The 50,968-nt window shown below is 71.5% G+C and carries 49 protein-coding genes; 29 read left to right on the top strand and 20 right to left on the bottom strand.

Going from position 1 to position 50,968, the window contains the following annotated elements:
- The first annotated feature begins 126 nt into the window (after positions 1-126).
- From ACIRFL_RS29030 to ACIRFL_RS29065, 8 genes are all read left to right on the top strand, one after another.
- Positions 127-771 (top strand): HAD family hydrolase, encoded by a 645-nt coding sequence (locus tag ACIRFL_RS29030; RefSeq protein WP_404034135.1) that lies wholly within the window; start codon positions 127-129, stop codon positions 769-771.
- Between the two features lie 89 nt (positions 772-860).
- Complete coding sequence (locus tag ACIRFL_RS29035; RefSeq protein ID WP_404034137.1) at positions 861-2,105, top strand: MFS transporter; 1,245 nt, start codon at positions 861-863, stop codon at positions 2,103-2,105.
- The gene (locus tag ACIRFL_RS29040) at positions 2,056-3,228 is read left to right on the top strand and encodes an acetoin utilization protein AcuC (protein WP_404034139.1); all 1,173 of its coding nucleotides are present in this window, start codon (positions 2,056-2,058) and stop codon (positions 3,226-3,228) included. The genes ACIRFL_RS29035 and ACIRFL_RS29040 overlap by 50 nt, the downstream gene beginning before the upstream one ends.
- A 170-nt stretch (positions 3,229-3,398) precedes the next feature.
- Entirely contained in the window at positions 3,399-4,214 is an 816-nt protein-coding gene (locus ACIRFL_RS29045) for a phosphatase (RefSeq protein WP_404034141.1), read from the top strand.
- A gap of 129 nt (positions 4,215-4,343) precedes the next feature.
- Positions 4,344-4,553: a helix-turn-helix domain-containing protein gene (locus ACIRFL_RS29050; RefSeq protein ID WP_067299677.1), complete on the top strand. Its 210-nt coding sequence runs from the start codon at positions 4,344-4,346 to the stop codon at positions 4,551-4,553.
- A 132-nt stretch (positions 4,554-4,685) separates the two neighbouring features.
- Positions 4,686-4,784, top strand: coding sequence for a 30S ribosomal protein bS22 (locus ACIRFL_RS29055; protein ID WP_003948845.1), 99 nt, complete (start codon positions 4,686-4,688; stop codon positions 4,782-4,784).
- Positions 4,785-4,963: 179 nt separating this feature from the next.
- The gene (locus tag ACIRFL_RS29060; RefSeq protein WP_404034144.1) at positions 4,964-6,025 is read left to right on the top strand and encodes an NAD-dependent epimerase/dehydratase family protein; all 1,062 of its coding nucleotides are present in this window, start codon (positions 4,964-4,966) and stop codon (positions 6,023-6,025) included.
- 14 nt (positions 6,026-6,039) lie between these two features.
- Positions 6,040-7,083, top strand: a complete 1,044-nt coding sequence (locus ACIRFL_RS29065; RefSeq protein ID WP_404034146.1) for a lysophospholipid acyltransferase family protein — start codon at positions 6,040-6,042, stop codon at positions 7,081-7,083.
- Between the two features lie 201 nt (positions 7,084-7,284).
- Here ACIRFL_RS29065 and ACIRFL_RS29070 read toward each other — a convergent pair whose 3' ends face one another.
- The 3 genes from ACIRFL_RS29070 to ACIRFL_RS29080 form a co-directional block, all read right to left on the bottom strand.
- Positions 7,285-8,493 carry a DUF5667 domain-containing protein gene (locus ACIRFL_RS29070; RefSeq protein WP_404034148.1) on the bottom strand — a complete coding sequence of 403 codons (1,209 nt, stop codon included), beginning with the start codon at positions 8,491-8,493 and terminating at the stop codon, positions 7,285-7,287.
- Between the two features lie 247 nt (positions 8,494-8,740).
- Positions 8,741-9,574, bottom strand: coding sequence for an ECF subfamily RNA polymerase sigma factor, BldN family (locus ACIRFL_RS29075; protein ID WP_404034150.1), 834 nt, complete (start codon positions 9,572-9,574; stop codon positions 8,741-8,743).
- Positions 9,575-9,916: 342 nt separating this feature from the next.
- Positions 9,917-10,864 (bottom strand): HAD family hydrolase, encoded by a 948-nt coding sequence (locus ACIRFL_RS29080; protein ID WP_404034152.1) that lies wholly within the window; start codon positions 10,862-10,864, stop codon positions 9,917-9,919.
- Positions 10,865-10,993: 129 nt separating this feature from the next.
- Between ACIRFL_RS29080 and ACIRFL_RS29085 the strand changes: the two genes are divergently transcribed.
- The 7 genes from ACIRFL_RS29085 to ACIRFL_RS29115 all read left to right on the top strand — a co-directional run bounded on the left by ACIRFL_RS29085 (position 10,994) and on the right by ACIRFL_RS29115 (position 18,725).
- Positions 10,994-11,275 (top strand): glutaredoxin family protein, encoded by a 282-nt coding sequence (locus ACIRFL_RS29085; protein WP_404034154.1) that lies wholly within the window; start codon positions 10,994-10,996, stop codon positions 11,273-11,275.
- Between the two features lie 357 nt (positions 11,276-11,632).
- The gene (locus ACIRFL_RS29090; protein ID WP_404034156.1) at positions 11,633-12,394 is read left to right on the top strand and encodes a redox-sensing transcriptional repressor Rex; all 762 of its coding nucleotides are present in this window, start codon (positions 11,633-11,635) and stop codon (positions 12,392-12,394) included.
- Positions 12,391-14,133 carry a glutamyl-tRNA reductase gene (locus ACIRFL_RS29095; RefSeq protein ID WP_404034158.1) on the top strand — a complete coding sequence of 581 codons (1,743 nt, stop codon included), beginning with the start codon at positions 12,391-12,393 and terminating at the stop codon, positions 14,131-14,133. The genes ACIRFL_RS29090 and ACIRFL_RS29095 overlap by 4 nt, the downstream gene beginning before the upstream one ends.
- Complete coding sequence (gene hemC, locus ACIRFL_RS29100; RefSeq protein WP_404034160.1) at positions 14,130-15,092, top strand: hydroxymethylbilane synthase; 963 nt, start codon at positions 14,130-14,132, stop codon at positions 15,090-15,092. Before ACIRFL_RS29095 ends, hemC begins: the two co-directional genes overlap by 4 nt.
- Positions 15,089-16,795: a uroporphyrinogen-III synthase gene (locus tag ACIRFL_RS29105; protein WP_404034162.1), complete on the top strand. Its 1,707-nt coding sequence runs from the start codon at positions 15,089-15,091 to the stop codon at positions 16,793-16,795. The genes hemC and ACIRFL_RS29105 overlap by 4 nt, the downstream gene beginning before the upstream one ends.
- Positions 16,796-17,044: 249 nt before the next feature.
- Positions 17,045-18,037 (top strand): porphobilinogen synthase, encoded by a 993-nt coding sequence (gene hemB, locus ACIRFL_RS29110; protein WP_404034164.1) that lies wholly within the window; start codon positions 17,045-17,047, stop codon positions 18,035-18,037.
- 322 nt (positions 18,038-18,359) lie between these two features.
- Positions 18,360-18,725 carry a DUF805 domain-containing protein gene (locus tag ACIRFL_RS29115; RefSeq protein ID WP_404034166.1) on the top strand — a complete coding sequence of 122 codons (366 nt, stop codon included), beginning with the start codon at positions 18,360-18,362 and terminating at the stop codon, positions 18,723-18,725.
- Positions 18,726-18,774: 49 nt separating this feature from the next.
- Here the strand turns inward: ACIRFL_RS29115 and ACIRFL_RS29120 are convergent, their stop codons facing one another.
- Complete coding sequence (locus ACIRFL_RS29120) at positions 18,775-19,161, bottom strand: hypothetical protein (protein ID WP_404034168.1); 387 nt, start codon at positions 19,159-19,161, stop codon at positions 18,775-18,777.
- A gap of 342 nt (positions 19,162-19,503) precedes the next feature.
- Here ACIRFL_RS29120 and ACIRFL_RS29125 point away from each other — a divergent pair, with 342 nt between their 5' ends.
- Complete coding sequence (locus ACIRFL_RS29125) at positions 19,504-21,003, top strand: polysaccharide pyruvyl transferase family protein (protein ID WP_404034170.1); 1,500 nt, start codon at positions 19,504-19,506, stop codon at positions 21,001-21,003.
- A gap of 46 nt (positions 21,004-21,049) precedes the next feature.
- On the opposite strand, the gene ACIRFL_RS29130 is transcribed toward ACIRFL_RS29125, so the two are convergent.
- The 6 genes from ACIRFL_RS29130 to argS form a co-directional block, all read right to left on the bottom strand.
- On the bottom strand, positions 21,050-21,901 hold the full coding sequence (locus ACIRFL_RS29130; protein ID WP_404034172.1) for a DUF4253 domain-containing protein: 852 nt from the start codon (positions 21,899-21,901) through the stop codon (positions 21,050-21,052).
- Positions 21,902-22,091: 190 nt separating this feature from the next.
- Entirely contained in the window at positions 22,092-22,673 is a 582-nt protein-coding gene (locus ACIRFL_RS29135) for a hypothetical protein (RefSeq protein ID WP_404034174.1), read from the bottom strand.
- An 819-nt stretch (positions 22,674-23,492) separates the two neighbouring features.
- Entirely contained in the window at positions 23,493-23,849 is a 357-nt protein-coding gene (locus ACIRFL_RS29140; RefSeq protein WP_404034176.1) for a hypothetical protein, read from the bottom strand.
- Positions 23,850-24,235: 386 nt separating this feature from the next.
- Complete coding sequence (locus ACIRFL_RS29145; RefSeq protein ID WP_404034178.1) at positions 24,236-25,414, bottom strand: helix-turn-helix domain-containing protein; 1,179 nt, start codon at positions 25,412-25,414, stop codon at positions 24,236-24,238.
- 66 nt (positions 25,415-25,480) lie between these two features.
- Positions 25,481-26,119, bottom strand: coding sequence for an HAD family hydrolase (locus ACIRFL_RS29150; protein ID WP_404034180.1), 639 nt, complete (start codon positions 26,117-26,119; stop codon positions 25,481-25,483).
- A gap of 99 nt (positions 26,120-26,218) precedes the next feature.
- Positions 26,219-27,997: an arginine--tRNA ligase gene (argS, locus tag ACIRFL_RS29155; RefSeq protein ID WP_404034182.1), complete on the bottom strand. Its 1,779-nt coding sequence runs from the start codon at positions 27,995-27,997 to the stop codon at positions 26,219-26,221.
- A gap of 127 nt (positions 27,998-28,124) precedes the next feature.
- Between argS and lysS the strand changes: the two genes are divergently transcribed.
- Positions 28,125-29,864 carry a lysine--tRNA ligase gene (lysS, locus tag ACIRFL_RS29160; protein WP_404034184.1) on the top strand — a complete coding sequence of 580 codons (1,740 nt, stop codon included), beginning with the start codon at positions 28,125-28,127 and terminating at the stop codon, positions 29,862-29,864.
- Positions 29,865-29,939: 75 nt separating this feature from the next.
- On the opposite strand, the gene ACIRFL_RS29165 is transcribed toward lysS, so the two are convergent.
- The 3 genes from ACIRFL_RS29165 to ACIRFL_RS29175 form a co-directional block, all read right to left on the bottom strand.
- Positions 29,940-31,370 carry a DUF2637 domain-containing protein gene (locus tag ACIRFL_RS29165; protein WP_404034186.1) on the bottom strand — a complete coding sequence of 477 codons (1,431 nt, stop codon included), beginning with the start codon at positions 31,368-31,370 and terminating at the stop codon, positions 29,940-29,942.
- A gap of 90 nt (positions 31,371-31,460) precedes the next feature.
- On the bottom strand, positions 31,461-32,339 hold the full coding sequence (locus ACIRFL_RS29170) for a DUF3558 family protein (RefSeq protein WP_404034188.1): 879 nt from the start codon (positions 32,337-32,339) through the stop codon (positions 31,461-31,463).
- Between the two features lie 117 nt (positions 32,340-32,456).
- A complete protein-coding gene (locus tag ACIRFL_RS29175) occupies positions 32,457-33,335 on the bottom strand; it encodes a DUF3558 domain-containing protein (RefSeq protein ID WP_404034190.1) in 879 nt (292 codons plus the stop codon).
- A gap of 228 nt (positions 33,336-33,563) precedes the next feature.
- On the opposite strand from ACIRFL_RS29175, the gene ACIRFL_RS29180 reads away from it, so the two are divergent.
- Positions 33,564-34,757, top strand: coding sequence for an RtcB family protein (locus ACIRFL_RS29180; protein WP_404034192.1), 1,194 nt, complete (start codon positions 33,564-33,566; stop codon positions 34,755-34,757).
- A 30-nt stretch (positions 34,758-34,787) separates the two neighbouring features.
- Here ACIRFL_RS29180 and ACIRFL_RS29185 read toward each other — a convergent pair whose 3' ends face one another.
- Together ACIRFL_RS29185 and ACIRFL_RS29190 are read right to left on the bottom strand one after the other, a co-directional pair.
- The gene (locus ACIRFL_RS29185) at positions 34,788-35,285 is read right to left on the bottom strand and encodes a MarR family winged helix-turn-helix transcriptional regulator (RefSeq protein WP_404034194.1); all 498 of its coding nucleotides are present in this window, start codon (positions 35,283-35,285) and stop codon (positions 34,788-34,790) included.
- A gap of 139 nt (positions 35,286-35,424) precedes the next feature.
- Positions 35,425-35,895, bottom strand: coding sequence for a hypothetical protein (locus ACIRFL_RS29190; RefSeq protein WP_404034196.1), 471 nt, complete (start codon positions 35,893-35,895; stop codon positions 35,425-35,427).
- Between the two features lie 119 nt (positions 35,896-36,014).
- Between ACIRFL_RS29190 and ACIRFL_RS29195 the strand changes: the two genes are divergently transcribed.
- The 3 genes from ACIRFL_RS29195 (at position 36,015) to ACIRFL_RS29205 (ending at position 37,374) form a co-directional block, all read left to right on the top strand.
- Positions 36,015-36,353, top strand: a complete 339-nt coding sequence (locus ACIRFL_RS29195) for a YnfA family protein (RefSeq protein ID WP_404034198.1) — start codon at positions 36,015-36,017, stop codon at positions 36,351-36,353.
- An 80-nt stretch (positions 36,354-36,433) separates the two neighbouring features.
- Complete coding sequence (locus ACIRFL_RS29200; protein WP_404034200.1) at positions 36,434-37,210, top strand: SDR family NAD(P)-dependent oxidoreductase; 777 nt, start codon at positions 36,434-36,436, stop codon at positions 37,208-37,210.
- Complete coding sequence (locus ACIRFL_RS29205; RefSeq protein WP_388721363.1) at positions 37,210-37,374, top strand: hypothetical protein; 165 nt, start codon at positions 37,210-37,212, stop codon at positions 37,372-37,374. Before ACIRFL_RS29200 ends, ACIRFL_RS29205 begins: the two co-directional genes overlap by 1 nt.
- 125 nt (positions 37,375-37,499) lie before the next feature.
- On the opposite strand, the gene ACIRFL_RS29210 is transcribed toward ACIRFL_RS29205, so the two are convergent.
- A complete protein-coding gene (locus ACIRFL_RS29210; protein ID WP_404034202.1) occupies positions 37,500-38,303 on the bottom strand; it encodes a DUF6597 domain-containing transcriptional factor in 804 nt (267 codons plus the stop codon).
- A 105-nt stretch (positions 38,304-38,408) separates the two neighbouring features.
- Here ACIRFL_RS29210 and ACIRFL_RS29215 point away from each other — a divergent pair, with 105 nt between their 5' ends.
- From ACIRFL_RS29215 to ACIRFL_RS29235, 5 genes are all read left to right on the top strand, one after another.
- Positions 38,409-39,494, top strand: a complete 1,086-nt coding sequence (locus ACIRFL_RS29215) for an LLM class flavin-dependent oxidoreductase (RefSeq protein ID WP_404034204.1) — start codon at positions 38,409-38,411, stop codon at positions 39,492-39,494.
- On the top strand, positions 39,491-40,237 hold the full coding sequence (locus ACIRFL_RS29220) for an FMN reductase (RefSeq protein ID WP_404034206.1): 747 nt from the start codon (positions 39,491-39,493) through the stop codon (positions 40,235-40,237). The genes ACIRFL_RS29215 and ACIRFL_RS29220 overlap by 4 nt, the downstream gene beginning before the upstream one ends.
- Before the next feature lie 151 nt (positions 40,238-40,388).
- Entirely contained in the window at positions 40,389-41,129 is a 741-nt protein-coding gene (locus ACIRFL_RS29225; RefSeq protein WP_404034208.1) for a response regulator transcription factor, read from the top strand.
- Complete coding sequence (locus ACIRFL_RS29230; protein ID WP_404034210.1) at positions 41,130-42,614, top strand: ATP-binding protein; 1,485 nt, start codon at positions 41,130-41,132, stop codon at positions 42,612-42,614.
- A complete protein-coding gene (locus ACIRFL_RS29235; protein ID WP_404034212.1) occupies positions 42,611-43,333 on the top strand; it encodes a GNAT family N-acetyltransferase in 723 nt (240 codons plus the stop codon). Before ACIRFL_RS29230 ends, ACIRFL_RS29235 begins: the two co-directional genes overlap by 4 nt.
- 56 nt (positions 43,334-43,389) lie before the next feature.
- Here the strand turns inward: ACIRFL_RS29235 and ACIRFL_RS29240 are convergent, their stop codons facing one another.
- A complete protein-coding gene (locus tag ACIRFL_RS29240; protein WP_404034214.1) occupies positions 43,390-45,198 on the bottom strand; it encodes a phosphatidylglycerol lysyltransferase domain-containing protein in 1,809 nt (602 codons plus the stop codon).
- A gap of 298 nt (positions 45,199-45,496) precedes the next feature.
- Complete coding sequence (locus ACIRFL_RS29245; protein ID WP_404034216.1) at positions 45,497-45,796, bottom strand: hypothetical protein; 300 nt, start codon at positions 45,794-45,796, stop codon at positions 45,497-45,499.
- Between the two features lie 94 nt (positions 45,797-45,890).
- Here ACIRFL_RS29245 and ACIRFL_RS29250 point away from each other — a divergent pair, with 94 nt between their 5' ends.
- Entirely contained in the window at positions 45,891-46,721 is an 831-nt protein-coding gene (locus tag ACIRFL_RS29250; RefSeq protein ID WP_404034218.1) for a M55 family metallopeptidase, read from the top strand.
- 29 nt (positions 46,722-46,750) lie between these two features.
- Here ACIRFL_RS29250 and ACIRFL_RS29255 read toward each other — a convergent pair whose 3' ends face one another.
- Together ACIRFL_RS29255 and ACIRFL_RS29260 are read right to left on the bottom strand one after the other, a co-directional pair.
- A complete protein-coding gene (locus ACIRFL_RS29255) occupies positions 46,751-47,644 on the bottom strand; it encodes a phosphorothioated DNA-binding restriction endonuclease (RefSeq protein ID WP_404034220.1) in 894 nt (297 codons plus the stop codon).
- A gap of 198 nt (positions 47,645-47,842) precedes the next feature.
- Complete coding sequence (locus tag ACIRFL_RS29260) at positions 47,843-48,280, bottom strand: hypothetical protein (protein WP_003974483.1); 438 nt, start codon at positions 48,278-48,280, stop codon at positions 47,843-47,845.
- Positions 48,281-48,854: 574 nt separating this feature from the next.
- Between ACIRFL_RS29260 and hemL the strand changes: the two genes are divergently transcribed.
- Both hemL and ACIRFL_RS29270 read left to right on the top strand, forming a co-directional pair.
- Positions 48,855-50,186: a glutamate-1-semialdehyde 2,1-aminomutase gene (gene hemL / locus ACIRFL_RS29265; protein WP_404034222.1), complete on the top strand. Its 1,332-nt coding sequence runs from the start codon at positions 48,855-48,857 to the stop codon at positions 50,184-50,186.
- A complete protein-coding gene (locus ACIRFL_RS29270) occupies positions 50,183-50,866 on the top strand; it encodes a histidine phosphatase family protein (protein ID WP_404034224.1) in 684 nt (227 codons plus the stop codon). The genes hemL and ACIRFL_RS29270 overlap by 4 nt, the downstream gene beginning before the upstream one ends.
- The last annotated feature ends 102 nt before the right edge of the window (positions 50,867-50,968 follow it).

Raw genomic sequence — 50,968 nt, forward strand, 5'->3', positions numbered from 1 at the left:
CTAAGCCTTACAGCGCCGATGGTACTGCAGGGGGGACCCTGTGGGAGAGTAGGACACCGCCGAACTAATTTTGGGAAAACCCCCGTGCCTTTTGGCACGGGGGTTTTCTGCGTTTAGGGTCGGGGCATGCGCTATGACGTGGTCATCTTCGACAACGACGGTGTGCTCGTGGACAGCGAGCCCATCTCCAACCGGCTGCTGGCCGCCTATCTCACCGAACTGGGTCATCCGACCTCCTACGAGGACTCCCTGCGGGACTACATGGGGGCCGCCATGCACCGTGTGCACGATCTGGTGGCGGAGCGGACCGGGCAGCGGTTGCCCGCGGACTTCGACGATGTCTTCCACGCGCGCGTGTTCGCCGCGTTCGAGCGGGAGCTGAAGCCGGTCAGCGGGGTCGTCGGCGTACTGGAGAAGCTCGCCGCTGACGGGGTGCCGTACTGCGTGGCGTCTTCCGGGAGCCATGAGCGGATCCGGGTGGGGCATCGGACGACCGGGCTCGACCAGTGGTTCGAGGACTCCAGGATCTTCAGCTCGCAGGACGTGGGGCGCGGAAAGCCGGCGCCCGACCTGTTCCTGTACGCGGCCGAGCGTATGGGGGTCGCCCCGCAGCGGTGTGTCGTCGTGGAGGACAGCCCGCTGGGCGTGCGGGCGGCTGTCGCGGCCGGGATGGACGTGTACGGGTTCACCGCCATGACCCCACCGGAGAAGCTGACCGGTGCCGGGCAACTCTTCTCCGACATGCGGGAGTTGGCCGACCTGCTGATATGAACCCGGGTAGCCGCCCCGGCTGAAGATGAGGGAAATTCACCTTTGGCTGGATCTACCCACGGGTATCCCGGAGCCCTACGCTCGCGGCCATGACAGATGTGCTGCGGCGCGGCAGGGCCTCGTTGGCGTTCGGCTTCTTCGCCCAGGGCGCCGCCTTCGCCCTCCTCGTCACGCGCATTCCGGCCATCCAGGACCGGTACGGCGTCTCCGACGCGTTGCTGCCCGTCTTCCTGGCCGCCGTACCGGTCCTCGCCGGGGTCGGCAGCGTGACCACCGAGCACCTGGTGAAGCGGATACGGCCCAGCCGAGTGCTGCGCTGGTCCCAGCCCGTGGTGCTGCTGGCGCTGCTCGCCGTGGGCGCCGGCGGTCAGCTGGCCTGGCTCGCGCTGGCGCTGGCGACGTTCGGGCTGGCCGTCGGCGCGCTGGACGCCTCGATGAACATGCTCGGGGTGAGCCTGCAACGGGCGTACGGGCGCAGCATCATGCTCAGCTTCCATGCCGTGTTCAGCCTGGGCGGGATCGTGGGCGCCTCGCTGGCCTGGGCGGGAGCGCACTGGCAGCTGGCGCTGTGGGTGTCGTACCTGCCGGTGGTGGCCGTGCTGCTGCCGGCGGTCCTGGTGGGCAGCCGGTGGTACCTGGACGGCGATCCGGCGCCCGCGGCGGACGGGACCGGTGCCGCCGGCCCGGAGGAGGGGCAGGGCGGAGCGGGAGGCGGGAGCGTGGTCTTCCGCGTGCTGCTTCCGCTGTGTCTGGTGATGACCTTCGCGTACATCGGGGACTCGACCGTGTCCAACTGGAGCGCGAAGTACCTGAAGGACGTGCTCGGGAGTTCGGAGCAGCTGGCGACGGTTCCGTACAACGTGTACATGGTGACGACACTCGTGGGCCGGTCCGTGGGGGACTTCGGGGTGCGGCGGTTCGGGGCGGCGGCGGTCGTACGGCTGGGGTCGCTGGTGGCGGCGGCCGGGTTCGCGGTGGTGTCGGCGGCGCCGGGCGCATGGGTCGGGATGCTCGGATTCACCCTGCTGGGGCTGGGTCTGTGCGTGCTGGTGCCGCAGACGTTCGCGGCGGCGGGACGGCTGTTCCCGGGGGCTTCGGACGCGGCGATCGCCCGGCTCAACATCTTCAACTACGTGGGTTTTCTGATCGGTTCGCCGTTGGTGGGGGTGCTCGGCGATGCCTGGGGCTACCGCTGGGCGATGCTTGTGCCGATGGTGTTGGTGCTGGTGACGTCGGTGTACGCCGGGTCGTTCGAGGCTCGGCCGGACCGATACGGTGGCCGGCATGAGCGGCCGCGCACAGCTGATGTGGGACGAGGCAGTAACGGGCTATGACTTCGGCCCGGACCATCCGATGGACCCAGTCCGGCTGGAGCTGACCCGCAGACTGGTGGGCGCCTTCGGGCTCGACCGTGTGGTGCAGGTCGTCGCGGCGAAAGCGGCGGGGGAGTCCACGCTGCGGCTGGTCCACCGGGAGGACTACATCGAGGCGGTGAAGGCGGCCTCGGCGGACCCCGGTTCGGCGGACGGTACCTACGGACTGGGGACGGTGGACGATCCCGCGTTCGCCGGGATGCACGAGGTGTCCGCGCTGATCGCCGGGCAGTCGGTGGCGGCCGCGGAGGCGGTGTGGCACGGGGACGCGGCGCACGCGGTGAACTTCGCGGGCGGACTGCACCACGCGATGCCCGGGGCCGCGTCGGGGTTCTGCATCTACAACGACGCCGCGCTGGCGATCGCGCGGCTGCTGGAGCTGGGGGCCGAGCGGATCGCGTACGTGGACGTGGACGTGCACCACGGGGACGGGGTGCAGGCGGCGTTCTGGGAGGATCCGCGGGTGCTGACGATCTCGCTGCACGAACACCCGCGGACGCTGTTCCCGCAGACCGGGTGGCCGGAGGAGACCGGGGCGGAGTCGGCGGCGGGGTCCGCGGTGAACCTGGCGCTGCCGGCCGGTACCGGGGACGAGGGGTGGCTGCGGGCGTTCCACGCCGTGGTGCCTGAGCTGGTGGCCGACTTCCGGCCCGAGGTGCTGGTGACGCAGCACGGGGCCGACACGCACTTCGAGGATCCGCTGGCCCATCTGGCGGTCTCACTGGACGCGCAGCGGGCCGTGCAGGTGGCATGCCATGACCTGGCGCACGAGTACGCGGGCGGTCGGTGGGTGGCGCTCGGTGGGGGCGGGTACGAGGTGGTGGACGTCGTGCCGCGCTCCTGGACGCACCTGGTGGGGATCGCGGCGGGGCGTCCCGTGGCGCCCGAGACCGCGATCCCCGAGGGGTGGCGGCGGGATGTCTACGCCCGTACGCGGCAGTTGGGGCCGATGCGGATGACCGACGGGCGCTGGCCCGTGTCGTGGGCCGACTGGGAGTCCGGGTACGACCCGGCCGACCGACTGGACCAGGCGGTACGGGCGACCCGGCGGGCGGTGTTCCCCCTGCGGGGGTTGTTGGCGTAGGCGTAATCGCTCCGCTTGGGGGGCCGTGACGGGGTGTTGTTTGGCTGCGGCGCCGTTGTGGCTGGTCGCGCAGTTCCCCGCGCCCCTTCGGGGCGCGGGGGTTGGGCCATGGGTGGGGTTGTTGGGGGTTTTGGGGGTGGTGAGGGGGTGGGGGCGTCAGGATCGGGGGTGTGTTGAGTGTTGGGGCGCTTCGTGCGCATCTGCTGGCCGCCCGGATCGCCGGGCCGGTGGCCACCTCGCGGGAGGAGAGCCTGCGGAGCTATCGGCTCTTCGCGGCTCGGGATCCCCGTGTGCTGATCGGGATCGATCCCGAACTGGCCTGGGGGCAGCCCGAGTTGATCGAGCTGATGGCGAGGAGATGTGGGGTTTCGGCTGATCCCCGGCACACGTCCGGCCATGATGTGATTGACCCGGAGCTGACCCTGGCCGCGTTGGACGCCTTCGCGGAGCGCATCGCGGTCGCGGCCCGGCGCGGCGCCAAGGTGCTGTTCGGCACCGGGCACCCGCACTGTCTGCTCGGGTTCTACGCAGCCTTGGCGGACGCCCTGTCGGCGGCGGGATGTGACGTCCTCACCCCCGCGCAGGGTCGCCGTGTCGACATAACGACCCGGTTCGGACTACGTACCCACAACCTTGATTACGTACGGGGAGTCGCGCTGGTCCGGCCGGCCGGTGCCGAACGCCCCGGTGGTGAGCCCGGCGCGCACACTCACTCCCCGCTGCCGGTTCGGACCGCGCTGGCCGCCGCGGCGGAGGCCGGCGGGCCGCTGCCCGAGCTGGTGATCGGGGACCACGGCTGGGTCTGCGGAGCAGGTCAACTGGGGTTCGAGGCGATGGGTCTTGCGGACACCGACGACCCGGCGCCGTTCGTGGGGGAGGCCGAGGGGCGGGTGTCCGTGGTCGTTCCGCTTGATGACGCGGTGCGGTCTGCTTACTACGGTCCGCTTACCCGCTACGTACTCAATCGAGCGTGTCTGTCACAGTAGGCCGCCGATGGGTGCACCTCTTCCCCACTCGCATCACCCGCATCTAGTCTGGGGAGTGAGCACGCAGCGACGAAGAGTCACCGGAAGGGGAAGCCGGTGGCCGTCGAGTGCGGAAGGTTCAGGTGTGTCATGGCTGCTGGCGAGAGGCCTCTGAACGAGGTCGTATTCCTTACCGTGGCGGAGGTCGCCGCGGTGATGCGCGTGTCGAAGATGACCGTGTACCGGTTGGTGCACAGCGGTCATCTGCCCGCGATCCGGGTCGGACGGTCGTTCCGTGTCCCGGAGCAAGCGGTCCACGAGTACCTCCGCGAGAGCTATGTGGGGGTCGAAACGGCCTGACGGCGGCTCCGGGTGACCGCCCGGAGCACCTCGATTACGACCTCAGCCCTCGGGCGGGTAGGCTAGCCCCTCGTAGGTCGTATGGGCCCATGGCGCCCAGCACCGAGTGATGAGAAGTGAGCGAGGGTAGTCGTGGGCTCTGTTATCAAGAAGCGGCGCAAGCGGATGGCGAAGAAGAAGCACCGCAAGCTGCTCAAGCGCACGCGCGTTCAGCGTCGTAACAAGAAGTAAGGTTCGGCGCGAACCGCGAGAGCTGCGTCTGTGGCCCCCCACCGGGAGCGGTGGGGGGCCACAGGCATATTCCGACTGGGGAATTTCCGCCGCCTCCGGCATCGGGTGGTCATCACAGCGCAACGTCGACCCGCTAAGTTGACTCGAACACGGGGACATACGGAAGAAAGGCGCTGATCTTGGGGAAGGTCGTGCTCGTGACCGGCGTGGCCCGGCAACTGGGCGGCCGTTTCGTCCGGCGGATCCAGCGTGACCCCCAGGTGGACCGGGTCGTCGCCGTGGACGCGGTGCCGCCCGAGCACCACCTCGGCGGGGCCGACTTCATCCAGGCCGACATCCGGCAGCCCACCATCGCCCGCGTCCTCGCCGAGACCGCCGCCGACACGGTCGTACACCTGGATGTGACGGGCATGGCGCTGGGCAGCGGCAGCCGGGCCACGGTCAAGGAGACCAATGTCATCGGCACCATGCAGCTGCTCGGGGCCTGTCAGAAGTCGCCGGCCGTGCGGCGCCTGGTCGTCAAGTCGAGCACCAATGTGTACGGGTCGGCCTCCCGCGACCCGGCCGTGTTCACCGAGACCACCCAGCCCAAGTCGCTGCCCAGCGGGGGCTTCGCCAAGGACACGGTGGAGGTCGAGGGGTATGTGCGCGGCTTCGCGCGGCGGCGGCCCGACGTGGCCGTGTGCGTCCTGAGGTTCGCCAACATCCTGGGGCCCACCGCCGACACGCCCCTGGCCGCCTACTTCTCGCTGCCCGTCCTGCCGACCGTGTTCGGCTACGACCCGCGGCTGCAGTTCGTGCACGAGGACGACGTGATCGACGTGCTGCGGATCGCCGCGCACGAACCTGCCCGAGCCACGCTCAACAGCGGCACCTTCAACATCGCCGGCGACGGTGTCCTGCTGCTCTCGCAGTGCTCCAGGCGCCTCGGGCGGCCCACGGTGCCGCTGCTGCTGCCCGCGGTCACCTGGACCGGCTCGTTGGTGCGTACCCTGGGCATGACGGACTTTTCACCCGAGCAGATTCGGTTGCTCACCCACGGCCGGGTCGTGTCGACGGAGCAGATGCGCGAGACCCTCGGCTTCCGGCCGAAGTACACGACGGCGGAGACCTTCGCGGACTTCGCGCGCAGCCGCGGCCCCGGGCTGCTGCCGCCGGAGGCCCTGGCCGGGGCCGTCGACCGGATCGCCGCGCTGTCCCTGCGGGGCGGCGGCCACCCCCAGACGCAGAGCGCCGATTGAGGAGCGCAGCAACGATGGCGGACGCCAAGGTCATTCCGTTCGACGACGACCGGTCCCGCGGATCCGCCGTGGCCCGGTCCGCACGGCGCCGGAGCGCGGCCGGCCGGCGCTCGGGCGAGAGCCCGGTGGTGCGCGAGGTACAGCCCCTGCCGGGACGGGTCCCGGCGCAGGATGATGTTCCCGTGATCGCAGAGGAACAGCCGCCGCAGTCGCGGGACCGCGGCCTGGAGCAGCGGGTGGCGAGCGGCCTGGCCTTTCTGCGCCGGCGGCTGACCGGGGACTACGAGGTCGACGACTTCGGCTACGACGAGGAGTTGACCGACCAGGTCCTGATGTCCCTGCTGCGCCCGGTGTACGAGAGATACTTCCGGGTCGATGTGAAGGGCATCGAGAACGTCCCCGCCGAGGGCGGCGCCCTGATCGTCGCCAACCACTCCGGGACGCTGCCGCTGGACGGGCTGATGATGCAGGTCGCCGTGCACGACCACCATCCGGCGGGCCGGCATCTGCGGCTGCTCGCGGCCGACCTGGTCTTCGTGCTGCCGGTGATCAACGAACTCGCCCGCAAGCTGGGCCACACCCTGGCCTGCACGGAGGACGCCGAGCGGCTGCTGGAGGCGGGGGAGCTGGTCGGGGTGATGCCGGAGGGCTTCAAGGGCATCGGCAAGCCCTTCAGCGAGCGCTACAAGCTCCAGCGGTTCGGGCGGGGCGGCTTCGTCTCCACGGCGCTGCGCAAGGGCACTCCGATCGTCCCCTGCTCGATCGTCGGGGCTGAGGAGATCTACCCGATGATCGGCAATGCCAAGACCGTGGCGCGGGTGCTGGGCTTCCCGTACTTCCCGCTGACGCCGACCTTCCCGTGGCTGGGGCCGCTGGGCGCGGTCCCGTTGCCGACGAAGTGGACGATCCAGTTCGGCGAGCCGATCCCGACGGACGGCTATCCGCCGGAGGCCGCGGACGACCCGATGCTGATGTTCAACCTGACCGACCAGGTCCGCGAGCAGATCCAGCACACGCTGTACAAGCTGCTGGTGCAGCGCCGGTCGGTGTTCTTCTGAGTTCCTGACGTCCCTGACCGTGCCGCATGACGGTGGGCCCCTCACGGGAGGGGCCCACCATGGGGCGCTGCCGCCTCAGCAGGTCCAGTGAAGTCCGCTGCGGTTCGACAGCGCCCCGAAAGGGGCGCGGGGAACTGCGCGACCAGCCACGACGGCGCCGCAGACGACCGACGGCATAGCGCGGCATCTCCAGCGGAGCGCTTAGTTCGCGTCCTCGCTGTCGATGCCCAGGCCGGGCAGCAGGCCCGGCAGCAGGGGCGGGAGGGTGACATCCGGCTCTCTGCTGGGGGTCCTGCTGGTGGACGGGGAGGCGCTGCCGCTGCTCTTCGGCGGGTCGAGCAGTCCGCCCGTGCTGCCCCCGATCAGGCCCTCCTGCGTGCTGCCGGTGGCCGCGCCGCTCGGGCTGCTGCTGGAGTCACCGCCGGCGGCGGAGCCATGACCGGCGCTGGGTGTGGTCGAGTGGTGGGTGCCGGAGGGGCTGTCGGACGGGGAGCCGGGGCCCTGCGGCGGGTCCTCGCTGGTCTTGGCGGGGTTCTGCGGGAGCAGGGACTGCAGCGGGGCGACCTCTTCGTCTATGGCGTCGAAGACCGACGAGACCTGGTCGCTGACATCCCCGAGTTGGACCGGGAGCCTGTCGCGCACCGCGCCCCACACATCCCGGTGGGACCGCGAGAACGTGGACAGGGCCTGGATGGGACCGAGCGAGTCGGGGTCGCGTTCGTACGCCTCGTGCAGCAGGCGGTGGCCCTCGGTGACGTCCTGCCGCATGCCCGACAGGGTGCGGCGGATCTCGCCGATCGACTCGTGGTCGAGCTGCCCGCCGCGGCCGCGCTCCAGCAGCCGCCGGGCCTCGCTCAGCCGGGTCGACGCCTGGTCGAGGTAGGTCTGGCCGCGTTCGTCGTCCCCGTCGGTCAGGTAGTTGAGCTTGAACTCCTCGATGCCCCGCTTGAGGCCGTACAGCGAATCGCCGGGCAGGGCGTCGGAACTCGCGGCGGCGACGCCCCCGAAGGCTCCGGCGGCCACTCCGACGCTGAGCCCGCCCGCGGCCAGCCCCTTGGTCAGCCTGGTGCGCGGTCGCAGCTTGCCCAGCGGGCCGGCCCGGTGCGCACCTTCGGCCCGGTGCGATCGCTGTGCCGGCACCGTGGGTTCGGCCGCGCCGCCCTCCTGCAGCATGGCCTCCATCGCGGCCACGAGCTGGGCCCGTTGGACGACCTTGACCTCCGGGTCGAGGTGCGGCTTGGGCAGTGCGCCGAGTCCCGTGGCGAGTGCCAACAACTCGCCCTGCTCGGTCCGTTCGCCGGCCGGTGCCGGTGCCTCGGACTGCTCGGCCGCCGTGTCCCGGGCGGACTGCTCCTCCAGGGCCTGGGCGAAGGCGTTCGCCCGCCGGTGCGCCGATACGTTCGCGATCACTGGCGGCACCTCCTCTCGTCATCACGGTCGACTCCCCAGGGGGTCCTGAGGGTTGCACGCCCATGACCACTTCCACACGATCAGGTGATCAGGGTCGGCCATGACGTGACCACAGGGAGCCTGTATCCCGCACAACGACTGGCTCGGCACTTGGGTTACGGACGACGGATGATCGGCTGGGAAAGTCAATGGGCTTTCACTGAACGTGAGTTGGACATCGCACACGGTGGCGACATCCGGCCGGGCGTCAGCGTGCGTCGTCCGGCAGGAGCCGGGCGAGGGTGCGCACGGCCCGGTACTGGAGCGTCTTGATGGCGCCCTCGTTCTTGCCCATCACACGGGCGGTCTCCGCGACCGAGAGACCCTGAAGGAAACGAAGCGTCACGCACTCCTGCTGCTGGGGGTTGAGTCGGCGTACGGCGTCGAGCAGGGCCGCGTTGGACAGGGACTCCAGGACGGAGTCCTCGGGGGATCGTTCCACCTCGTTGGCGTCGAGCATCTCGCCGGTGGTGACCTCCAGCCGGAAGCGGCTGGACTTGAAGTGGTCGGCGACCAGGTTGCGGGCGATGGTGACCAGCCAGGCCCCGAAGTCGCGGCCCTGCCAGGTGAAGGTGCCGATGCGGCGCAGGGCCCGCAGAAAGGTCTCGCTGGTGAGGTCTTCGGCGGTCGCCTTGCCGCCCACCCGGTAGTAGATGTAGCGGTACACGGTGTCGCTGTACTGGTCGTAGAGGCGGCCGAACGCCTCGGCCTCGCCGGCCTGCGCGCGCTCGACGAGGTCCATCATCCGGGCGCTGTCGCTGTCCGCGGCCGGCCGGCGGGCGGTGGCCGCGCCGGACGCGCGCCCCCGTCTGCCGGCCACCCGTCCGTCGCCCGAGCGCCGCCCCTCGACGACCGCGCTGCGCGCGGGCGCCTGCTCGATGCCGTCGGCGAGTGCGTAGCACGGGCCTACGGGGGCGGCGGTGGCGAAGGCAGGGACGGCGTGCGCGGCCGGGACGAGGCCGCGCAGCAGTTCTTGGGCCGTAGCGACCGTTGCGCGCAGCGTAGCCAGGCCCGAGGCGTCAACCCCGACGTGTGGGTACACGGGACTCCCAGAGGCAGAGCTTCCATCACGTGCAGTGCGGGACCGTTCACCCGTCGTGGCGACGGAAGGGGTACCGGTTTGCGTCTGAGGAGAATAACGCTTCGTACAGGTGCTGCTACGCCCAGTTGCTCAAATCATCGATTACGTCGCTTCCGTAACCGATTGACGCACCATCAAGTGTCGCAGAGTGACCGCTTGTTGATCAGAAAAGTGCGCGTTTCGGCGGAGTGGGGGGCGTGTTGGTGTGCGTGCGGCATCATGCGGGCGCCGGGGCCCGGTGCCCCGCCGGCGGCGCGCCGGTGCCGGCCGGTGGTGCGTCGTGGTGTGCCCGGTGCCCGGTCGTCACCGGCGGCGCCGGTGCAGCGCGATCGCCGCGACCGTGCCGCCCGCCACCGCGCCCACGCCCGCCGCCGCGGGGATGCCGACCTTCGCCGCCTTGCGGCCCGTGCGGTAGTCGCGCAGCCGCCAGTCCTTCTCGCGGGCGTGCTTGCGCAGCTTGGTGTCCGGGTTGATCGCGTAGGGGTGGCCGACCAGCGACAGCATCGGGATGTCGTTGTGCGAGTCGCTGTAGGCGGCGCACCGGGCGAGGTCCAGGCCCTCGGCCGCCGCCAGCGCGCGGACCGCCTCCGCCTTGGCCGGGCCGTGCAGCGGCTCGCCGACCAGCTTGCCGGTGTAGATCCCGTCGACGGACTCGGCGACCGTGCCGAGCGCGCCGGTCAGGCCGAGCCGGCGGGCGATGACCGTGGCGATCTCCACCGGGGCCGCCGTGACCAGCCACACCTTCTGGCCCGCGTCCAGATGGGCCTGGGCCAGCGCCCGGGTGCCCGGCCAGATGCGTTCGGCCATGTACTCGTCGTAGATCTCCTCGCCGATCGACTGGAGCTCGGCGACGCGGTGGCCCTTGACGATGGACAGCGCGGAGTCGCGGGCGTCCTGCATGTGCTCGGGGTCCTCGACGCCGGCCAGCCGGAACCACGCCTGCTGCCAGGCGAACTTCGCGAGGTCGCGGGTCTCGAAGAACTTCCGCTTGTACAGGCCCCGGCCGAAGTGGAACAGCGCGGCGCCCTGCATCACGGTGTTGTCCAGGTCGAAGAAGGCCGCGGCCCTGTCGTCGCCGAGCACCGGGAACTCGGGTTCCCGGGCGGTGGCGTCCGCGGTGTCCTGGGCGTCATGGACGTCCTGGGTGTCCTGCGAGGACTTGCGCGCTGCCTCCGCCGAGGCCTCGCCTGCCAACACGCTCCGCGCCGTGGCGGAGCGCCTACGGGGAGTGAGCCATCCGAGAGCGGCCATGGCGTGAGCATAGCCAGTTTGTTCGGTGCTTCCGGAGTCGAGAGGTTTGGTCGGTGTGAACTCTCCCCGACCGAGCCGTTAAAGAACCGAGGCGACTGCTGGTCCCGAAGTGACCGCGAGCGCGCGAGAATGGCCGGTATGAGTCCCCTCTTCCGCAGGAAGCCGGCCCCCGAGGACCGGCGCGTCACCCTGATCCGCAAGCCGGGATGTCATCTGTGCGATGACGCGCAAGCCGTGGTCGAGCGGGTGTGCGGCGAACTCGGGGTGCCCTGGGAGCAGCAGGACATCACCGAGGACGCGCGCCTGCACGAGCAGTACTGGGAGCAGATCCCGGTGGTGCTCGTCGACGGCGCACAGCACACCTTCTGGCGGGTGAACGAGGACCGGCTGCGGAAAGAACTGACCGGCTAGTCCGGCGGTCCGGGAGGCAGCCGGGAAGCGGCCGGGAAACGTCCGGGAAGCAGCCGGGAAAGCGGTCCTCGGCGGACGGGAAGCAGCCGGAAAAGTCGCCTAGGGTCGAGCACGTTTGGTCTCGGGGGCGGGATTCACTGAGGAGAGTGTTCGGTTTTGCCCCCATCGGGAGAACAGCATCGCCGCAGGTGCGCCGGTTCCGTGCGGGCGCGCCCTGGACGCGTGACCCCGGTCACGTTGGCCGGGCAAATCGGACACCATCTTTGTGCACGCGTTCACAAAGACATAGCCTGCTGTGGACGGGGCGGTCCGGGGACGTATGACCGCCCGCAGCCCCGCTCTACCCGCAGGAGCACCGTGGCAACTGGCCGAACTCACCGACCGGCGACCCGTAGCCGAGGGATTCCCGAGGCCACCGTCGCCAGGCTTCCGCTGTACCTCCGCGCCCTGACGGCGCTGTCCGAGCGTTCGGTACCCACGGTCTCCTCTGAGGAGCTGGCCGCCGCCGCGGGGGTCAACTCCGCGAAGCTGCGCAAGGACTTCTCCTACCTCGGCTCCTACGGGACCCGGGGCGTGGGCTACGACGTCGAGTATCTCGTCTACCAGATCTCCCGCGAACTGGGCCTGACCCAGGACTGGCCGGTTGTGATCGTCGGCATCGGTAATCTGGGCGCCGCGCTGGCCAATTACGGCGGCTTCGCCTCGCGTGGCTTCAGGGTCGCCGCGCTCATCGACGCGGACCCGGCGATGGCCGGCAAGCCCGTCGCGGGCATCCCCGTGCAGCACACCGACGAGCTTGAGCAGATCATCGAGGACAACGGCGTGTCGATCGGCGTGATCGCCACCCCGGCGGGCGCCGCCCAGCAGGTCTGCGACCGCCTGGTCGCCGCCGGTGTCACCTCCATCCTGAACTTCGCGCCGACCGTGCTGTCCGTCCCGGACGGCGTCGACGTACGCAAGGTCGACCTCTCCATCGAGCTGCAGATCCTCGCCTTCCACGAGCAGCGCAAGGCAGGCGAGGAGGCCACGCCCAACGGCGCGGGACCGGTCGCCGCCAGCCGCAACGAGTCCACCGACCAGGGGCCCGACGGGGACGTACCCGCCGTGATGCCGGCATGAGTCTCCTCGTCGTCGGGCTGAGCCACCGCAGCTCCCCGGTCAGCGTCCTGGAACGGGCCGCGCTCACCGAGGACGCCCAGGTCAAGCTGTTGCAGGACACGGTCGACGCCGAACCGGCCGCCGAGGCCGCGGTGCTCGCCACCTGCAACCGCATCGAGCTGTACGCGGACGTGGACAAGTTCCACGCCGGCGTCGCCGAGCTGTCCACGCTGCTCGCCCAGCACAGCGGGGTGAGCCTGGACGAGCTGACCCCCCACCTCTACGTGCACTACGAGGACCGGGCCGTGCACCACCTCTTCTCGGTGGCCTGCGGACTGGACTCGATGGTCGTCGGCGAGGGCCAGATCCTCGGCCAGATCAAGGACTCCCTGGCCAGGGCGCAGGAGCTGCACACCGCCGGCCGCCTGCTGAACGACCTGTTCCAGCAGGCGCTCAGGGTCGGCAAGCGCGCGCACTCCGAGACTGGCATCGACCGCGCCGGGCAGTCCCTGGTCAGCTTCGGCCTTGAGCAGCTGGCCGCGGGCACGGCGGTGCAGACCTGGGCACGCGGCAAGAAGGCGCTGGTCATCGGGGCCGGTTCGATGTCCTCGCTGGCCGCGGCCACGCTCGCGCGTGCCGGTGTCGCCGAGGTCGTCGTCGCCAACCGGACCGTGGAGCGGGCTGAGCGCCTTGCGCAGATCCTCGCGGCGGCCGGCGACACGGACGTGGTGGCCCGCGCGGTACCGATGGACGCGGTGCCGGCCGAGCTGGCACGTGCCGACGTCGCCGTCTCCTGCACCGGTGCGACCGGGCTCGTCCTGACGGCGGAGACCGTCGCCGCGGGCGTCGAGGGCCGTACCGGAGCCGCCGAAGCCACCCAGGCCGGGCCCTACGACGGCGCCCAGGGCCGCGGTCCGGTCGTGCGCGACACGGCGTCTGCGTCCGGGTCGGCCGGTGACGAGCGTGAGGAGAACTGCCCGCTCGACCTGTCGGCCGTACAGGGCACAGCCGCCTTCTCCGTGCTGGGCGAGGCGGCCGTGGCCGGCATGGCCGCCGCCGAACTTGAGCAGCACGCGGTCTGGGTCGACAAGGGCGACGCCACCGGCCGCGCCCAGCGCAGGCCGGGCGGCGAGAGCGACCCGGCCGAGGACGCCGACGCCATCGCCGCGCTGGCCGCCACCGTCGCGGTGGCCGGCCGCGTCCCCGAGCGCCGCAGGCCCGAACCGGTCGCCGGGGTGCCGCGTCCGGCGCCCGCCCTCTACCTCCTCGACCTCGCCATGCCCCGCGACATCGACGCGGCCGTGCACCGGCTGGCCGGGGTGCGGCTGGTGGACATCGAGTCGCTGGCCGAGGCGTCCGCGGACGCCCCGATGGCGGCCGACGTCGACCAGGTCCGGCGTATCGTCTCCGACGAGGTCGCCGCCTTCGGGGCGGCGCAGCGCGCGGCGCACATCACGCCGACCGTGGTCGCTCTGCGCACCATGGCCGCCGACGTCGTCGCGGGTGAGATCGCCCGGCTCCACGGGCGCCTGCCCGACCTGGACGAACGCCAGCGCGGTGAGATCAGACAGGCCGTGCACCGAGTGGTCGACAAACTGCTGCACGCGCCGACCGTACGGGTCAAGCAGCTCGCGGCCGAGCCCGGCGGCGCCGGGTACGCGGACGCGCTGCGGACCCTGTTCGACCTCGACCCCGAGACGGTGGCCTCCGTCTCCCGGGCCGGGGAAAGCACAGACAAGAAGAACCGAGGGCCAGCATGAGCAAGACAGCGGCGCTGCGGCTCGGGACCAGGCGGAGCAAGCTCGCCATGGCCCAGTCCGGGCAGGTGGCGGACGCCGTGAGCCGGATGACCGGACGGCCCGTGGAACTGGTCGAGATCACCACGTACGGCGACACCTCCCGGGAGCATCTGGCGCAGATCGGCGGCACGGGCGTGTTCGTGGCCGCGTTGCGCGAGGCGGTGCACCGGGGCGAGGTGGACCTCGCCGTGCACTCGCTCAAGGACCTGCCGACCACGCAACCCGACGAGCTGGCGCTGGCCGCCGTGCCCGGACGCGAGGACCCGCGCGACGTGATCGTCGCCCGGGACGCGCTGAAGCTCACCGATCTGCCCCGCGGGGCGCGCATCGGCACCGGCTCGCCGCGCCGCATGGCCCAGCTGAACGCGTACGCGCGCGGCCACGGGCTGGACATCGAGACGATACCGATACGCGGCAACGTCGACACCCGCATCGGATACGTCCGCGGCGGCGAGCTGGACGCCGTGGTGCTGGCCGCCGCCGGCCTGAACCGCCTCGGCCGTATCGACGAGGTGACCGACTTCCTGTCGGTCGACACGGTTTTGCCCGCCCCCGGCCAGGGGGCCCTGGCGATCGAGTGTGCCGCGGACAACGCGGAGCTGATCGCCCTGCTCGGCGAGCTCGACGACCCGTTCACGCGGGTCGCCGTGACCGCCGAGCGTTCACTGCTCGCCGCCCTGGAGGCCGGCTGCAGCGCCCCCGTGGGCGCACTGGCCGACCTTTTGGCCGACGGGCAGATTGTCAAGGAAATGCGCCTGCGGGGAGTTGTCGGCACGACCGACGGTGCCCGCATGGTGCAGTTGTCCACCACCGGTCCCGTGCCCGAGACGGACGACCAGGCAGTGACGCTCGGTCGCGAACTCGCCACCGAGATGCTCGCCCAGGGCGCGGCCGGTCTGATGGGGGAGCGAGCACAGTGAGCCCCACCACCCTTCCCGCCGGCCTTGAACTCGGTCACGTCACCTTCCTGGGTGCCGGACCCGGGGATCCGGGACTGCTGACGCTGCGCGCCGTGGAGGCGCTGGCGAACGCGGACGTCCTCGTCGTCGAGCACGACGTGCTGGACGTGGTCCGCGCCCACGCCAGACAGGGCGTCTCCGTCCTGCGCGTCGACGCGGATCCATCCACTGATACGCAGCCGGGCCCGGGCACGTCTCAACGCGCGGTTGTTGACGCCGCGTCAACAACCGCTGCGGTCCCGCCGACGCGGGATGCCGCACATCTTGTCATGGAGGCCGCGCGGGGCGGCAGGCGGGTCGTCCGTGCGGTGTCCGGGGACCCCGGGCTCGACACGTACGCCGCCGAGGAGATGCTGGCGTGCGCCGCGGCCGGGGTGCCCTTCGAGGTGGTCCCCGGCATCGCGGCCGCGGTCGGCGTGCCCGCGTACGCGGGTGTTCCGCTGCGGGACGCGCAGGGCGCCGACGTCCGGTTCGTGGACGCCCGTACCGCCTCCGAGCGGTGCTGGACCGAGGTGGGCGCGTCGGACGGCACGGTCGTCGTGTCGACCTCGCTTGACTCGGTGGCCGCCGCGGCCGGTGAGCTGGTGGCCGCGGGCCGCAAGCCGGACACCCCGATGACGGTGACCGTCGCCGGCACGACGACCCGGCAGCGCACCTGGACCGCCACCCTCGGGACCATCGCGCAGACCCTGAAGCAGGCGAAGGTGCTGCCGTCCCCGGACGGCGGGCGGCCGGTGATAGCCGTGGTCGGTGAGCGTTCCGCCGCCGCACAGCGCGACCAGCTGTCGTGGTTCGAGTCCAAGCCGCTGTTCGGCTGGCGGGTCCTCGTGCCGCGTACGAAGGAGCAGGCGGCGTCGCTCTCCGACCAGCTGCGGTCCTACGGGGCCGTGCCGCATGAGGTGCCGACGATCGCCGTCGAGCCGCCGCGGACGCCGCAGCAGATGGAGCGGGCCGTGAAGGGCCTGGTCACCGGGCGGTACGAGTGGATCGCCTTCACCTCCGTCAACGCCGTGAAGGCGGTGCGGGAGAAGTTCGAGGAGTACGGGCTCGACGCGCGGGCCTTCGCGGGGATCAAGGTCGCCGCGGTGGGGGAGCAGACGGCGAAGGCGCTGATCGCCTTCGGTGTGAAGCCGGACCTGGTGCCGAGCGGTGAGCAGTCGGCCGCGGGGCTCCTGGAGGACTGGCCGCCCTACGACCCGGTCTTCGACCCGATCGACCGGGTGTTCCTGCCGCGGGCCGACATCGCCACGGAGACCCTGGTCGCCGGGCTGATCGAGCTGGGTTGGGAGGTCGACGACGTCACCGCCTACCGGACCGTGCGGGCCTCGCCGCCGCCGGCCGAGACCCGGGAGGCGATCAAGGGCGGTGGCTTTGACGCCGTGCTGTTCACGTCGTCCTCGACCGTGCGGAACCTGGTGGGCATCGCGGGCAAGCCGCACAACGTGACCGTGATCGCGTGTATCGGTCCCGCCACGGCGAAGACCGCCGAGGAGCACGGGCTGCGGGTGGACGTGATGGCTCCGGAGCCGTCCGTGCACCGGCTGGCGGAGGCGCTGGCGGACTTCGGCGCGCGGCGGCGGGCCGCCGCGCTGGAGGCCGGGGACCCGGTGACGCGGCCCAGTGAGCGGCGACCGGGGGCACGCAGACGGCGCAACTCCGGCTGACGGCTCACCCCTGGAACGGTTCGCCGTACCGCAGCGGAATGACTCCGATGCGGTACGGCGAACCGTTTCTGCGTGGCGGAGACGGGGCGGGGCCGTGGGATTTCCCGGGTCGCGGAGAGGGGCGACGAGGACGACGCGGGGCCCGTCCGTGGTGGGGGCGAAGGTGGGGCGGGCGCCGCGCCGGGGCCCCTGCGGAGGCCGACCGGCCGTCGGCAAAACGGGTGCCGGGGCGGGCGTAGCGTAGAAGCCATGACGAAGTATGGATCCTTCCCCGGTGCGCGTCCCCGTCGGCTGCGCACCACTCCCGTCATGCGCCGCATGGTTGCCGAGACCCGGCTGCACCCGGCGGACTTCATCCTGCCCGCGTTCGTGCGGGAGGGCGTGAGCGAGCCCGTGCCGATCGCCGCCATGCCGGGCGTCGTCCAGCACACCCGGGACAGCCTGAAGAAGGCCGCCGTGGAGGCCGTGGAGGCGGGGATCTCCGGGATCATGCTGTTCGGGGTGCCCGAGGAGGCCAAGAAGGACGCCGTCGGAACCCCGGGGACCGACCCGGACGGGATCCTCCAGGTCGCGATCCGCGATGTACGGGCCGAGGTCGGCGACGACCTGCTCGTCATGTCCGACCTGTGCCTGGACGAGACCACCGACCACGGGCACTGCGGTGTGCTCGACGAGCAGGGGCGCGTCGACAACGACGCCACCCTGGAGCGGTACGCCGAGATGGCCCGGGTGCAGGCCGACGCCGGTGCCCATGTGGTCGGGCCCAGCGGGATGATGGACGGGCAGATCGGGGTCGTCCGGGAGGCCCTGGACCAGATCGGACGGGAGGACGTGGCGATCCTCGCCTACACCGCCAAGTACTCGTCCGTCTTCTTCGGGCCGTTCCGGGAGGCCATCGGCTCCTCGCTCACGGGCGACCGCAAGACGTACCAGCAGGACCCCGCCAACTGGCGTGAATCGCTCAGGGAGTTGGCGCTGGACCTGGAGGAGGGGGCCGACATGGTGATGGTGAAGCCGGCCGGGCCCTACCTCGACATCCTGGCCCGGGTCGCCGACGCCGTGGACGTGCCCGTCGCCGCCTACCAGATCTCCGGCGAGTACTCGATGGTCGAGGCCGCCGCGGAGAAGGGCTGGGTCGACCGGGACCGGGCGATCATCGAGACGCTGACCGGTATCAAGCGGGCCGGGGCGCGCACCATCCTCACCTACTGGGCCGTCGAGGCGGCCCAGCGGCTGCGCTGACGGCTGCTCGCTCCGTGCCCGGTCGGACACGGTTCGAGGTCGTTCCGGTACCGAACCGGTGGCGGGGCGATCTCGGTGTGTCTGCGGTTCGGCCACGAAACGAACTCGGTGACCGAAACGTCCGGGGGCCGGCCGGGGAATCCGGGGTGGTCAAGGGCTGGTCTGTCCTGAAATCGACGTGGATCCACGGGTGGTCGCCGTCCGTGGGCGGGGCGTTCCGGGTCTGCGGCCGGCGCGACAGGTTCCTGTCAACGTCCATATCCTCTGCGCCTGGCCTGATCCGTTCCGGTGGGCCCCGGACGTCGATCCCTGGGGGGACGTAATGAACTGGTACATCGAAGTGCTCAAGAAGTACGCGGTCTTCGGGGGGCGGGCGCGCCGCAAGGAGTACTGGATGTTCGCGCTCGTCAATGTGGTCATCGCCATCGTGCTGGCCATCGTGGACGCCATCCTGGGCAACCAGATCCTGTCTCTCATCTACACCCTGGCGATCCTGCTGCCCGGCCTCGGCGTCTCGGTCCGCCGACTGCACGACACAGGCCGCACCGGCTGGTGGCTGCTCATCGGGATCATCCCGGTGGTGGGCTTCATCGTGCTGCTGGTCTTCACGGTCAGCGAGGGCACGCGGGGGCAGAACGCCTACGGCGCGGACCCGAAGGAGGGCGGGTACTCGCCGGCGCACAGCTGACGCCGGGGGCGCGCACGCGCCCGACCCGTCCGAAGGCCGCCCGGACCGCTCACCGGGCGGCCTTCCGGCCGTCCGCGCCCGCGAGGCGAGCGGTCTTCCGGCGGTCCGCGTCTGCGAGGTGGGCGGTGTTTTGGCTGTCTGTGTGCGCGAGATGGGCGGCGTTCTGGCGGTCCGCGTCTGCGAGGTGGGCGGTGTTCCGGCCGTCCGCGTCGGCGAGTTGAGCCGTCTTCCGGCTGTCTGTGTCGGCGAGGTGGGCGGTGTTCCGGCCGTCCGCGCCCGCGAGGTCGGCGGCCGGCGGGGGCTGCCGTGTGGTGGCGGGGGTGCGGTTTGACGGTCCCTCGTCGCGGAGGCCCATTCCGTCGTGACACCCGCTCAGGGTGAGGACGACCAGGGCGGCCAGGGCAGCGAGCGCCGCGCGGGCGCCGCGAGCGGGCATGGGTCCTCCCGGCGGTGGGGGGGCGAAGGGCGCGGACCCAGCGTGCGGCGGGCGGTGGCGGCGGCGCCATGGCTCGGGCCGAAGAGGGGACGCCGGGGGACGGTCCGGCCCCCTGACCTGCCCGGACGGCCCGTCCCACACCGAGAAACGGGACACGGGAAGCCCCACCGCCGACCGAGACCGCCACGCGCGTACGCCCGACGCACACCGTCTCCTTGACATCCCTTAACCCTGTCTTCACCCGTCCCTTGCTCTTCACGTAAGGTGCATTCGCACGCACAGTCGAACTGCACCGCCGCACCCCGACCGTGCAGATGTCGTCCGTCGTAGCCGGGGAGTGTCGTGAAGCGCATCCTGATCCGTTCCGGGAAGAGCCCGTTCCACGTGGCCACCCCCACCGAGTTCATCCAGCAGGACCTGATCGGGACGAACACCGGCAATCTGCTCTTCAGCGACTCCGCCCACAAGATGCTGACGACACCGGACACCGAGGTCGTCTCCAACGGCATCCGCACCAACGCGTCGCCCGAGCGCGCCGCCGAGATCAACGAGCAGTACGACGCCTTCGTCGTCCCGCTGGCCAACGCCTTCCGGCCCTCGTTCCACGCCTCGCTCGACCGGCTGTCCACGCTGATCGAACAGCTCACCATTCCGGTCGTGGTGTTCGGCGTCGGTGCCCAGGCGGGCGACGACTACGAGACCGACGTCCTGAAGCCGATGGAGGCATCGGTACAGCGTTTCGTCTCCGCCGTTCTCGACCGGTCGGCGTCCATCGGCGTCCGCGGCGAGCTGACCGCGCGGTATCTGACGGGCCTCGGCTTCGGCTCCGACAAGATCGACATCATGGGCTGTCCGTCGATGTTCCTCTACGGCGACAGGTTCCCCGAGATCCGCGCCACCGAGATCTCCGCCGACTCGCGCATCGCCCTGAACCTCTCGCCCAACGCGATACGGGTCGGCGACATCACCGGCATCGCACACCACGCGTGGGAGCGCTACCCCCGCCTCACCTACTACGCGCAGAACACCTCCGACGCGGAGCTGCTGCTGTGGGGCGACACCAGCCCCGAGTCGGGCCGGCAGGACGCCTTCCCGCGTCAGCTCAGCCACGCCATGCTCCAGGAGAACAAGGTCCGCATGCCGCTGGACCCGGCCACCTGGATGAAGGAACTGAGCGGCTTCGACTTCGCGTACGGCACCCGCATCCACGGAAACATCGCCGCGCTGCTGGCCGGGACGCCCGCGGTCGTCCTCACCCATGACTCGCGCACGCTGGAGCTGTGCCGGTACTTCGACATACCGCACCGCCAGCTGTCCGCGCTGCCGGGCGACACCGACCCGCGCGACCTGTACGAGGACGCCGACTACTCGGCGATGATCAAGGGCCACGGCGAACGCTTCGAGCGGATCGTCTCCTTCCTCGACCGCAACGGCCTGCGGAACACCTACACCCACGGCGATGGCGGCGCCGCCTTCGAGGCCCGGCTCGCCGCGCTGGACCTGCCTGCGTCGATGTCCGTCTGGGACGGCTCCCACGATGAGTACATGCGCTACCGCGTGAGCCGGCTGCGGGAGCGGATCACGGTCGCCGACGCCCGGATCGACAAGCGGGTGGAGGAGGCCAGGCAGTTGCGCGTCCGGCTTGCCGCGGCTGAGAAGCGGGAGGCCGCGACCGCCCGTCAGCTGGAGGCCCTGCGCAAGGAACTGGCTGCGGCCCGCAAGCAGTTGGCCGCGGTGGAGCGCCGGGTCGGCGGCATCGAGAAGCGGGTCCTGGTCAAGGTCGGCCCGGCCCTGCGCCGCCGAGCCCGAAAGCTCTCCGGCTCGGCGGCCAAGAAGCCCTGACAAGACCGCCCACCCGACCCGGGCGCATGCCGCGGCGGGGTGGGGGTCAGTCCCACCAGAAGGACCAGGTGCGTTCCGTCATCAGGGTGTCGGCGTAGTCGGCCAGGCTGTCGCGGCCGTTCTGGGTGAGGTTGTCCGGGCAGAACGCGAAGTGCTCGGCGGCCAGCGCCTGCGCCTCGGCCCGGGTGGCGGGCGGCGCGGCCACGGAGACGACCAGCGTGTCGAAGCCGAGGGCGACCACCCGTATCCCGAAGCGGTCCTCCCATGAGCGCAGCACCGCGCAGAGCCGGGCGACGTCGTCCTCATGGTTGACCGGGCCGCTCCAGCCGATGGCGGCGGGGATGTCGGCGGAGCGGCGGGCCGGGACGAGCGCCAGATGCGGGTCCTTGAGGGCGGCGTGCGCGCGCCCGCCCGCGTCGGCGCCGCTCAGCAGGTCGGCGACCCGGGCGGCGCAGATCCCGGGCTCGACGGTGAGCGACCCGGCGGGGGCCAGTCCGGGCCAGTCCGCCCCGAACGGCGCAAGGAGCCGGGCCAGTTCGGGATCGAACCCCTCCTCCTCGTCTTCGACCACGGCTTCCCAGCATTCCGCGAGCACGTCCTCGGCGTCATGGTCCCCCGGGTAGGAGGTGTCCGCCGGGGACAACTGCCACCGCTCCGGGCCGCCTTGGGGGCCGCCCAGTTCGAGGAGCACGGGCAGCAGGCCCACCCGGCCGGCCGGTGCGCCCAGCGCCGCCCAACTGCCGGGCGCGGCCGACTTGTCGGCGTGCCACAGCAGGGGCTGAGGCCAGGGCCCGTCGTCCGTCGCGTCGATCAGTCTCCCGGGCGGGAGCCGGAGCCCCAGGGAACGCCCGCTCGGGTCGGCCGCCAGCTTGGGCAGCGGGTTGGGAAGAGTCGCCATGCCGCGACTTTAAGGGGAGGCAGTGACAACACGAACGGCGCTCGCCGGAAGGTCTTGAGTTCTGGTGGCCGTCGCAACACCCCAGCCGGGGGAGGGCGAGGGACTTCGAGGGCCGGGACCACGCGGGACGGTTGCGGGTTTTGCGGCATGGGGAGCCGGTCACTTCGCCGACTGGCCCGAGGCGGGTGTCTCAGGGGCAGGCGACCTTCAGCAGCGTCGCGACCCGGGCGAACTCCTCCTCCAGGCGGTCGCGTCCGAGGGCCGCGAACTCGCGGTCCAGGTCCGCCGGTGTCACCCCGCGCAACTCCACCATCGTGCGAGCGGCCCGGACCCACGGCGCCCACTCCGACCCGTATTTCACCTGCTCCATGTGACACCCCGGGATCGGCTGAAGCGTGACGGGATGGTGAAGGGGACCGACGACACCCCACGCGGGCACGCGTCTTGCCCATGCCGCCACGAACCGCCCACCGCGCAAGGCGTGGCAGAGCTGGATGGAGATCCCGGCGCACGGTACGCACACCGGCGGACTCGTCGTACGCTCCCCCTCCCGGATCGCGCCGACGCTGTCCCGCAGGAGAAACAGATGCGGGCCGTGCGGGTCCGCCGGCATGCGGGAGCAGACCTGGCACATCATGTTCAGCATCGCGCGGCGCTGCCGGTAGGGGTGGACGTTCCGCAGTTGTGGGCTGCCCCGGCGCCGCTTGGGCCGCAGGGCGTAGCGGGCCCAGAGCACACCGAAACTGTCCCGGTCGTACGGCGTTTCATCCACGTACCCGATTCCCGGGACCATGCGGCGGCGGACGATCGGACACGACAGGAGCCGTTCCTCACTCCAACCGGCGATGTACGGGACAACACCTGGCGGTGCCGGAGGCAACACGATCGAGAACCTTTCTTTGTGGAGAAGAGGGTGGCGGCCCGCCGGCCCCCGCTGGGGAGAGTCGGGAGCGGGAAACCGGCGGGCACCTGGGGGGCTCCGGTCGCCCCCTGGGGCGCGAGCGACCGGAGCCGGTCATGAGGTCAGCGGCCGATACCGGCCACGAGGGCACCTATGAGGGCGGCAAGGACAGAAGAACTGGCCCTTCGGACTGTCCGGCCTCATGGGCAGGGCGGGACGAGCAGTAGCCCGTGGCCCGGTCGTCCGACTGCTGCGCTTCGGCCATCCGTACAGCCGTACTTCTCTGTGGCATCGGCGTTCTCCCTGGGCGGGCCGGCGGTGAGCGGGGCCAGGCGGCGCATCTTCCGGCACGGGGCGCAGGCGAACTTGTTCCCGGCTGTGCACGGGCGGGGGCCCGCTTCCATGGCCTGGGTGGTCCGGATGTCGTCGGCGAGTAGTCGGCGCCGGGAGTACAGGCTGTACCTGTCCGTGGTCACCGGGGCTTTCCCTGTCCGCCTCGGTGGTGGGGGCACTGGCACGGCGGGTACCTGTCTGCGGCCGGCGTCAGCGCCTGGGCGGGCGGGAGGATGACCCGTCCACTGTCACGGGTGACCGTCCCGTAGCGGTCCACCTGGTAGACCCGCATGGTCATGCGGCTGAGCGGCGGGCTCGCGTGCGGGGACCGCGCCCCTGCGGTCGTCTGCCGGCGGGTCACCGGCGGTTGTCCCTGACGAGCCGGTACAAGCCGCGGCCGACGGTGCACCTGGCGGCCGTCGCCTCCGTCTTGCAGAGGTCGCACATGGGCGTGTGGGCGAACAGGCCGCAGTGCGCGCGGTCAGCGGTGCAGGCCCGGCAGGCGCGCGGGTACCACTTCATACCGGAGACCGAAGAGCAGTCCTCGGCTGGGACGCGCTGCACGCCGAGGTCGACGGCCGTCTCCGCGGTCAGCCGGGTCGGGCACCAGAGGCATTCGGCGCCGCGCACCTTGGCGTCGGGCAAGCCGTCGAGGTCCGGCAACGTCAGGGCCTCAAGAACCTCGGCGGGGATCTCCTGAACCGTGCTGCTCATTGGATCGCCCCTTGGGGCGGCCGGACGGTACCGTGCGTCATGTCGGCTCCTTCGTGGTCGGCCATGCCCCGGGGCCGGTCGCTCGGCCGCCGGGGACTCCTACCGAGCGGGACCTCGCGCCGCTCAGGGCGGCACCCGCACGTGACGATTGGCCACACGCGAGTCGCACCACGCACCACGACTTTCCCCGCCGCACGCAAAGGCCCGGCGATAGACCCGCAGTGGAAGCAGGCCAGCCCGTGAAGGCGGACGATGCTTACGTTGCGGTCTATGACCATCGGTGGGGGCAGGGGCGCATCAGGCATCCCGGGTCCCATCTGCTCGGCTCTCGCGTGTGACAGATGGTGGCCCTACCAGCACGGCACAAGTACCCCAGCCAGGGGTAGTCAGGTGGCAGCGCACCACTCTGCGAAGTTCGACAGCTCCTCGGCATCTGCCCGTTTGAGTCGTCGCAGCGTGGCCGCGTCCTCCCGCACCCACGGATGCTCCCGGGTGTGCTGCGGCGCGATGTGACGGGCGACCTTCAGCGCCTCGAAAGCATCATCGGCGCGGCCTACCCACAGCTGCGCGCGGGCCATCTCGATGTAGAAGCCTGACAGGCGTTCTGCCGGGAGATCGTGCGGCGGTTTCCACTCTTGTGCAACATCCAGGGCGCGACCCGCGTACTGATCACCGAGGCTCACGGCCACTGAAACCTCGTGGATCTGTACGGAGTCCGGGCCGAACGCGGTCCCGCAGTACACGCCCTCCCGGATCTGGTCGCCGAGCTTTCGGGCCTCCGACAAGTGCGCATCCGCTGCGTCCCCGTCGCCCGCTCGACCGGCGATGACCGCTGCCCGCATGTGCAGGGCCCCACGTGCTGCTGTCGTTCCGGCGTCGTCCGGGGAGGGCGAGGCGTTGATGGCCGCCTCCAGAGCGCGCAGTCCGACGGTGTGAGCGCGGGCGGCGAAGAACGTCTCCGTGCGCACGTACGCCACGGACGACTCCAGCAGCGGGTCACCGGCTTCGGGCACGGCCCACCGCATCAGGTCGATCAGCCGCGCAGACAGGTCGCGGGCACCGAACTTGTATGCCACCGCGTCGGCTGACCGGGCCGCCCGCACGAGCAGCCCCGCCCACTCCCTGCGGTCCGTGCCTGCTGCCGCGTGGTAGCCGCGCAGCAGCTCCGGCAGCAGTCCCGGTAGCGTGCGAGCGATCGGCGTGTACTGTGCGGCCAGCCTCCAGGCGGCCGCCGCCTCAACCAGCTCATGCAGCGTCGTGAGCGGGCGTACGGGCCCGTCGTCGGGCAGGTCGTATACGGCGATCGCAGCAGACATCGCGGGCAGCGCATCGCGGACTCGGCTCATTGCCGCGCCCCGGTCTGACAGCAGTCGACTCGGATCGACGCCGAGGGCATCCGCGATCGCTTCCAGAGTGGGCGGACTGACGCCCCGTTCACCCCGCTCGATCTTGCGGATCGTGCCGAGCGCGACGCACGCTGCGTCGGCGAGTTGCTGCTGGGTCATCCGCGGGCGAGTGGCGCTTCGGTAGTAGGCGATACGCTCGCCGACCGAACGTGCAGACACTCTGACCCCCGAACCGTCCTGTCTCTGCACTCACCGTAGCGGTGTCGGTTCGGCTTGTGAGGGCGGTCAGGCGGAGACGATCCCAACGAGGTCGAGCAGACAGTCTATACGGTAGTCCGCTGAGGCTGCCTCCACCGTGTCGGCCCACAGGTGTCCCCATGGCCCGCGGCGCAGGTGCGCGGCGCGTAGCCCGGCCGCCTGCGCGGGTCCGATGTCGTTGGCGGGGTGGTCACCGACGTACAGGGACGTGTGCGGGTCGGTGCCGCTGGCGGCGAGCACGCGGTGGAAGAAGTCGGTCGACGGCTTGGCGGCCTCGAGCTCGGCGGACGTGGTGATGTAGTCGGCCGGCAGGTCGAGCCCGCGAAGCAGTTCGCCGGCGCGGGCGGTTTGGTTCCCGGCGATGACGACGCGGACGTCCTGATCCTGGAGTGCGCAGAGGGCGGGCCGCACGTCGTCGTACAGGTCGCTTTCATCGAGGCGTTCCCCGCGTCCGGCGGCTTCCCGGGCGGCGTACTCGGCCTGGATGTCGATGCCGGGGCGGATGAGGCGCAGTGCTTCGGAGTTGTCGTCCCCGCGGGCGACGACGGCGCCGACGAGGGCGGAGAGAGTGTGGCGGGGGATGGTGAGCCAGTCGGCCCAGGTTGCCCAGTACCGGTCATCTCTGGTGATCGTCTCGCCGACGTCGAAGATCACAGCGCGAATCATGGTCGGGAGCCTACCTGGGCATGACGAAATGGCCCCCGCCGTCCGGTGGTTCCCCGGGGTCCGGCGGGGGCCGTGCGCGGCTTGGTGCGGTGGTGCGGGTCAGAGCCGCTCGGGCGTGCGGATGCCCAGCAGGCGCATGCCGCGGTGCAGCGTGCGGGCCGTGAGGTCCACGAGGAACAGGCGGTTCTCCCGCTGCTCAGGGGTGTCGGCCTTCAGCACCGGGCACTGGTCGTAGAACGCGGTCAGCAGCGTGGCCAGGTGGTAGAGGTACGCGGCGAGCTTGTGCGGCTCGTAGGCCGCGGCCACCTCGCGGATCGTCTCGGCGAACCGGTCCAGGTGCAGTCCCAGCGCGCGCTCCGCCGGCGCCAGCGGCAGCTCCGGGTGGGCGGCCGGGCGGGCGTCGCCCGCCTTGCGCAGGATCGACTGGATACGGGCGTACGCGTACTGGAGGTAGACCGAGGTGTCGCCGTTGAGCGAGACCATCTGGTCGAGGTCGAACTTGTAGTCCCGCACCGCCGACGTGGACAGGTCCGCGTACTTCACCGCACCGATGCCGACGTACCGGCCGTTCTCGACGATCTCCTGCTCGGTCAGGCCCACCTTCTCGGCCTTCTCGCGGACGACGGAGGTGGCCCGGTCGATCGCCTCGTCCAGGAGGTCGACCAGCCGGACCGTCTCGCCCGCACGCGTCTTGAACGGCTTGCCGTCCTTGCCGAGGACCGTGCCGAACGCCAGCTGCTGCGCCTTCACGTCCTCGTTGAGCCAGCCGGCCCGGCGGGCCGTCTCGAAGATCATGCGGAAGTGCAGCGACTGGCGGGCGTCGACCACGTACAGCAGCGTGTCCGCCTTCAGGTGGAAGACGCGGTCCCGGATCGCCGACAGGTCGGTGGCCGCGTAGCCGTAGCCGCCGTCGGATTTCTGCACGATCAGCGGGACCGGCTGGCCGTCCGGGCCCTTGACGTCGTCGAAGAACACGCAGAGCGCGCCCTCGGAGCGGACCGCCACGCCGGACTCCTCCAGCAGGCGGCAGGTCTCGGCCAGCATGTCGTTGTACCCGGACTCGCCGACGATGTCCGGGTCGCTGATCTCCATGTCCAGCTTCTCGAAGACCGAGAAGAAGTAGATCTTCGACTCGTCCACGAACCGCTGCCAGGTGGCGAGCGTGTTCGGTTCGCCGGCCTGGAGGTCGACCACCCGGCGCCGGGCCCGCGTCTTGAACTCCTCGTCGGAGTCGAAGAGCCCCCGCGCCGCCTTGTAGAGGCGGTCGAGGTTCGACATCGCCTCCTCGCCCGAGACCGCGGTGTTCTCGTCGGCCTTGTGGTCCAGCTCGTGCGGGTGCTCGTCCAGGTACTGGATGAGCATGCCGAACTGGGTGCCCCAGTCCCCGATGTGGTGCCGGCGGACCACGGTCTCGCCGGTGAACTCCAGGATCTGGACCACCGCGTCGCCGATGACGGCCGAGCGCAGATGGCCGACGTGCATCTCCTTCGCCACGTTCGGCTGGGCGTAGTCGATCACCGTCGTACCGGGGTCGGGGGCGTGGGGCACGCCGAGGCGGCCCGTCTCGTCCGCGTACCGTTCCGCGAGGTTCCGGGTGATCGCGCCGTCGCCGACGGTGATGTTCAGGAAGCCGGGCCCGGAGACCTCGATGTCCTCGATCACCTCACCGGTGACGACCTGGGAGACGACCTCGGCCGCCAGCTCCCGCGGGTTCGCCTTGGCCTTCTTGGCGAGCGCCAGGATCCCGTTGGCCTGGAAGTCCGCCCGGTCGCTTCGTCGCAGCAGCGGGTCCGCGGAGTCGGCGTCCGGCAGTGCCGCCGAGAGGGCCGCCGCGAGACGCTGCTGTACGGAGTCGCTGAGGGACGTGACCGAGGCCATAGGAAGGGATGCCGTTCTCCTCGTGGGGATGGATGGTCTCCGTCAGTATCCCACGGGGGGTAAAGCGGTTTTCGCGGTCGCAAGGTGGTCTGTGACAATGGGGTGTCAACCGTTCAGAAAGAAGGACGTGCCGATCGTGGCTCAGAGCACCGAGACCACCGACTGGGTCTCCCGTTTCGCGGATGAGGTCATCGAGGAGTCGGAGCGTCGGGCCCCGGGCAAACCGGTCGTCGTCGCGTCCGGCCTCTCCCCGTCAGGTCCGATCCACCTGGGCAACCTGCGCGAGGTCATGACACCGCACCTGGTCGCCGACGAGATCCGCCGACGCGGCCGCCAGGTCCGGCACCTGATCTCCTGGGACGACTACGACCGCTATCGCAAGGTCCCGGCCGGCATCGCGGGCGTCGACGAGTCCTGGGCCGAGCACATCGGCAAGCCGCTGACGTCCGTGCCCGCGCCGCACGGCTCCGCGTACCCGAACTGGGCCGAGCACTTCAAGGCCGCCATGACCGAGTCGCTGGCCGAACTGGGCGTGGAGTTCGACGGGATCAGCCAGACCGCGCAGTACACCTCAGGCGCCTATCGCGAGCAGATCCTGCACGCGATGCGGCACCGCGGTGACATCGACGCGATCCTCGCGCAGTACCGGACCAAGCCGAAGGCGCACAAGCAGTCGCAGAAGCCGGTCGACGAGGCCGAGCTGGAGGCCGAGGAGGGTTCCGGCGCGGCGAGCGAGGACGACGGCAGCTCCGGCTCCGCCGGCTACTTCCCGTACAAGCCGTACTGCGGCAACTGCGAGAAGGACCTGACCACGGTCACCTCGTACGACGACGACAGCACCGAGCTGGCGTACGTCTGCGGCGCCTGCGGCTTCACGGAGACCGTCCGGCTGAGCGAGTTCGACCGCGGCAAGCTGGTGTGGAAGGTCGACTGGCCGATGCGCTGGGCGTACGAGGGGGTCGTCTTCGAGCCCTCCGGCGTCGACCACACCTCGCCGGGGTCCAGCTTCCAGGTCGGCGGCCAGATCGTCGGGATCTTCGGCGGCAAGCAGCCCATCGGGCCGATGTACGCCTTCGTCGGGATCAGCGGCATGGCGAAGATGTCGTCGTCCCGTGGCGGTGTGCCCACGCCGGCCGACGCGCTGAAGATCATGGAGCCGCAGCTGCTGCGCTGGCTGTACGCCCGCCGCAGGCCCAACCAGTCCTTCAAGATCGCCTTCGACCAGGAGATCCAGCGTCTGTACGACGAGTGGGACAAGCTGGCCGGCAAGGTCGCCGAGGGCGCCGCGCTCCCCGGGGACGTGGCCGCCTACACGCGCGCCGTCGGCACGGCGGCCCGCGACCTGCCGAAGACGCCGCGTCCGCTGCCGTACCGCACGCTCGCGTCGGTCGCGGACATCACCGCAGGCCACCAGGACCAGGCCCTGCGCATCCTGTCCGAACTCGACCCGGCGGATCCGCTGGGCTCGCTCGACGAGGCCCGGCCGCGCTACGACAAGGCCGAGGCGTGGATCAACACGCACGTCCCGGCGGACCAGCGCACCATCGTGCGTGAGGAGCCCGACGCCGAGCTGCTGAAGTCCCTCGACGAGCGGGGGCAGCAGTCGCTGCGGCTGCTGCTGGACGGGCTGGCCGGGCACTGGTCGCTGGACGGGCTGACCCACCTCGTGTACGGCGTGCCCAAGGTGCAGGCCGGGTTCCCCGCCGACGCCACGCCGAAGGAGCTGCCGCCGGAGATCAAGACCGCCCAGCGGTCGTTCTTCGCGCTGCTGTACCACCTGCTGGTCGGCCGCGACACCGGCCCGCGCCTGCCCACGCTGCTGCTCGCGGTCGGCCAGGACCGCGTCCGGGCCCTGCTCGGCGAGTGACCCCACCACCCTGACGAGGGGGCGCCCGGTGCACACCGGGCGCCCCCTCGTCGGTCGCGTGGGTGGTTGTGCCGCTCAGGCGATGTGGTCCTCTTCGAGTTCCGCGGTGTGGCGGTTGGTGAAGCGGCTGACCATGCGTTTGGCCTCGTCCGAGGGCAGCGATCTGCCGAACTCGGCCTCGACGTTGTCGCCGAACTCGCGCGGGGTCGGGTAGCTGCCGTTGATCGACTTCTTGAAGACCTGGTAGTACGCGTCCTCGTCCGGCTCCGCTGCCGGGGTGCCGCCGCCCTCGCCCAGCTCCCGGGTGCGGTTCGGGCCCACCGGGATCGGGAAGCTGCCGGTGTCCTCGGGGGAGGGGGCGGGCGGCTCGGGCTCCTGGTAGGGCTGCTCCTGTTGTTCCTGGTAGGGCTGTTCCTGGTACGGGCCGGTGGCCTGCTGGTTCACCGGGCGCTCCCGGTACCGGTCGGCCGGCAGCTGGTCCGGGTACTGCTGGGCCTCGAACCACTGCTGCTCGTACTGCTCGTCGGGGCCGTACTGGGGGCCGTACGCCAGGTCGCCCGGGTCGAAGTAAGGGTCGTATCCACCCTGGTAGTCGACGTGCTGGGGGTGCTTCTGGAACCAGGGGCTCTGCTCCGGGTCCTGTGCGTCCCCGGGCTGCGCTGCCTCCGGCTGCCCGGCGTCCTGCTCGACCGGCCCGGAGCGCCGCTCGTCGGCGGGCGCCGGCGGCTGCTGGACGGGGACCGTGGCCGCGGCCACGCCGGGGACACCGGCCGTCGGCAGCGCCGGCTGCGGGGGCGCCGCGGATATCAGGATCGGTTCTATGCCCGCCGCGGCCAGGCCCGAGGGGGCCGTCTCGCCGAGCGGCACCCCGTACTTGGCCAGCCGCAGCGGCATCAGGGACTCCACCGGCGCCTTTCTGCGCCAGGCCCGGCCGAAGCGGGAGCGCAGCCGCGCCTGGTACACGAGACGTTCCTGCTCCAGCTTGATCACCTGCTCGTAGGAGCGCAGCTCCCACAGCTTCATGCGGCGCCACAGCAGGAACGTGGGGACGGGGGAGAGCAGCCAGCGGGTGAGGCGTACCCCCTCCATGTGCTTGTCCGCCGTGATGTCGGCGATGCGGCCGATGGCGTGCCGTGCGGCCTCGACCGCGACCACGAACAGCACCGGGATCACCGCGTGCATGCCCACGCCCAGCGGGTCGGGCCAGGCCGCCGCGCCGTTGAAGGCGATGGTCGCCGCGGTCAGCAGCCAGGCCGTCTGGCGCAGCAGCGGGAAGGGGATGCGGATCCAGGTCAGCAGCAGGTCCAGGGCGAGCAGGACGCAGATGCCCGCGTCGATGCCGATCGGGAAGACGTAGGAGAAATCCCCGAACCCCTTTTTGAGGGCCAGCTCGCGGACGGCCGCGTAGGAACCGGCGAAGCCGATGCCGGCGATGATCACGGCGCCGGTCACGACCACGCCGATGAGAACGCGGTGCATCCGGGTCAGCTGGATTGGCCGGGCCACCCGACTCCCCTCCCCTTGCGTGTGGTTGCGCGCAACAGGGTGGCACATGTGTGCGGCGCGCGTGTCGCCGGTCCGTCAGCAGGCCGCTGGTCAGCCCTTCTTGGCCGACTCGGACGCGGACGGCGACGCGGACGACGACTTCGAGGGCGATGCGGACGGCGACTTGGAGGGGGACGCGGACGACGAGCCGCCCCCGTCGTTCGCCGACGACACCGCGGCCACGGCCTCCTTTGCCGCCTTCTGCGCGGCCTTCGCCAGATCGTCCGCGTTCGGGGTCTTCTCGCCGGCCAGGCCCGCACCGTTGTAGTCGAGGGTGACGACGACGTTCTCGACGCGTGCCACGATCGTCTGCTGCTTGAAGGCGCCTTCCTTCTTCTTCAGGTCGTAGCGCACCGTGGTCGCCTGGTCGCCCGCCCCGGCGAGCGGCTGCGACTTGACGTTCTTGGCGCCCTCCACGGCCTGCGCGTCCTGGACCTGCTTGGCGTAGTACTCCTGTGCCTGCTCGTCGGCCGGGCCGCGGTGGGTGTCGGACTCGAAACGCAGCAGGGACACGCTCAGCCAGCGGAACTGGGAGCCCTTCACCCCGTTGTCGTCCAGGCTGGTCCAGGAGCAACTGGCCCGGGACGAGGTGTCGTCGGAGCCGCCCTCCTTGCCCGACGACGTGCCCTTCGGGACGAGTTCGCCGAGCGTCTTCTTCGACAGCACGGCGCACGACTCCGGCAGCTTGCGGTACGCGGCGGCCTGCACGGTGGGCGACGGGCTCACGGAGGTGCCGGTCGCGCTGCCGCTCGGGGACTGCTCGGCCGTGCCGCCCTGGGAGCCGGAGTCCGAGGAGCAGCCGGCGGCGGCGAGCACCGCCGCGGCGGCGGCCGCGCAGCCAAGGGCTCGGGCGAGCCTCCCCGCTCGCCGGTCACGCTGATCACGGTGGTCGTCTCGCTGGGCTGCTCGCTGCATGGTTCCTTCACTCATGACGCTCGTGTTCCTGCGGTCGGATCGGGTCCGGGGGGCCACGGTACGCGGTGAAGGAGCGGTGCGGTTCCGCTTCGCGCGCCTCGTGGATCGGCACCGAAGCGGGCGAGGTGGCCGCTAGCCGCTCAGCGAGCCGGCCAGTTGCGCGGCCAGATTCCGCGCCCTGTCCTGCAGTTCCTTGCTGTCCGGGGTCACTCCGACGGTCGTCGGCTGCTCCGCGTACTCGATGGTCACGATCACGTTGGACGTGCGGAACACCACAGTCACCGTCCGCCGCGCTGCCGTCGAACCGGAGCCGCCGAGCTGGTCGTCGAGGAAGGACTCGTCGCCCAGGCCGTCGAGCACCCGCGGCTGGAGGTCGGCCGGGGTGCCACCGCCGGACGCGCCGGCCGACGGCGAGCCGGAAGAGGACGAGTCGGGCGAGGAGGAACCGGACGACGACGGAGACGGTGACGAGGCCGAGGACGAGGGCGAGTTGCCCGGTGAGGCATCGGCGGTCGCTTCGCCGCCGGCCGCGAGCGCCGAGGAGGAGGTGGACACGCGGGGCTCGGGCAGGTCGGCCGCCGTCTCGCTGGCCGCGAACAGGTTGTGCGCCTGACTGTCGTCGCTGACGGCGTTGTCGTACGACACGACCCGCTCGAAGTCGACGAGGAGGTGGTCGGTGGCGTCGGCGGACTCGACCTTCCAACGGCAGCCGACCTTGCGGTCGGTGTCGTACGTCAGGGTCGCGGTGCCCTCGTACGCCTTGGCCCGCTGGTCCTGGTCGGCGATCTGCTTGATGCCGGGCAACAGGGAGTCGAGGGTGCCACGGCCGACCACGCCGCAGGGTTCGGGGAGCGTGCGGTACTTGCCGGGCTGGGCCGCCGCGGTCGCCGCGCCGGTGTCGCCCGGGTTCGCGTTGTCCGTCGACCCCTTGTCACCGGACCCGCCGGTGCAGCCGGTCAGCAGCGCCGCGAGGAGGGCGGCGGTGCCGATTGCGTACGCCTTCCGCTGCACGGTCAGGGTCCTCTCGACGGTGTCGGTGCGTTCGGTACTCCAGTGTCCCCGCTGGTTATTCGCTTGCCGCAGCGGGGCGCCCCCTGGAGACAATGTGTATCGCACGCGCTGCCGCACACGCCGGTCCGTTGTCGCTTTTCACCGACCTAGGCGTCAATTTTGCCGTGTGTCGCTTCCAAGGCTTTTGTTGACTTCTCGGGGGATTCTTCTCGGGGGAATGAGGAAGACATGTCGTACGTGGAGATACCGGGCGCCAAGGTCCCCATCCGCATGTGGACGGACCCCGCCACGGTCGAGGACGGCGCGCTGCAGCAGCTGCGCAACGTCGCCACGCTGCCCTGGATCAAGGGCCTGGCCGTGATGCCGGACGTCCACTACGGCAAGGGTGCGACGGTCGGATCGGTCATCGCCATGCAGGGCGCGGTGTGCCCGGCCGCGGTGGGCGTGGACATCGGCTGCGGGATGTCGGCGGTCAGGACCTCCCTGACGGAGAACGACCTGCCCGGCGACCTGTCCCGGCTCCGCTCGAAGATGGAGGAAGCGATTCCGGTGGGCCGGGGCATGCACGAGGACCCCGTCCATCCGTCCCGTTTCCACGGCCTCGGCACCGCGCAGTGGGACGGGTTCTGGGGACGGTTCGACGGGGTCGCGGACGCGGTCAGGTTCCGGGCGGACCGGGCCCGCAAGCAGATGGGCACGCTCGGCTCCGGCAACCACTTCTGCGAGGTGTGCGTCGACACGGCCGGCTCCGTCTGGCTCATGCTGCACTCCGGCTCCCGCAACATCGGCAAGGAACTCGCCGACCACCACATCGACGTCGCCCGGAGCCTTCCGCACAACCAGGGACTGGTCGACCGCGACCTCGCCGTCTTCGTGGCGGACACCCCGCAGATGGCGGCGTACGAACACGACCTGTACTGGGCCCAGGAGTACGCGCGGCACAACCGGTCGATCATGATGGCGCTGCTCAAGGAGGTCGTCCACAAGGAGTTCAAGAAGGCCAAGGTGACCTTCGAGCCCGAGGTGAGCTGCCACCACAACTACGTGAGCCGCGAGCGCTACGAGGGCATGGACCTGCTCGTCACCCGCAAGGGCGCGATCCGCGCGGGCTCCGGCGAGTACGGGATCATTCCGGGCTCGATGGGCACGGGCTCCTACATCGTGCGCGGTCTCGGCAACGAGAAGTCCTTCAACTCCGCGTCCCACGGCGCCGGTCGGCGCATGAGCCGCAACGCCGCCAAGCGCCGTTTCTCCACCAAGGACCTGGAGGAGCAGACCCGTGGCGTGGAGTGCCGCAAGGACTCCGGCGTGGTCGACGAGATCCCGGGCGCCTACAAGCCGATCGAGCAGGTCATCGACCAGCAGCGGGACCTGGTGGAGGTCGTCGCGCGGCTGAAGCAGGTCGTGTGTGTGAAGGGCTGACGCCGCGGGCCCCGGTCGGGCGCCGGGGCCTTACCCGCCGGGCGGGGACTGCGGCCGGGTCTCGCGCAGCCGGTTGATCCGGTCGGCGCTGAAGGCCACCGTTCGCCTCATGTGGCGGACGATCGCGGCGAGTTCCGTGTCGTCCAGGTCCTCGAAGAGCGCGGCCCAGTCGCCGCCGAGCCGCTCCCACGCCCGCCCGAACTCGGCGATCCTCTCCGGTACGGTCGCCACCAGCACCCGCCGCCGGTCGGAGGCGTCCCGCTCCCGGACCACATAGCCCGACCGCTCCAGCCGGTCCACCAGCCGGGTCGCCGACCCGGTGGTCAGCCCGGTCAGCTCCGCGACCCGGCCCGTCGTCACCGGAGCCCGCTCCAGCGCGAGCAGGTTCAGACACTGCAGATCGGTGGGGTGCAGGCCCAGATGGTCGGCGACGGCCTGGTTGAACAGGGCGTACGAGGCCATGTACCGGCGGGAGACGGTGGACAGCTCCGCCAGCAGCCGCCCCCGCGCGCTCCCGGTCCCGGCCATGCGCTCCCTTTCGTCCGCGGTTCCGCTCACGCTCCTGCGCACGGTTCGCTCCGCGCTGCCTGCTCGTGCCGTTGCGCTCGGGCGGTTCGCTCCGCGCGGCCCGCTCGCGCCGTACGCGTCGTGCAGCCGACGTACCGGGTCAGAACGCGTACGGATCCCCGGTGTTCAGGATCAGCAGCTCTTCGCGGTCGTTGGTGCGGTCGCGGTCCACTGTGCCGCCGTTCCACACCGTGTCGAGGTCCACCGTGACCTCCGCGGGCCGGTCCCGCAGCGCCACCACCAGCCGGATCTGCTCCCCGACCCCGTCCTCGGCCAGCGGCCCCGTCCCGCACACCAGCTCCCGCTCGCCCGTGCGCGCGCACCCGGCCGGCAGCTCCTGCCGGTCCGCGAGCGGCACCGACCAGCGCAGCTGCACGCTCGCGCCCGGCACCGCGGACGGCCCGTGGTTGCGCGGTGTGAACCGGATGTCGACCCGGTCCCCGGTCAGCGCCGCCGACCCGTGGTACGCCAGGTCCGCCTCCGGCGCCCCTACCGCCCCGGCGGGCCCGGCGGCGGCGACCGCCGCCAGCGCGGCGGCGCCCCACACGGCAAGCACCCTCGTCCTTCGCATGCCACCCACTCCGTCGTGCGATCCGGTATCACGTCATGGCGTACGCAGGGATGTATGCCACGCGCGGCGGGCGGCAGGCGCCGTCCATCAGGTGACACCGTGCATGCCAAGCTGCACCCATGCTGATCCTCCGCTCCGCCGCCCTGTTCGTCGTCGCCGCCGTCTTCGAGATCGGCGGCGCCTGGCTCGTCTGGCAGGGCGTCCGGGAGCACCGCGGCTGGTTGTGGGTGACCGGCGGGGTGCTCGCCCTCGGCGCCTACGGCTTCGTCGCCACCTTCCAGCCCGACGCCCACTTCGGCCGCATCCTCGCCGCCTACGGCGGGATCTTCGTGGCCGGCTCGATCCTGTGGGGCGTGGTCGCCGACGGCTACCGGCCCGACCGCTGGGACCTCGCCGGCGCGCTGATCTGCCTCGTCGGGATGGCCGTGATCATGTGGGCGCCGCGCGACGCCGGCTGATCCACCGCCTGGGCACCGGGCGTCGGTGGCCGTCACCTACCCTGGGCACAGACCCGCCTCCGCCCGCCGAGGAGCAGCCCATGGCCGCCGCCGTACCGCCCGCCGCCTCCCGCATCGCCGTCGTCACCGGTGCGAGCAGCGGAATCGGCGCTGCCACCGCCCGTGCGCTGGCCGCCGCCGGCTACCGGGTCGTGCTCACGGCCCGCCGCAAGGACCGCATCGAGGCGCTGGCCGAGGAGATCGAAGCGGCCGGGGGCGCGGCGACGGCCTATCCGCTGGACGTCACCGACCGGGCCGCCGTCGACGAGTTCGCGACCGCCTTCAAGACGGTCGGGGTCCTGGTCAACAACGCGGGCGGGGCGCTCGGCGCCGACCCGGTCGCCACCGGAGACCCGGCTGACTGGCGCACCATGTACGAGACGAACGTCATCGGCACCCTCAACCTCACCCAGGCGCTGCTGCCCAAGCTGGAGGCGAGCGGCGACGGCACGGTCGTGGTGGTCTCCTCCACCGCGGGCCACGGCACCTATGAGGGCGGCGCGGGCTATGTCGCCGCCAAGCACGGCGCCCATGTCCTCGCCGAGACCCTGCGCCTGGAGATCGTCGGCCGGCCGGTCCGCGTCATCGAGATCGCGCCCGGCATGGTCAGGACGGACGAGTTCGCGCTGACCCGCTTCGGCGGCGACGCTGAGAAGGCGGCGAAGGTGTACGAGGGCGTGGCGGAGCCGCTCACCGCGAAGGACGTGGCGGACACCATCGCCTGGGCGGTGACCCGGCCCAGCCATGTCAATGTGGACCTGCTGATCCTGCGTCCGCGGGCCCAGGCGTCGAACACGAAGGTCCACCGGGAGCGCTGATGTCCGAGTCCGAGGAGCTTTCGCCGGAGCGCGCCGCCGAGAAGCGCCGGCTCGCCCAGGAGACGAAGAACGAGCGCCAGGTCTGGTACTTCCTCGCGTACTTCCTCTTCGGCATCCACATCCTGGCCTGGGTCATGATCTACGCGGTGCGCCACGGCAACTGAGCTTGTAGCGGTGGGTGGTGCAGCGCGCCCCAAAGGGGCGCGGGGAACGGCGCGACCAGCCACGACGTGGCCGCGGACAACCGACGACCCATCGCGCGACGGCGCCGCCGGCCTCCGGCAGGATTTCAGCGAACCCCCGCCGCATAAGCCGCCGGAGGCACCCCTACCGTGGTGGTGAAGTCGCGGATCAGGTGGGCCTGGTCCGCGTAGCCGAGGTCGGCGGCCAGGGCCGCCCAGTCCACCGCGTGCCCGGTCTCGGCGCGCTCCAGCGCCTCGTGGATGCGGTAGCGCAGGATGACCCACTTCGGCCCGACCCCGACGTACCCGGCGAACAGCCGTTGCAGCAGCCGTACGGACAGGCCCTCCGCGCGGGCGAAGTCCGTGACGCGGCGGATCGAGCGGTCCGTGCGGATGCGGTCCACCAGGGCGGTCGCGAGGTCGGCCTGCGGATCGGGCCGGGGATCGAGGGAGAGCAGGAACGTGTCCAGGGCGGCGACGCGGGCGTCCTCCTCGTCCGGGCCGAGCACGGCCCGCACGTCGGCGTCCGGCCAGACGCCGGGGAAGCGGACGCGCCGGCCCGTCCACCCGGCCACCGGGCGGTCCGGCGCGAAGGGCCGGAAGCCGCCGGGCCGGAACTGGATTCCGCAGACCCGGCCCCGTCCCTCCAGCTTCTGGGTGAACAGCCCGAGTCCGACGCCCGAGACCTCCGCGAACGGCTCCTGACCGGAGAACTGCTGGAAGACGATGTTCACCGAGGGGTGCGGGACGACCTGCGAGACGTACGGCCGGGCGAGGTCCCAGTCGATCAGCCAGTAGTGCTCCAGGTACGGGCGCAGCGGTACGGCGGGCTCCCGGCGGCGGAAGTCCACGTGCGCGAAGAGGTCCGCGGCATCGACGATGCCCCGGGTGTCACGGCGTGCGGCGGCCATGCCGCGATCGTAGGACGGGGCACCGACAAGCGCCGGAATAGGGAGTGGCGGCCGACCGTTCGACGGGTATAGTTGAACCGTAAACAACTTGGAGGGTGAGCGACCATGCAGTTCGGGATCTTCAGCGTCGGCGACGTCACGCCGGACCCCACCACGGGCCGTACGCCGACGGAGCGCGAGCGCATCAAGGCCATGGTCGCCATCGCGCTGAAGGCCGAGGAGGTCGGCCTTGACGTCTTCGCGACCGGTGAGCACCACAACCCGCCGTTCGTGCCGTCCTCGCCGACCACGATGCTCGGCTACATCGCCGCGCGCACCGAGCGGCTGATCCTGTCCACGTCCACCACCCTGATCACCACCAACGACCCGGTGAAGATCGCGGAGGACTTCGCGATGCTCCAGCACCTGGCCGACGGCCGGGTCGACCTGATGATGGGCCGCGGCAACACCGGACCGGTCTACCCCTGGTTCGGCCAGGACATCCGCGAGGGCATCAACCTGACCATCGAGAACTACGCCCTGCTGCACCGGCTGTGGCGCGAGGACGTGGTGAACTGGGAGGGCAAGTTCCGCACCCCGCTCCAGGGCTTCACCGCCACGCCCCGCCCGCTGGACGGCGTGCCGCCGTTCGTCTGGCACGGCTCCATCCGCTCCCCGGAGATCGCCGAGCAGGCCGCCTACTACGGCGACGGCTTCTTCCACAACAACATCTTCTGGCCGGCCGACCACACCAAGCGGATGGTCGAGCTGTACCGGACCCGGTACGCGCACTACGGGCACGGCACGCCCGAGCAGGCGATCGTCGGGCTCGGCGGCCAGGTGTTCATGCGGAAGAACTCGCAGGACGCGGTGCGCGAGTTCCGCCCCTACTTCGACAACGCGCCGGTCTACGGGCACGGCCCCTCCCTGGAGGACTTCACCGACCAGACCCCGCTGACCGTCGGCTCCCCGCAGCAGGTCATCGAGAAGACGCTGTCCTTCCGCGAGTACGCCGGCGACTACCAGCGCCAGCTGTTCCTGATGGACCACGCGGGACTGCCGCTGAAGACGGTGCTCGAACAGCTCGACCTGCTCGGCGAGGAGGTCGTACCGGTGCTGCGCGAGGAGTTCGCCAAGGGCCGCCCGGCCGGCGTGCCCGAGGCCCCCACCCACGCGTCCCTGCTCGCCGCCCAGGAGGTGGCCGCCGTATGAAGCTCGTCGTCGTCTCGGCGGGACTGAGCGTCCCGTCCTCCACCCGGCTGCTCGCCGACCGGCTGGCCGCGGCCACCGGCCGGCACGCCCCGGCCGACGTCCAGGTCGTCGAGGTGCGCGAACTCGCCGTGGAGATCGCGCACAACCTCACCAACGGCTTCCCGGGCCGTGCCCTGTCCGCCGCGCAGGACGCGGTCGCGCGGGCGGACGGGCTGGTCGTCGTCACCCCGGTGTTCACGGCCTCCTACAGCGGTCTGTTCAAGTCCTTCTTCGACGTGCTCGACAAGGACGCGCTGGCCGGCAAGCCGGTGCTGATCGCCGCGACCGGCGGTACGGCCCGGCACTCCCTGGTCCTGGAGCACGCCCTGCGTCCGCTCTTCTCCTACCTCAGGGCGGTGGTCGTACCCACCGCCGTGTACGCCGCCTCGGAGGACTGGGGCGCGCCGGGGCTGGCGGAGCGGATCGACCGGGCGGCGGCGGAGCTGGCCACGCTGATGACCGGCCTGACGGCGAGCGACGGGGCCGAGGCGGGCGCGGGGAACGAGGGTGGCGCCGGGGCTGAGGCGGGTGCCGGAAACGGGGCAGTCACCGGAGACGGAGCGGCCACCGGGAGCGGAGCAGGCGTCGGGAGCGAGGCCGGCGCCACGGGTGGCGCGGGTGTCGGCAGCCGGGTGGGGGACGCGGCGGACGTCCCGCGAGTGGTGCCCTTCGAGGAGCAGTTGGCGCGGCTCGGCGCCGCCTGACGGCCGTTCGGCGGCACATCGCGGCCGACGGTGAGAAGACGGTGGGCCCCGGCCTCCGGTTGCGTCCGGGACGGTGAGAGCCAGGTAAAAAGGGTGATCGTAGACCCGTTCGACACGGTCGAACCGCCGGTGGCCTTGGCAGACTGGGGTCGTGCCCCAGACTGTACTGCTCGCCGAAGACGACCGCGCCATCCGTCACGCCCTGGAGCGTGCCCTGACCCTGGAGGGCTATGAGGTGACGGCGGTCGCCGACGGGGTGGAGGCGCTGGCGCATGCCCACCGCACGCCGCCGGACATCCTCCTCCTCGACGTGATGATGCCGGGCATCGACGGGCTCCAGGTGTGCCGGGTGCTGCGCGCCGAGGGCGACCGCACCCCGATCCTCATGCTCACCGCACTGGTCGAGACCGCCGACCGGATCGCCGGCCTCGACGCCGGAGCCGACGACTACGTCGTCAAGCCGTTCGACGTCGAGGAGGTCTTCGCCCGGCTGCGCGCCCTGCTGCGCCGTACCACCCCGGTGACCGCGGGCGGCAACGGCGGCGGGAACGGCGGCGGCACCGACCCGGTCCGCGACACCCAGGTCAACGACCGCCAGGTGGAGGCCGCCGGGCTGCGCATGGACCTCCAGGCGCGCCGGGCCTGGCGCGGCAAGCGGGAGCTGGAGCTGACCCGCACCGAGTTCGAACTGCTGGAGCTCCTGGTCCGCAACGCCGGCATCGTGCTCGACCACTCCACCATCTACGACCGCATCTGGGGCTACGACTTCGGACCCGGCTCCAAGAACCTCGCCGTCTACGTCGGCTACCTGCGCCGCAAGCTCGACGAGCCCGGCGCACCCCAGCTGATCCACACCGTGCGGGGCGTGGGTTACGTGCTGCGGGAGGACTGAGTGGGCCGCCTGCGGCGGCTGCCGGCCCTGCGCAGGCCCAAGCTGGTCTCGCTGCGCACCACCTTCGCCGTGTCCTTCGCGGCCGTCACCGCCGCCGTCACGATCCTCGTCGGCATCCTGTCCTACGGTGCCGCGGCCCGGCTGGTCCGGGTGGACCAGCAGTCCGTGTTCACCCAGGTCGTGCAGGACGTGCAGGCCGAGGTGCGGCAGCAGGAGATGGTCCCCGGCGACTTCAGCTCCACCCGGCCGGGACACGACGTGGTACGGCCCAGCCGCACCGACGTCCAAGTGCTCGGCCCCCAGGGGCAGATCGCCGACCACGGCAGCCCCGGCCTGCCCGTCACCGCCAAGGACCGGGCGGTCGCCACCGCCAAGGAGGCCGGGACGACCGTCCAGTACACGGACGTCCGGGTCGGCGAGGACCTGTTCCGGATCGCCACCGTCGCGCTCGGCGACGGACGGGGCGCGGTGCAGGTCGCGCAGGAGTTCAGCGACACCGAGGACCTGCTGCGGGCGCTCCAGCGGCGCACGCTGATCCTGATGGCCGCCGTCGTGGTCGCCGCCGGACTGTTCGGCTGGTGGCTGGCCCGCCGCATCACCCGGCGCCTGGTCCTGCTCACCACCGCCGCCGAGGACGTCGCCCGCACCCGCCGGCTGGGCATCGAGGTACCCGTCGCCGGTCTCGACGAAGTGGGGCGCCTGGGCCGGGCGTTCGACCGCATGCTGGGGCGCCTCGCCCAGTCGGAGGAGGACCAGCGCCGACTGGTCCAGGACGCGGGCCACGAACTGCGCACCCCGCTCACCTCCCTGCGGACCAACATCTCCCTGCTGCGCCGCATCGACGAGCTGCCGCCCGCCACCCGCGACGAACTCGTCGCCGATCTCACCCAGGAAGCACGCGAGTTGACGGACCTCGTCAACGAACTCGTCGACCTGGCCGCCGGGCAGTCCGACACCGAGCCGCCGCAGCCGGTCGACCTCGCGGACATCGCCGAGGACGTCGTGGGTCTCGCGCGCCGCCGCACCGGCCGGGACATCGTGCTGCGGGCCGCCGGGGACACCACCACCCACGGGCGGCCCGCCATGCTCCAGCGCGCGATCTCCAACCTGGTCGAGAACGCCACCAAGTTCGACCGGGACGGCGGATCGCCCATCGAGGTACGGGTCACCGGGCCGGCGCTCCCTAAGGGCCACGGCTTCGCCCGTGCGGGGGCCGGTACCACCGGACCGGTCCGCGTCGAAGTGCTCGACCGCGGGCCGGGCATCGCCGACGGCGACCTGATCCGCATCTTCGACCGCTTCTACCGCGCCGCCGACGCCCGCTCCCTGCCCGGCTCCGGTCTCGGTCTGTCCATCGTGCGGGAGGTGGCCATGGCGCACGGGGGCGCGCCGTTCGCCCTGCGCCGCGAGGGCGGCGGCTCGGTGATCGGGTTCACGGTGGGCGGGGGACTCACGGGGGGCCCGGCGCACGGGGGACACCCGTGAGCGCACAGGACGGACACCTCCTCTGGGCCGAACAGCGCCGGGAGGGCGACGGCCCGGGGCCGGGCGTGCGGATCTTCCGGCACGGTTCGGCGACAGCGGTCGCAGGCCCCGGACTGTCCGGACGGGACCGGCTCGCGGTGGCGGGCGACCCGCAGGACGCGCTGCCCCTGGTCCGTCGCGCGCTGCGGGAGGTCGGGCCGACGTACCGGCCGTTCGGGGACGCCCGGCTGATCGACGCGCTGGTACGCGGCACACCCGGGCTGGTGTCCGGCGGCGCCGGTTTCCTGTGGATGGAGACGGCGACGGCGCCCGGCCCGCCCTGCGGCGTGCACTGGCTGGACCACGACGGCGAACGGGCGGCGGCCGCGCTGTTCGACCGGTGCTTCCCCGACTCGTACGCACAGCCGGGACGGCCCGGGGTGCGGCGGTGGGCCGGGGCGCGCGCGGGTGAGGGCGACGGCGCGGCGGGGGTCGTCGCCGTCGCCGCGGATGCCTGGTCGGCGGCCGGCTGCGGCTTCATGGCCGGGGTCGTGACCCATCCGCGGGCCCGTGGCCGGGGGCCGGCCGCGGCCGTGTCGGCGTTCGTCGTCGATGCGCTCGTACGACGTCACGGCCGCGCCGCGCTCATGGTGGACGCGGACAACAAGCCCGCGATCGCCGTGTACGAACGGGTCGGAATGCGCGGGCGGCTGTTCGGCGCGGCGGCCGTGCGGCGGTGACCGGCCCGCCCCCGCACCGGGGGCGGCGAACGGCTCCGCCTGGCTGCTCGGGGTGCTCAGGGCGCCGGGGGCGAGGCGGGCCTGGGACCGGTGGTGCGTTGGCGTCGGGGAAGGGACGGTAGGGCGGGCGGGGTGAGGAAGCCCTCCGCGCGGGCGCTGGCCAGCCCGATGCGCGGGATGTCGCTGCTCTTGGCGAACAGCAGGAACCGGGGCTCCCACACCGGCCGGTACTTGGCGTTCGCCCGGTACAGGGACTCGATCTGCCACCAGCGCGAGAAGAACGTGAGCACCGACCGCCATAGCCGCAGCACCGGGCCCGCGCCCAGCCGGGAGCCCCGTTCGAAGACGGAACGGAACATCGCGAAGTTCAGCGACACCCGCCGCACACCCAACTCCTCGGCACGCAGCAGCAGTTCCACGACCATGTACTCCATCAGCCCGTTCTCGCACGCCCGGTCCCGGCGCATCAGGTCCAGGGACAGGCCGTGCTCGCCCCAGGGGACGAAGCTGAGCAGGGCCCGCGGTTCACCGGCCGCGTCCCGGCACTCCAGCATCACGCAGCGCCCGTCGGCATGGTCGCCGAGGCGGCCGAGCGCCATCGAGAAGCCGCGCTCGGTGGCGCCGTCGCGCCAGTGGTCGGCGCGCTCGACCAGCAGCGCCATCTCGGACTCGGGGATGTCCGCGTGGCGCCGCACCCGCACCGTGTACCCGGCCCGCCGGACCCGGTTGTGCGCCTGCCGGACGACGCGCATCGCCCGACCCTCCAGCGTGAAGTCGGCGAGTTCCACGACGGCTTCGTCGCCGAGTTCCAGGGCGTCGAGGCCGTGCCGGGCGTAGACCGTGCCGGCCTCCTCGCTCGCACCCATCACCGCGGGCGTCCAGGCGTGCCGGCGCGCCTCGGCGAGCCAGGCGTCGATGGCCCCGGGCCATGCCTCCGGGTCGCCGATCGGGTCCCCGGAGGCCAGGCTCACGCCGCCCACCACGCGATAGGCGACGGCCGCCTTGCCGCTCGGGGAGAAGAGGGCCGACTTGTCGCGGCGCAGCGCGAAGTAGCCGAGGGAGTCGCGTTCGCCGTGCAGGTCCAGCAGCGCCCGCAGCCGCTCCTCGTCCCGCGCGCCCAGCAGCGCCTGCCCGCGCGGGGCGCGGAAGCAGGCGTACAGGACGAGCAGGAACGTCGCGGCGATCAGGGTGTTGACGATGACGTCGACCCAGCGGGGCGCGTTCACCGAGTCGATCCGGTCGGCGAGCGGGCCGACGCTGACGCCGCGCAGCAGGGTGTACGCGATCCGGTCCTGGAGGTCCGCTCCGGGCCGGGTGTTCGTCGCGCTCACCAGCAGCGTGCCGAGGGTGCCGCTGACCAGGATGCCGCCCGCGCCGACGGCCAGCGCGAGCCGCGGGTTGGAGCGGTCGCCGACGGCGTCGAACTCGCGCCGGCCGGCCAGCAGCGCGGCCACGAACAGGCCGGTGAGCGCGGCGGAGAGCCAGTTGAACAGATGCCTGCCGTAGGTGTCGGTGGTCAGCGCGAGCGCGTACAGACAGCACAGGGGGCCGGCCAGGAGCAGGTTGAAGACCCAGGCCGCGCGTTTGCGACGGCGCATCACCACCGCGAGGAACAGCGCGAGCGCAGCCGAGACCAGGCCCGCGGTGGCCAGGTACGGCGTGAAGAACTCGCCCGCGTTGTGCTCGTGCACCTCCTCGCGGAACGGCAGCGACACCACCGCGACGATGTTGAGCACGGCGAGCAGCCGCAGATACCAGACGGTCGCCCCGGCGGCCCGCGCCCGCAGCCGGGCGGGCACGGCGATCCGGCGGCGGCTCGGCCGAACGGGGAGCGGGGAAGTCAGCGTCGACTGCTGTGCGGACATGGTGACCGGACACCTTGGGGACGGGGGTGGGGGCGCCCTCGACCCTACAGTGCGTAGGGTAAGAGGCGGGTGAGCGGTGCGTCAGGATCCGTCGCACCTTCGCCTTACGTCTGAGCAGGTCCAGTGGATCTGCTGCGGTTCGGCAGCGCCCCGAAGGGGCGCGGGGCTGTATCGATATGCGGCTCCGCCGCGATGGGGGTCCCCCCTGTTCGAGCGAAGCCGAGAACTTGGGGGAACGACCAGCCACAACGGCGCCGCAGACGACAGACGGCATATCGCGGCATGTCCAGCGCAGCGCCTACGTGTCCGTGCCGCGGCGTGCCGCCGTCAGATGCCAGGCCAGGTTGCCCGCCGCGGCCCCGGCCGCCACCACGGCGACGATCACGCCCGCGGTGGCCAGCCCGTCGCTGAACAGGTGCGGCCGTCGCTCCAGGCTGTGCAGCCCGAAGCCGCACAGCTCGTACACCCCCACGGCGGCGACGGCGAGGCTCACGACGAGCAGGGCGACGGTGGGCACAAGACCGCCCGCCGCCCGCACGCCGGGCCCGTGCCTCTGTGCCCCCTGTGTGTTCACGTCCGCGTTCGTGCCCTGCATCATGCCCCCGTGGAACGAGTCGTACGGCCCTTGGACAGCTGGGAACCTACATCACGTAGGGTCGATGGGGCCTAGGCCCTGACCTAGGCTTGGCTCCGTGCGGATCTATCTGAGCGTCGACATGGAGGGCATCACCGGGCTCGTCGACCGCGACGACGTCCAGCCCGGTGGCCGGGACTACGAACGCGGCCGGTCGATGATGGCCGAGGACGTCAACGCCGCCGTACGCGGCGCCCTCGCGGCCGGCGCCACCGACGTCCTGGTCAACGACGCCCACGGTCCCATGCGCAATCTGCTGCCCGAGGCGCTGCACCCGGCGGCCCGCCTGGTCCGGGGCAGGCCGAAGCAGATGGGCATGCTGGAAGGGCTCACCGCTGGGCACGACGCGATGATCTGCGTCGGCTACCACTCCCGGGCGGGCGCCCTCGGCGTACTGAGCCACAGCTTCATGGGACACGAGATCGAGGACATCTGGCTGGACGGCAGCCCCGTGGGCGAGATCGGCCTGGCCCAGGCCACCGCCGCGGCCCTCGGTGTCCCCGTGGCCGTACTCACCGGGGACGACGCGGCCTGCGCCGAGGCCACGGCGTGGGACGACCGGATCGCCACGGTCCCCGTGAAGTACGCGCACGACCGCTTCTCGGCGGAACTGCGCCCCGCGGCGGAGGCCCGGCAGGCGATCGAGGACACGGTCGCCGCGGCGCTCACGCCCGCGCCGCCGCGCCCGCCCGCCGCCACGGACGATGTCACCCTCACGGTCCGCTGGCAGTCCTCCTCGGTGGCCGCCACCCTGCCGGGCATCCCCGGAGTCACCACCAGCGACAGCCGCACCGTCCAGGCTCGCGGCCAACTACCCGCGCTATACCGCCAGTTCGGCATCTGGATGCGGGTGGCGTCGTCGATGACCAACCAACCACCGTACTGCTGAGCCGAGTTACCGCGGCGGGGCTGCCGCGGTCAGGCGCCCGTGGCGGGGCGCGGGGCGCCGTGGAAGACCTGGCGGGTGTGCCAGTGGCGGTGGGCCGCCGCGACGGTACGCGCGCCGGGCTGCGGGCCGACGAGTGGGCGGCCCGCGAGGGCTATGACCTGCTCGCGGGCGCTGGGGCTGTGGCCGACGAAGCGCTGTGAGACCAGGATGCGTTGATCGTCTCCCACACCGAGGACGCCCTTGTCGAAGAGCTTGTGGTGCAGCGAGCACAGGCACAGCCCGTTCTCGATCTCGTCGGGCCCGCCGAACGCCCACCAGCGCACATGGGCGGCCTCCAGCCCGACCGGCACCGCGCCGATCCTGCCGTCGTATCCGCAGAACGCGCACCGGTACTCATAGGCGGTCAGTACCAACTCCCGCATCCGCCGGTCCCGTTGCCTGCGCGCCGTCGAGAGCCGCTGCGGCTCCGCCGGCTCCAGCTCCAGGCCGACGGCTTCGCACAACTCGGCGTGGAGGGAGGGCGGGAAGTGCAGGTCGAGCAGCAACCGTGCGATGTTTCCCAGCAGTTGGGGTTCGCGTCGCAGCGCCGCTCTCAACTCCGGCGCGAGCCGCCCGGTGGCACCCGTTTCCCGTAGCTCCCGCACCCCGCTTCCGGGGCTGCCGGGCCCGCGATCGGTGCGCACTTCCCAGACGCCGTCGCTGACCAGGTGGTGGAAGGGGTAGGCGGGCGTCGTCCGGTTCGGCGGCCCGTACTCGGCCAGCAGCCGCTGCAGATCCTCCTCCACCGCGCTGTATCGCAGCCCGCCCTCCGCGTCCCCCTGGAACCGGCCGAGGGCGTACAGGAGCAGCAACGGCTTGTGCGGAGCACGCGTCCCACTCCGAGTCCACTGCCTCAGCCCCGCGACCCGCTCCAGCCAGCCCATACCGACAGATCGTAGACGCGCCTGCCCGGGCCGCTCTGTCCAGTGCGCGTGTTTGCCTGCCGGTGACATGTTGTCGCTGCCCGACAAGACCCGCACCCGCACGGCGAGCGGCGCCTATGCGGCAGTGGAAGCCCGGGACGGGAAAGTGGTGGTGGGGGCGGGGTGTTGTAGCCCCGCCCGGTCCGCGGGTGGTCTGGCTCAGGGCCACACAAGGCAGTACGGCTGGTGGCCTGCCTCGTGCAGGCGGTGGCTGAAGTCCTGCCATTCGTGCAGGAGTTGGTACACGTTGAACGCGTCCCGTGGGCCGCCGCGGTCCGGGACCGTGGACCAGATGAACGCCGCCGCGCCCACCGCTTCCTCGCCGATGCCGCGGAGCGGGTCGACCACCGTCATCGGCAGTTTGACCACCGCGTAGTCGGGGTGCAGGACCACCAGTTCGAGCGGCGGCACCTTGTGCAGGGGCACGCCCTCGATGCCGGTCAGCACCATCGCGGCCATCGTCTCCGGCTTGATCTTGGTGAACATGCCGTTCATGCCCAGCTCGTCGCCGCCGAGTTCTTCGGGGCGCATCGAGATCGGGACCCGGGCCGCGGTCGCGCCGTCGGGCGCACCGAAGTATTTGTACGTCACCCCCACCCGACCACCATTTCTGTTCCCCGCCCGGAGGCGGTCGACCCGGCGGTCGGCCCAGCGGTCGGTCCGCCGGTCGGGCCGCTCGGGCTCTCCCGGTACACCCTGTGCCTGACGTGCTTCGGTCGTCTCCTCCGCGTCGCGCCGGTGCCTTCCCCGCCGGGCGCGTCGAGGACCCAGGTCATCAGTCCCCTCGCCCAGTCCGCCACCGCGATGCATATCTCCACCCGACTGCTTTTCTAGGACGCGTGGCCCCCGCCGCGCAACCCGATCATCGTGTCAGTGACCTCCCCCACGGCCGCCCGCCGAAACGTGCGTTGAAACATCAGTCCGCAGGATCTTCGTGGCTGTTGATCACCGTGTGCCGTATGAACTGGTGTCCTTCTGTGGTCTCGCCCTGTGTATCAGGTCGTCTCGGCCCACAGTCTCGCAGATCGCGGGCGTCGGACCACGTGTTTGCGGGAGCCGCGACGGCGGCGGCCTACCCTGAGGAGGTCACTACGCAACCCGGAGTCCGAGAATCGCCGAGAACTTCGGGGAAGGTCGGAGAAGGTCGGAGAGGTCGGAGAAGTCGCAGGTCATGAGTGAATCGTCCCCTTCAGGTGCGCCCTACCCCTATGAAGCGCCCGTCTCGCAGGCACTGTTCGACCGTGCGTCCGCCGTCACCCCGGGCGGCGTGAACTCGCCGGTGCGCGCCTTCCGCGCCGTGGGCGGCACGCCCCGGTTCATGGTGTCCGGATCCGGCCCCTATCTGATCGACGCCGACGGGCGTGAGTACGTCGACCTCGTGTGCTCCTGGGGCCCGATGATCCTCGGGCACTCGCACCCCGAGGTGATCGCCGCCGTACAGGAGGCCGTCGCGCGCGGCACGTCCTTCGGGACGCCCGGGGAGGGCGAGGTGGCCCTCGCCGAGGAGATCGTCGCCCGGGTCGAGCCGGTGGAGCAGGTGCGGCTGGTGTCCAGCGGGACCGAGGCGACCATGTCGGCGATCCGGCTCGCGCGCGGGTTCACCCGGCGGTCCAAGGTGATCAAGTTCGCCGGCTGTTACCACGGTCACGTCGACTCGCTGCTCGCCGCCGCCGGGTCCGGCGTCGCCACCTTCGCGCTGCCCGACACCCCCGGGGTCACCGGCGCCCAGGCCGGCGACACCATCGTGCTGCCGTACAACGACCTGGAGGCCGTGCAGGAAGCCTTCCACCGGCACCCCGGCGAGATCGCCTGCGTGATCACGGAGGCCTCGCCCGGCAACATGGGCGTCGTACCGCCCGAGCCCGGCTTCAACCAGGGACTGAAGGACGCGTGCGCCAAGAACGGCGCCCTGTTCATCTCCGACGAGGTCATGACCGGTTTCCGCACCTGCAGGAGCGGCTGGTACGGGATCGAGGGCGTCAAGCCGGACCTGATGACCTTCGGCAAGGTGATGGGCGGCGGGTTCCCGGCGGCGGCCTTCGGCGGTCGCGGGGACGTCATGGCCCATCTCGCCCCGGCCGGCCCGGTCTACCAGGCGGGCACGCTCTCCGGCAACCCGGTCGCCACCGCCGCGGGCCTCGCCCAGCTGCGGCTGCTGGACGACGCCGCGTACGAGACGGTCGACGCCGTCTCCGCGCAGATCCGCTCCCTCGTCGGCGAGGCGCTGACCAAGGAGGGCGTCGCGCACCAGGTGCAGACCGCCTCCAACATGTTCTCCGTGTTCTTCACCGACCGGCGGGTGCGCGACTACGAGGACGCCAAGCGGCAGGAGTCCTTCCGCTTCACCGCCTTCTTCCACTCGCTGCTGGCGAACGGCGTCTATCTGCCGCCGTCGTCCTTCGAGTCCTGGTTCGTGTCCACGGCCCACGACGAGCGGGCCGTCCAGAAGATCGCCGACGCCCTTCCGGCGGCGGCCCGAGCGGCCGCGGAGGCCACCGCATGAGCACCGGCAAGGACATCACGGTCGTCCATCTGATGCGGCACGGCGAGGTCGCCAACCCGGACGGGGTCCTCTACGGGCGGATGCCCGGCTACCACCTGTCCGACCTCGGGCGGCGGATGGCCGACCGGGTCGCCGAGCACCTGTCGTCCCGCGATGTGACGTACGTCGCGGCGTCCCCGCTGGAGCGGGCGCAGGAGACCGCGACCCCGATCGCCAAGGCGCACGGGCTCGGCCTCGACACCGACGAACGGCTCATCGAGGCCGCGAACGCCTTCCAGGGCAAGACGTTCGGGGTGGGCGACGGGGCGCTGCGCAGGCCGGGCAACTGGAAGCACCTCGTCAACCCGTTCAGGCCGTCCTGGGGTGAGCCGTACATCGACCAGGTGGTCCGGATGAAGGGCGCGCTGGACGCCGCCCGGGACCGGGCGCGCGGGCACGAGGCGGTGCTGGTCAGCCATCAGCTGCCGATCTGGATCGTGCGGTCGTACGTCGAAGGGCGGCGGCTGTGGCACGACCCGCGCAAGCGGCAGTGCACGCTCGCCTCGCTGACGACGTTCACCTACCAGGGGGACCGGATCGTCTCGGTCGGCTACACCGAGCCCGCCCGCGACCTCGTCCCACCCCACCTCCGCGCAGGCGCCAAGCCGACCAAGGGCCAGAGCAAGGCCTACGGCGCCTGAAGCCACATCCCTGCGGGGCCTCAGCACCGAGAGGCCCCCGGGGTTTGCGGCACCTTGCGGGGCCTGAGGGCCCACGGGCTGTGCGGCGTCAGCGTGGGCGCG

The organism is Streptomyces sp. NPDC102462 (assembly GCF_044765425.1).
Lineage (GTDB): Bacteria > Actinomycetota > Actinomycetes > Streptomycetales > Streptomycetaceae > Streptomyces.

Coding starts and splice junctions, on each gene's coding strand:
- ACIRFL_RS29030 (WP_404034135.1), top strand. CDS start 127: ATGCGCTATGACGTGGTCATCTTCGACAACGACGGTGTGCTCGTGGAC.
- ACIRFL_RS29035 (WP_404034137.1), top strand. CDS start 861: ATGACAGATGTGCTGCGGCGCGGCAGGGCCTCGTTGGCGTTCGGCTTC.
- ACIRFL_RS29040 (WP_404034139.1), top strand. CDS start 2,056: ATGAGCGGCCGCGCACAGCTGATGTGGGACGAGGCAGTAACGGGCTAT.
- ACIRFL_RS29050 (WP_067299677.1), top strand. CDS start 4,344: ATGGCTGCTGGCGAGAGGCCTCTGAACGAGGTCGTATTCCTTACCGTG.
- ACIRFL_RS29065 (WP_404034146.1), top strand. CDS start 6,040: ATGGCGGACGCCAAGGTCATTCCGTTCGACGACGACCGGTCCCGCGGA.
- ACIRFL_RS29080 (WP_404034152.1), bottom strand. CDS start 10,864: ATGGCCGCTCTCGGATGGCTCACTCCCCGTAGGCGCTCCGCCACGGCG.
- ACIRFL_RS29085 (WP_404034154.1), top strand. CDS start 10,994: ATGGCCGGTATGAGTCCCCTCTTCCGCAGGAAGCCGGCCCCCGAGGAC.
- ACIRFL_RS29095 (WP_404034158.1), top strand. CDS start 12,391: ATGAGTCTCCTCGTCGTCGGGCTGAGCCACCGCAGCTCCCCGGTCAGC.
- hemC (WP_404034160.1), top strand. CDS start 14,130: ATGAGCAAGACAGCGGCGCTGCGGCTCGGGACCAGGCGGAGCAAGCTC.
- hemB (WP_404034164.1), top strand. CDS start 17,045: ATGACGAAGTATGGATCCTTCCCCGGTGCGCGTCCCCGTCGGCTGCGC.
- ACIRFL_RS29115 (WP_404034166.1), top strand. CDS start 18,360: ATGAACTGGTACATCGAAGTGCTCAAGAAGTACGCGGTCTTCGGGGGG.
- ACIRFL_RS29120 (WP_404034168.1), bottom strand. CDS start 19,161: ATGCCCGCTCGCGGCGCCCGCGCGGCGCTCGCTGCCCTGGCCGCCCTG.
- ACIRFL_RS29130 (WP_404034172.1), bottom strand. CDS start 21,901: ATGGCGACTCTTCCCAACCCGCTGCCCAAGCTGGCGGCCGACCCGAGC.
- ACIRFL_RS29140 (WP_404034176.1), bottom strand. CDS start 23,849: ATGAGCAGCACGGTTCAGGAGATCCCCGCCGAGGTTCTTGAGGCCCTG.
- ACIRFL_RS29150 (WP_404034180.1), bottom strand. CDS start 26,119: ATGATTCGCGCTGTGATCTTCGACGTCGGCGAGACGATCACCAGAGAT.
- argS (WP_404034182.1), bottom strand. CDS start 27,997: ATGGCCTCGGTCACGTCCCTCAGCGACTCCGTACAGCAGCGTCTCGCG.
- ACIRFL_RS29170 (WP_404034188.1), bottom strand. CDS start 32,339: ATGAGTGAAGGAACCATGCAGCGAGCAGCCCAGCGAGACGACCACCGT.
- ACIRFL_RS29180 (WP_404034192.1), top strand. CDS start 33,564: ATGTCGTACGTGGAGATACCGGGCGCCAAGGTCCCCATCCGCATGTGG.
- ACIRFL_RS29185 (WP_404034194.1), bottom strand. CDS start 35,285: ATGGCCGGGACCGGGAGCGCGCGGGGGCGGCTGCTGGCGGAGCTGTCC.
- ACIRFL_RS29190 (WP_404034196.1), bottom strand. CDS start 35,895: ATGCGAAGGACGAGGGTGCTTGCCGTGTGGGGCGCCGCCGCGCTGGCG.
- ACIRFL_RS29195 (WP_404034198.1), top strand. CDS start 36,015: ATGCTGATCCTCCGCTCCGCCGCCCTGTTCGTCGTCGCCGCCGTCTTC.
- ACIRFL_RS29200 (WP_404034200.1), top strand. CDS start 36,434: ATGGCCGCCGCCGTACCGCCCGCCGCCTCCCGCATCGCCGTCGTCACC.
- ACIRFL_RS29205 (WP_388721363.1), top strand. CDS start 37,210: ATGTCCGAGTCCGAGGAGCTTTCGCCGGAGCGCGCCGCCGAGAAGCGC.
- ACIRFL_RS29210 (WP_404034202.1), bottom strand. CDS start 38,303: ATGGCCGCCGCACGCCGTGACACCCGGGGCATCGTCGATGCCGCGGAC.
- ACIRFL_RS29215 (WP_404034204.1), top strand. CDS start 38,409: ATGCAGTTCGGGATCTTCAGCGTCGGCGACGTCACGCCGGACCCCACC.
- ACIRFL_RS29220 (WP_404034206.1), top strand. CDS start 39,491: ATGAAGCTCGTCGTCGTCTCGGCGGGACTGAGCGTCCCGTCCTCCACC.
- ACIRFL_RS29240 (WP_404034214.1), bottom strand. CDS start 45,198: ATGTCCGCACAGCAGTCGACGCTGACTTCCCCGCTCCCCGTTCGGCCG.
- ACIRFL_RS29245 (WP_404034216.1), bottom strand. CDS start 45,796: ATGATGCAGGGCACGAACGCGGACGTGAACACACAGGGGGCACAGAGG.
- ACIRFL_RS29255 (WP_404034220.1), bottom strand. CDS start 47,644: ATGGGCTGGCTGGAGCGGGTCGCGGGGCTGAGGCAGTGGACTCGGAGT.
- hemL (WP_404034222.1), top strand. CDS start 48,855: ATGAGTGAATCGTCCCCTTCAGGTGCGCCCTACCCCTATGAAGCGCCC.
- ACIRFL_RS29270 (WP_404034224.1), top strand. CDS start 50,183: ATGAGCACCGGCAAGGACATCACGGTCGTCCATCTGATGCGGCACGGC.